This window comes from Latilactobacillus sp. VITA-14 (assembly GCF_046580785.1).
GTDB lineage: Bacteria > Bacillota > Bacilli > Lactobacillales > Lactobacillaceae > Latilactobacillus > Latilactobacillus curvatus.
Genome location: NZ_JBJKTM010000015.1, coordinates 1 through 41,232, shown reverse-complemented (window position 1 = coordinate 41,232; position 41,232 = coordinate 1). Strand labels below are relative to the sequence as shown.

General features: G+C 43.1%; 38 protein-coding genes, 1 other RNA gene and 1 pseudogene. 27 read left to right on the top strand and 13 right to left on the bottom strand.

The window, feature by feature from the left end:
- The first annotated feature begins 469 nt into the window (after positions 1–469).
- The 4 genes from ACF1X7_RS07345 (at position 470) to ACF1X7_RS07330 (ending at position 1,863) form a co-directional block, all read left to right on the top strand.
- Entirely contained in the window at positions 470–790 is a 321-nt protein-coding gene (locus ACF1X7_RS07345) for a M60 family peptidase N-terminal accessory domain-containing protein (RefSeq protein ID WP_411162612.1), read from the top strand.
- The gene (locus ACF1X7_RS07340) at positions 762–1,172 is read left to right on the top strand and encodes a M60 family metallopeptidase (protein ID WP_411162611.1); all 411 of its coding nucleotides are present in this window, start codon (positions 762–764) and stop codon (positions 1,170–1,172) included. Before ACF1X7_RS07345 ends, ACF1X7_RS07340 begins: the two co-directional genes overlap by 29 nt.
- Positions 1,118–1,381, top strand: coding sequence for a M60 family metallopeptidase (locus ACF1X7_RS07335; protein WP_411162610.1), 264 nt, complete (start codon positions 1,118–1,120; stop codon positions 1,379–1,381). Before ACF1X7_RS07340 ends, ACF1X7_RS07335 begins: the two co-directional genes overlap by 55 nt.
- Before the next feature lie 239 nt (positions 1,382–1,620).
- On the top strand, positions 1,621–1,863 hold the full coding sequence (locus tag ACF1X7_RS07330; RefSeq protein WP_411162609.1) for a hypothetical protein: 243 nt from the start codon (positions 1,621–1,623) through the stop codon (positions 1,861–1,863).
- 44 nt (positions 1,864–1,907) lie between these two features.
- Here ACF1X7_RS07330 and ACF1X7_RS07325 read toward each other — a convergent pair whose 3' ends face one another.
- Complete coding sequence (locus ACF1X7_RS07325) at positions 1,908–3,344, bottom strand: C69 family dipeptidase (protein WP_411162608.1); 1,437 nt, start codon at positions 3,342–3,344, stop codon at positions 1,908–1,910.
- 109 nt (positions 3,345–3,453) lie between these two features.
- Here ACF1X7_RS07325 and ACF1X7_RS07320 point away from each other — a divergent pair, with 109 nt between their 5' ends.
- A complete protein-coding gene (locus ACF1X7_RS07320) occupies positions 3,454–3,666 on the top strand; it encodes a 2-hydroxymuconate tautomerase (RefSeq protein ID WP_301289936.1) in 213 nt (70 codons plus the stop codon).
- Positions 3,667–3,956: 290 nt separating this feature from the next.
- Here the strand turns inward: ACF1X7_RS07320 and ACF1X7_RS07315 are convergent, their stop codons facing one another.
- Positions 3,957–4,763, bottom strand: coding sequence for a Cof-type HAD-IIB family hydrolase (locus ACF1X7_RS07315; protein ID WP_039099573.1), 807 nt, complete (start codon positions 4,761–4,763; stop codon positions 3,957–3,959).
- A gap of 152 nt (positions 4,764–4,915) precedes the next feature.
- On the opposite strand from ACF1X7_RS07315, the gene ACF1X7_RS07310 reads away from it, so the two are divergent.
- From ACF1X7_RS07310 to ACF1X7_RS07300, 3 genes are all read left to right on the top strand, one after another.
- Entirely contained in the window at positions 4,916–5,251 is a 336-nt protein-coding gene (locus ACF1X7_RS07310; RefSeq protein WP_039099571.1) for a metal-sulfur cluster assembly factor, read from the top strand.
- A gap of 78 nt (positions 5,252–5,329) precedes the next feature.
- Positions 5,330–6,112 (top strand): SAM-dependent methyltransferase, encoded by a 783-nt coding sequence (locus ACF1X7_RS07305; RefSeq protein ID WP_411162607.1) that lies wholly within the window; start codon positions 5,330–5,332, stop codon positions 6,110–6,112.
- Between the two features lie 23 nt (positions 6,113–6,135).
- Complete coding sequence (locus ACF1X7_RS07300) at positions 6,136–7,104, top strand: hypothetical protein (protein WP_411162606.1); 969 nt, start codon at positions 6,136–6,138, stop codon at positions 7,102–7,104.
- 46 nt (positions 7,105–7,150) lie between these two features.
- Here ACF1X7_RS07300 and ACF1X7_RS07295 read toward each other — a convergent pair whose 3' ends face one another.
- From ACF1X7_RS07295 to ACF1X7_RS07285, 3 genes are all read right to left on the bottom strand, one after another.
- Positions 7,151–7,462 (bottom strand): hypothetical protein, encoded by a 312-nt coding sequence (locus ACF1X7_RS07295; RefSeq protein ID WP_411162605.1) that lies wholly within the window; start codon positions 7,460–7,462, stop codon positions 7,151–7,153.
- Between the two features lie 4 nt (positions 7,463–7,466).
- Positions 7,467–7,682 (bottom strand): helix-turn-helix transcriptional regulator, encoded by a 216-nt coding sequence (locus ACF1X7_RS07290; protein WP_004271286.1) that lies wholly within the window; start codon positions 7,680–7,682, stop codon positions 7,467–7,469.
- 149 nt (positions 7,683–7,831) lie between these two features.
- Positions 7,832–8,158 carry a winged helix-turn-helix transcriptional regulator gene (locus tag ACF1X7_RS07285; protein WP_411162604.1) on the bottom strand — a complete coding sequence of 109 codons (327 nt, stop codon included), beginning with the start codon at positions 8,156–8,158 and terminating at the stop codon, positions 7,832–7,834.
- Between the two features lie 147 nt (positions 8,159–8,305).
- On the opposite strand from ACF1X7_RS07285, the pseudogene ACF1X7_RS07280 reads away from it, so the two are divergent.
- Positions 8,306–9,322, top strand: a pseudogene (locus ACF1X7_RS07280) (zinc-binding alcohol dehydrogenase family protein).
- Between the two features lie 51 nt (positions 9,323–9,373).
- On the opposite strand, the gene fni reads toward ACF1X7_RS07280, so the two are convergent.
- The 4 genes from fni to mvk are packed head-to-tail and all read right to left on the bottom strand — an operon-like array spanning position 9,374 to position 13,477.
- Positions 9,374–10,423: a type 2 isopentenyl-diphosphate Delta-isomerase gene (fni, locus tag ACF1X7_RS07275; protein ID WP_039099566.1), complete on the bottom strand. Its 1,050-nt coding sequence runs from the start codon at positions 10,421–10,423 to the stop codon at positions 9,374–9,376.
- 10 nt (positions 10,424–10,433) lie between these two features.
- Complete coding sequence (locus ACF1X7_RS07270) at positions 10,434–11,504, bottom strand: phosphomevalonate kinase (RefSeq protein ID WP_069468544.1); 1,071 nt, start codon at positions 11,502–11,504, stop codon at positions 10,434–10,436.
- 36 nt (positions 11,505–11,540) lie between these two features.
- Entirely contained in the window at positions 11,541–12,515 is a 975-nt protein-coding gene (gene mvaD, locus ACF1X7_RS07265; protein ID WP_056966188.1) for a diphosphomevalonate decarboxylase, read from the bottom strand.
- 23 nt (positions 12,516–12,538) lie between these two features.
- A complete protein-coding gene (gene mvk / locus ACF1X7_RS07260) occupies positions 12,539–13,477 on the bottom strand; it encodes a mevalonate kinase (RefSeq protein ID WP_035186511.1) in 939 nt (312 codons plus the stop codon).
- Between the two features lie 202 nt (positions 13,478–13,679).
- On the opposite strand from mvk, the gene ACF1X7_RS07255 reads away from it, so the two are divergent.
- The 7 genes from ACF1X7_RS07255 to nth all read left to right on the top strand — a co-directional run bounded on the left by ACF1X7_RS07255 (position 13,680) and on the right by nth (position 27,597).
- The gene (locus tag ACF1X7_RS07255) at positions 13,680–17,219 is read left to right on the top strand and encodes a PD-(D/E)XK nuclease family protein (protein WP_069468189.1); all 3,540 of its coding nucleotides are present in this window, start codon (positions 13,680–13,682) and stop codon (positions 17,217–17,219) included.
- Positions 17,212–20,928, top strand: coding sequence for a helicase-exonuclease AddAB subunit AddA (addA, locus tag ACF1X7_RS07250; protein ID WP_411162603.1), 3,717 nt, complete (start codon positions 17,212–17,214; stop codon positions 20,926–20,928). The genes ACF1X7_RS07255 and addA overlap by 8 nt, the downstream gene beginning before the upstream one ends.
- 64 nt (positions 20,929–20,992) lie before the next feature.
- Positions 20,993–23,830, top strand: a complete 2,838-nt coding sequence (locus ACF1X7_RS07245) for a helicase C-terminal domain-containing protein (RefSeq protein WP_411162602.1) — start codon at positions 20,993–20,995, stop codon at positions 23,828–23,830.
- A gap of 78 nt (positions 23,831–23,908) precedes the next feature.
- Positions 23,909–24,385 (top strand): DUF5590 domain-containing protein, encoded by a 477-nt coding sequence (locus ACF1X7_RS07240; protein WP_004270558.1) that lies wholly within the window; start codon positions 23,909–23,911, stop codon positions 24,383–24,385.
- 108 nt (positions 24,386–24,493) lie between these two features.
- Complete coding sequence (asnS, locus tag ACF1X7_RS07235) at positions 24,494–25,792, top strand: asparagine--tRNA ligase (protein WP_039099577.1); 1,299 nt, start codon at positions 24,494–24,496, stop codon at positions 25,790–25,792.
- Between the two features lie 510 nt (positions 25,793–26,302).
- On the top strand, positions 26,303–26,926 hold the full coding sequence (locus ACF1X7_RS07230; protein WP_411162601.1) for a DnaD domain protein: 624 nt from the start codon (positions 26,303–26,305) through the stop codon (positions 26,924–26,926).
- A 20-nt stretch (positions 26,927–26,946) separates the two neighbouring features.
- Positions 26,947–27,597: an endonuclease III gene (gene nth / locus ACF1X7_RS07225; RefSeq protein ID WP_039099579.1), complete on the top strand. Its 651-nt coding sequence runs from the start codon at positions 26,947–26,949 to the stop codon at positions 27,595–27,597.
- A gap of 59 nt (positions 27,598–27,656) precedes the next feature.
- On the opposite strand, the gene ACF1X7_RS07220 is transcribed toward nth, so the two are convergent.
- Together ACF1X7_RS07220 and recU are read right to left on the bottom strand one after the other, a co-directional pair.
- Positions 27,657–29,942: a transglycosylase domain-containing protein gene (locus ACF1X7_RS07220; RefSeq protein ID WP_221276621.1), complete on the bottom strand. Its 2,286-nt coding sequence runs from the start codon at positions 29,940–29,942 to the stop codon at positions 27,657–27,659.
- 6 nt (positions 29,943–29,948) lie between these two features.
- Entirely contained in the window at positions 29,949–30,581 is a 633-nt protein-coding gene (recU, locus tag ACF1X7_RS07215; protein WP_039099581.1) for a Holliday junction resolvase RecU, read from the bottom strand.
- A gap of 73 nt (positions 30,582–30,654) precedes the next feature.
- Here recU and ACF1X7_RS07210 point away from each other — a divergent pair, with 73 nt between their 5' ends.
- The 7 genes from ACF1X7_RS07210 to ACF1X7_RS07180 all read left to right on the top strand — a co-directional run bounded on the left by ACF1X7_RS07210 (position 30,655) and on the right by ACF1X7_RS07180 (position 36,379).
- A complete protein-coding gene (locus ACF1X7_RS07210) occupies positions 30,655–31,215 on the top strand; it encodes a DUF1273 domain-containing protein (protein ID WP_039099582.1) in 561 nt (186 codons plus the stop codon).
- A 61-nt stretch (positions 31,216–31,276) separates the two neighbouring features.
- Entirely contained in the window at positions 31,277–31,669 is a 393-nt protein-coding gene (gpsB, locus tag ACF1X7_RS07205; RefSeq protein ID WP_039099583.1) for a cell division regulator GpsB, read from the top strand.
- Between the two features lie 39 nt (positions 31,670–31,708).
- Positions 31,709–32,069, top strand: an RNA gene (gene rnpB, locus ACF1X7_RS07200) — RNase P RNA component class B.
- A gap of 79 nt (positions 32,070–32,148) precedes the next feature.
- Complete coding sequence (locus ACF1X7_RS07195) at positions 32,149–33,291, top strand: class I SAM-dependent RNA methyltransferase (RefSeq protein WP_411162600.1); 1,143 nt, start codon at positions 32,149–32,151, stop codon at positions 33,289–33,291.
- Between the two features lie 102 nt (positions 33,292–33,393).
- Positions 33,394–34,347, top strand: coding sequence for a phosphoglycerate dehydrogenase (locus ACF1X7_RS07190; RefSeq protein WP_039099585.1), 954 nt, complete (start codon positions 33,394–33,396; stop codon positions 34,345–34,347).
- Positions 34,348–34,680: 333 nt separating this feature from the next.
- On the top strand, positions 34,681–35,265 hold the full coding sequence (locus ACF1X7_RS07185; protein ID WP_056967050.1) for a tyrosine-type recombinase/integrase: 585 nt from the start codon (positions 34,681–34,683) through the stop codon (positions 35,263–35,265).
- 76 nt (positions 35,266–35,341) lie between these two features.
- Positions 35,342–36,379, top strand: a complete 1,038-nt coding sequence (locus tag ACF1X7_RS07180; protein ID WP_064777168.1) for a zinc-binding dehydrogenase — start codon at positions 35,342–35,344, stop codon at positions 36,377–36,379.
- Positions 36,380–36,428: 49 nt separating this feature from the next.
- On the opposite strand, the gene ACF1X7_RS07175 is transcribed toward ACF1X7_RS07180, so the two are convergent.
- Both ACF1X7_RS07175 and ACF1X7_RS07170 read right to left on the bottom strand, forming a co-directional pair.
- A complete protein-coding gene (locus tag ACF1X7_RS07175; RefSeq protein WP_064777167.1) occupies positions 36,429–37,190 on the bottom strand; it encodes a DUF3307 domain-containing protein in 762 nt (253 codons plus the stop codon).
- Entirely contained in the window at positions 37,187–37,984 is a 798-nt protein-coding gene (locus ACF1X7_RS07170) for a hypothetical protein (RefSeq protein ID WP_064777166.1), read from the bottom strand. Before ACF1X7_RS07170 ends, ACF1X7_RS07175 begins: the two co-directional genes overlap by 4 nt.
- 159 nt (positions 37,985–38,143) lie before the next feature.
- On the opposite strand from ACF1X7_RS07170, the gene ACF1X7_RS07165 reads away from it, so the two are divergent.
- The 4 genes from ACF1X7_RS07165 (at position 38,144) to ACF1X7_RS07150 (ending at position 40,951) form a co-directional block, all read left to right on the top strand.
- On the top strand, positions 38,144–38,515 hold the full coding sequence (locus tag ACF1X7_RS07165; protein ID WP_004270839.1) for a GntR family transcriptional regulator: 372 nt from the start codon (positions 38,144–38,146) through the stop codon (positions 38,513–38,515).
- Positions 38,508–39,380: an ATP-binding cassette domain-containing protein gene (locus ACF1X7_RS07160; RefSeq protein WP_039099590.1), complete on the top strand. Its 873-nt coding sequence runs from the start codon at positions 38,508–38,510 to the stop codon at positions 39,378–39,380. The genes ACF1X7_RS07165 and ACF1X7_RS07160 overlap by 8 nt, the downstream gene beginning before the upstream one ends.
- The gene (locus ACF1X7_RS07155) at positions 39,373–40,116 is read left to right on the top strand and encodes a hypothetical protein (protein WP_064777164.1); all 744 of its coding nucleotides are present in this window, start codon (positions 39,373–39,375) and stop codon (positions 40,114–40,116) included. Before ACF1X7_RS07160 ends, ACF1X7_RS07155 begins: the two co-directional genes overlap by 8 nt.
- Positions 40,117–40,297: 181 nt before the next feature.
- Complete coding sequence (locus ACF1X7_RS07150) at positions 40,298–40,951, top strand: B3/4 domain-containing protein (RefSeq protein ID WP_064777163.1); 654 nt, start codon at positions 40,298–40,300, stop codon at positions 40,949–40,951.
- Positions 40,952–41,232 lie beyond the last annotated feature (281 nt).

Below are 41,232 nucleotides of genomic sequence, written 5' to 3'. Positions count from 1 at the left end.
CAAAAGGTTTCGATTTTAATTCGTTCGGAATAGGTTATACTAGACAAAAGATCAGCTCCTAAAAGATGGGTTTGTGGTAAACACCATTTTAAAGGAAGCTGATCTTTTTTGTCCGAACAGCGTTCGGATTAATTTTACAATCTACCGTAATAGTTGTAGTTATCATTATTGACATTTTTAATATTAATAGAATAATTATAGAAATCATTAGGGGCTTTTAATAGACATTTTTCAGCAGTCCATGCTAATCTGAATATGTTATAAAAATAATAATACTTTTAGGGGATGAGACTATCAAGAATGTAATCGGAATTTTAGCGTTAGGAATCCTAACAACTAGCACCATCAGTTCTATACAAACAGTTAAGGCTGAACCAAGTGACAATCACCAAAATTTAGCGAGTAGCGTGCTAGCAGATAGCCTCAAATCCAAGGGAGGCACCAGCAAACTCTAAAAGCACCACAAGAAATGAAAACCTATATTGGTCGTGGTGATGTTTTTAAAGAAAAAGAACGGCAACGCAGAACATTACGCTACTCAAGTTTAGAGCCTAGCGGTTTATATGCCCAAAAAGGGGATGTTTTGACAGTTGCTCAGGGGATGCAAGATTCATTATCTATCACAATTGGTTCGCCCGAACGAGAAACTCAAAAACAATATCCATTAACAAAGGGCATTACAACGATTACCGTTGAAAATGAGGGCCCGATTTTAATGATTCTGGTGAAGCAACAATCACAATATCAGGGGCACAGGATCAATGCCATATTTCGATTTAAATCAAACTAGCGTCGCAGACTTTGAGAAACAAATGGCGGAAATGACGAATGCTAAAGATGTGCAGTTGGTCAGTAACAAAGCATTAATTACAGTTAGTTACGCAATGGCTAAAAAATATCTCGGTGACCCTAAAGAACTGATGACTTATTATGATCGGTTTTTAACGGCACAAGATCGGGTTTCAGGCATTACTACTGAAGGAAATCCAGTAAACTTTGTTGATCGCCATCTCCAACATTTCTTAGAGTCACCTAAGTTGTATATGTATACAGAAAATGAATTTATGGGCTTCCATAATGATCGCGCTTTGCAACGACTACTGAAGACAAATGAAGGTTGGGGCATCTTCATCAGAGACAACAAACACCTTGGAAATGGGGTGCTGTTGTAGAATCAAGTGTTAACATTTATGCATTAGCGGCTCAAAAAGAATTGACTGGTAAAATAACATCGTTAGATCAATACTACCCAGAAATGCATACTTATCTAAAATCTGATAATAAGCAATTCAACGCACAAAATAATAATTTAAAGATGGTTATGTTTGGTCAATTAGGAAATACATTTGGTGATAACTTTTACCCCGTTTTACATCAATAGTGGCTGAATTACCGCACAAGTCTTACATTCTCAAAATGATTAGTCAGGATATTCTTCTTCTGAAACGTCAAGTTGAAGCGTTATTTGAAACAAACGATCAGTTGAAACCTGAGGTCACACAAGACCTATTAGATTAATTACGAACATAAATTAACGCAGTTAAGGGCTCGGAAAAGACGATATTGACTCAAAGAATTAACCATGCACAGCAACTGTTCTTGAACGCTTTAGTTACTGACATGAGTATTAAAAATAATAAAATCGTCGTTATCTTTGCTAACGAATTATTTAAGCATTATAAGATAGTCGTATTAGGAAACAACAGCTATTTGGCAGAAGTCACCAATGGCCAAAACTACTATGGTTCCCTAAATGGAAATGTATTTACTCCTTCTAAATCAGTTGTCCATGGACATCCTTATCGGGTAGAAGTTAGACACGCAAGTGGAACTTACAAGATTAGAGAGATGATTGCTGAGTAAATAAAATGGTCCCACATCAAAATACGATGTGGGACCATTTTTATCTATAAATTACTATCCGTTGTAAAGTTGAGTGGTGATAGGTTCGCGCTATCTGTAATCAGTTTTGCGGTGAGGCGTTCCATTTCGTGTTGGGCAAGTTGCGCAGCTTTTGCAGAGCCCTTGGTCATCAACATCGTTCGTTGGACCGCATCGGTTTCAGCAGCAACCGCTTGATCGGTTGTTACGATATTTTGAACCATTAAGCTATTAATGTGTTTTTGCGTTTGTTCCAAGTCCTTGGCGAACTTGGCGTAGTGTGCATCCACCAAAATACCAGTTAATTTATAGGTCCAGTAGATCGAATCTTGACTGTAATCCTTTGTCCCTTTTTGGTAATTAACTGGGACGTCATCGGCACCGGCATAGAATGGGACGTAAACACTTTGCGCAGTCACGCCCATTGAAAGCCAATGAATACCGCTGACATCAACCGGTAAGTTGGGGCGCATTTGGAGAATGTGTGATTCTTGCGTCTTTGCTAAACTAATTGGGCGGAAAGCATGTTTTTCTTGTGGTGTGCCGTGACCGATTGGATCGTAGACCGTGCCTTCATAATGCGAGCCTAGAATTCGCGCGACATCTTCGACTTGAATGGGCGCATCGGCTTGCCGTAAGAAGGGGAGGTTAAAGTCTTGAGGTTGTTGTGCGACAGATGGCGTTAACAATTTTTGACCGTACCAAACGCGCGGTGTATTGTAAACAAGGTCGCTTTGGTCTTTGGTCCCAAAGATATCGCGGAAGTTAAATGGCGTATCAGCTTGCCATAGGTGATTATCACGCACAAAATCTTGAATCCCGTCTGAAGTCATGAACCAATCCGGTTGATCGAATTGCACTTCTTGAATCGCGAGTTGATTGGCAACCACGGCATAGCTATCATCCGGAATCCGTTGGGCAACCCAGTGATGTCCACTGCCGATTTCAAGATACCAGACCTCATCGACATCGGAAAAGAGAATCCCGTTACTTTCAGTGGTGCCGTATTCACTAACGATGGCGCCTAGCCGCGCAACACCTTCACGGGCCGTTTTCACGTAAGGTAAGACGACTGTAATCATGGATTCTTCAGCAATCCCGTTGTCGATGTAGGGGTCAAATCCGAGAACGCGACTGTTGCTATAAGCACTTTCGGTGCCGCTCATCGCAACGCCGTATTCGTTAATGCCGTCTTCTTCGAATAGTCCATATTCATCGGTCCATTCGGGTGTCGCCGTGTATTTTGCGGCTTCAAGTGGTAAATCGATTGAAAAACCCGTGTCTTTTGAGACAAAGTGCGGGGCAGTCGTTAACTTTTGATGGGGATGGATGGTTAAATGTTTAGGCCAAGCTGCCTGGCTATCTTCGTTACGTGCGATTAAAGTTGAGCCGTCTGCAGTGGCTTTCTTACCAACTAAAACACTGGTACAGGCCGTCAATTGACGGTAAAGGGGTTCACTCATTGTAATGCCTCCATAGATAAATCAATATTAGCTATTATTATACATTCTTTTGCTTAAAAACACAGTAATTACCGTTGCTCAATTGCGTTAAAACAGGCATAATATAAGTATTCAATTAAAGGAGGCACCACACATGCCATTAGTACACATCGATTTAATCGCTGGCCGGAGCCAAGCACAATTAAAACAACTCTGTGCAGACGTCACAGAAGCAATCACTAAAAACACAGGCGCACCTGCAGAACACGTGCACGTTGTCCTAAATGAAATGCAACCAGACCGCTACTCAGTAGGCGGCGTGCTAAAGAGCGACGAAAAATAGAGTGCGACGTCAGATGGTCATACGCTGAGGATTAGTCTAATACCGTGAATGAGCGGCGTAGCCGATCGCTTGCGGTATGTAACTAACCGGAAGTGTATATCTGACGGAGCACGTTTCAGAATAGAGTGTGCAATAAGCCGGGTATCTTCTGAGGATTAGCCTAATCAGGCAGATTACCGACAAAATCGGTGATTTGACGGATGTAGCTAAGCACAGAAAGTTAGCTTGAAAAGCACGTTTCATCCATCAAAAAAAGCGATTCGACCAGAAATTGTCGAATCGCTTTTTCATTAATCCATCTTAAAATATTGCCGTAAATAATTGGCCACACCATCTTGCGCATTCGTCAGTGGTGTGATGTCGTCTGCAATCGCCTTGATCGGTGCAATTGCGTTTTGCATCGCAACCCCGGTACCGGCATAGGCTAACATATCCAAATCATTACTTTCATCACCAAAGGCAATGATATCTGATTGATCAATGTCGTAGTGTGCCGCTAGTTTTGCGAGGCCGGTTGCTTTGTGAATCCCATGATGCACAATTTCTAAGACGCTAGCAGGACCACCCCAAGTGTTGACGGAAACGTCAGGGAATTGGCGCAGAATTTCAGCACGTAACGCATCTTGATCAGCGCGTTCCACAAAAACCGTGACGGCCGCTGGGTCTTGCCGAAGCGATTCGCGGGTTAAAATTTCATCGGACTTCAACGTTGTGGGGAAGAAATAAAACGTGTTGGCATAAGCTTGATCAGCTAAAAACATCGTTTTACCTTCGGCGGCAATCATTTGAATCTTAAAGCGTTCTTTTAGTTGGAAGAGACTAAAGACAATGTCTTTATTAATCGTATATTGATATTCACCGGCCCAGGCTTGTCCCGGAATGTGCATTAAAGCCCCATTAAAGTTAACCATTGGCGACGTTAAACCTAATTGTTGGTAGAAAGGTTCACTCAAACGATTTGGGCGCCCTGTGACAATACTGACAATGTGGCCAGCGTTTTGTAATTCAGTTAAAGTTTGTTGCGTTTTAAGTGTAATTTGGGCATCTGAATTGAGGGTAGTCCCATCTAAATCCAGTGCAATCAATTTTTGATGCATAGCGGCGCCTCCTTTTAAAAACGTGTTTGGTTAAAACACGATATGTCTTTTTATTCTAGGGGGTATGCGGATTGTTGTCAATGATCGTCAGTTGTAACTGGTCGGTTGAACCAGTATAATAGAGCTATTAGAGTGACCAGGAGGCAGGACACATGGCAGACCAACCACAAGATAATGCAGTAATTGAAGACTTAAAGGAACGGATTCTAGCCGCGCTCGAGACCGTGATTGATCCAGAACTCGGGATTGACATTGTGAATCTCGGCTTGGTTTACGGTTTAAACCTGGATGAAAATGGCTTATGTACGATTGATATGACCCTTACAACGATGGGCTGTCCCTTAACCGATGTTTTAACGGATTCGATTCATCAAGCAATGAGCAAAATTCCAGAAGTCAATGAAGTTAAAGTCAATCTCGTCTGGTACCCAGCGTGGGATACCAGCAAGATGTCCCGTTATGCACGCATTGCACTCGGGATTCGTTAAAACGTTCGATTTGGCCTTCCGATTGGGAAGGTTTTTCTAATCGTTTAAGAGAAACTTATATTAGAAACGGAATCCATTATGATACAGTTAAGTTATCCAGAGAAATTGCGCCAGAGTCAACGTTTTTTTGCAACCGTCCCAGCCATTCAAGTACAAATTCATGCTGTTTTAACTAGTTTATTGCAGATTGAACAGGACGGCTTGCCCATACATAATTTACCCGTTTTGGGAATTGATGAATCTCTGTATTTAGAAATATTACTCCAGGCTGAACAGGGGGCTTTTAGCGCCGCTAGTGTGGCTGAGGTTCAACGTCAGTTACAGTTAATCGACCACTTACTGCGCAATTACCGTGAATATTTGCAAAATCGCTTTGGCATGTGGGCCTATATCACTACAGATTTGACGGCGGCGATTGTCCGCGAGTTTCCCAATTGGCGTTTTCTAGAAGTCATGGCTGGTAACGGCTATTTAAGTGCTGGTTTACGGCAGGCAGGCGCTGATGTGATTTGTACCGATAGTTTAGCCTGGACTGCCGAGAATGAAACAGGGCGCCAATTAGTCACGTCAGTGGCAGCTCTTGACGCCAAACAAGCGGTCCAAAAATATGGTCCGCAAGTCGATGCAGTCTTAATGTCCTGGTCACCCAACGGCGGCCCAGTTGATTATGAATTGCTGCAACAACTTCGTGCAATGCCAAATGCCCCCGTTTTGTTGTGCTTAGGCGAACGTTTTGGCGCCACGAATAGTCACGCCTTTTGGACGGCGGCCCATTATCACAACGACGCCCGTTTATCACGGATCAACCGTTACTTACGCCCATTCGATTTAATGCGTGATCGGTTTTACTGGATTCAATAGTCTGCTTTAAAGGAGGGCCCACTGTGCGCCTGAAAAAAATAATATTAGATTGTTTACTAGTTGGTTTAACAGTTCTAGGCATGTTAACGATTAGCCAACGTGCAAAAACTAACTATAGCCAACGCTTAAATCACAATAGTTTATCAGAAAATGCTGTGATTTTTAATTCTAAGAGTCAACAGTCGATTCAAAAAACCATTCAAAAAATTGATGCCGCGAAATTAAGCCATTTTCAAATTCAATTCAACGTTGATTCCCGGTTCTCATATGTCTATGCGAAAGGGAAGTTATCGAGTGTCCCATTAAAAGACGGCCGGTTCTTCTCCAGTTACGATTTCAAATCACAGATTCCAGTCGTCGTTGCTGGTCAATCACGACTTGCTGAACTCTACAAACCAGCTAGTCAAGCGTATTATCAAGATCATGGTCGCTACTTATCCGTGATTGGCGTTGTCGGTACGAATCAGACAACTACGCTTGATCAGCACATTTTTGTATCCACGTCACCAGAATTTGTATTAAATGATCGCCCACTGAATAAAGTCACCATATTGGTTGATGGTCCGCAGATGGGAGCGCATCTGAAAACTTACCAAAAGATTTTCAAAACGACTAAGCACAGTTATTTAACACCGAAGACGACGCCGTTAGTCGGCGTCAACTGGCTCCGTCAAAATGCGGGTGTAATCGCGGTAATTGCCGTCCTCATGATCATCGCGGTCGGTTTCACTTATTTATTTAGCCAAGTTATCAATGGTTATCACGCACAAAAAGGGCTCAGCACTGGTTTATATCGTAAATTCCGCGTGGCACAAACCCAAATTTTTGCGCTGCACCTAGTTGTTAGCTCAATCATTGGCTTCTCAATTGGTAGTTGGTTCTTTTACCTAACGGGGCGATCAGCGATTTTTATTGGATTGATGATCATTGATCTCATCTTAATCGGTATCTTTTATTATTTAATTCCAAAAGGACGAAAAACAACACATTAAAAAAACGGTTTAGTCATTAGATTGACTAAACCGTTTTTTTTAAGGGTTAAACTTTACGCCGTGGTTCAATAAAAACAGCGCATGCGCCACTGATAAATACAAGACTGAATAGAGTTGTAAACCAATCTCGAACTGCTGTTAAGCGGTCTGGCACAAAAGTCATAAATAAAATCATCGATAATAAACACGCTGCAAACATCGTTTTAAAAACGCGATACATAATAAGCTGTGAGCGTTCATCCGAACGTCCAATTCTAGTTATCCCATAGTAGAAAAACAGAATTGAAATGATGAGTAATCCGATTGCCACACCAGCGATTACATGGGCATTTTGATTTAAAAAGTGTAGTAGGGCCATATTGTTACGCCTCCCGATAAGTGAATAGAACGTCAATTGGTACATCAAAAAATCGTGCGAGCTTAAAGGCTAAAATCAAACTAGGTGAGTAGTTGCCTTTTTCCATTGCATAGATGGTTTGCTTGGAAACACCAACCGCTTGACCTAATTTTTCTTGAGAAAGATGTTGGAGTACTCGGTATTCATAGACTTTATTTTCGACATAATTCGTTTCTTTCAATATGCACCACTTCATTATCAAAGTTTACTTATACTTTTAACAACTATATTTTTACATTATCCAAGTTAATTTGTCAAGTGCTTTAGCGAATATCCAAATTTAGGCATTACTGCAAATTACAGTATCCAACATCCTGTTGTGCAACCTGATTATAATAAGTTCCCCCAAGTTGCCATTGCGTTAATCACGGGACTCAGTGTTTTACCAAATTCAGAGAGTTGGTATTCAGTCTTTAACGGCCGGAGACTAATCACCGTTTTAGTAATCACATGATCCGCAATTAATTCTTCCAGCTGTAGGGCTAACATGCGGCGCGAACAATCGGGTAAAGCGCGCGTCAAATCACCAAAATGGAGATTTGAATGTTGCAAAAGTTGATAAATAATCACACTTTTCCATTTACCCGAGATAATTTGAAGCGTGCTTTCAACCGGGCAGCCCGCCTGACAATCATAAATGTGCCGTTCTTGAACCATGAAATGGCCTCCTTTGATACCGCCATTATAGTCCGCTAGCAGTCATTTGCCTAGTGAAAACAATGTAACTAGTTACATTCGATACACGATTGTTACGGGGCAATTAATGTTTTAGACTAATGGTGAATAAGAAAGAAGGCATTTTTAATGCAAGCAATTGGTTTTACCAAACATTTACCGATTACAAATGAAGAAAGTTTAATGGCTTTTAATCTCCCCAGTCCCAAACCAAAACCACACGATTTATGCGTACAAGTGACCGCCGTTTCAGTTAACCCTGTAGATGTTGGCGTTCGAAAAGGGGGTAGAGGACAATCAAAAACGCCCCGTATTCTTGGCTGGGACGCTGTTGGGATTGTCACAGGAATTGGCAATGCCGTCACGTTATTTAAACCGAGTGATCGTGTCTTTTATGTTGGGGACTTTAAACGACCAGGTAGTAATAGCGAATATCAATTAGTGGATGAACGAATCGTCGCAAAAGCACCGCAGAATTTAACGGACGCGCAAGCTGCCGCGATGCCGCTCACAGCGCTGACGGCTTGGGAAGCTTTATTTGAGAAATTACACATTGATTTTGAAGATTGAACCACTAATCATGATCAAACCATCCTAATCATTAATGGGGCAGGTGGTGTTGGTTCGATCGCCACCCAACTGGCACATTTGGCCGGATTGCACGTGATTGCGACTGCCTTCCGTCCGGAAACGCAAAAGTGGGCGCTGGCCCATGGTGCGGATCAAGTCGTTAACCATCATCAATCACTCATTGAACAGGTGCACGCACTCGGCTATCAAACGGTCGATTATATATTAGAGTTGAATAACATCGATCAACACTGGGAGAGTATGGCGCGCCTGATTAAGCCCAATGGCCGCATCGCTTCAATCACTGAAAATCATCGCCCGGTAGATTTACAAAAATTAACTAAAAAACGGGTCGAGTTCGCTTGGGAGTGGGTTTTCTCAAAGACCTACTATCAAACAACGGATTTAGCGAGTCAAGGCATTATCTTAGGACAGATTGCAATCTTATTGGAACAAAACAAATTGCAATCAACACTGACAAAGTGCTTAACACCAATTTCAGCAGCCAACTTACGGCAAGCGCATCAACTGGTCGAAACGAACCAAATGATTGGCAAAGTCGTAGTTGCTAATTAAGCAATCAAATAAAGCCCGGTAGAAGAAATCCTTCTACCGGGCTTTTGCTGCTTAAAATGTTATGTGCCGTTCATTCAAATAATGCCGTAATTCAGGCGAGAGAATAATTGGCGCCTTTTGGAGCGCTTGAATATCGCGTGCGCCAAGCATTGCCATAATCTCTTGAATCTGCGCTTGCCAAGTGAGCAAGTTTTCCGCCATTTGTGTCGGGCCTTCTTTTAAAACCATGTGCAAGAATTGACCGGAAATCCCAACAGCACTGGCACCAAGCCGAAGTGCTTTAATGATATCTAGGGGATTCCGAATCCCACCTGAAGCGAGGATGTTGACGTCATTTTGGAAAGCGCGTGATTCAAAGAGCGATTCGACCGTTGATTGGCCCCAATCAGCTAAGTAATCGTAGGCTTTATCATGACGCCGTTCGTTTTCGATCGTGACAAAGTTGGTCCCGCCACGGCCAGAAACATCGATGAATTGTACACCGATTTGCTTGAGTTGCGCAATCGTATCAGCACTCATCCCAAAACCAACTTCTTTCACGATAACGGGCACACCAACATTGGCGACAATGTTAGCAATCTCGTCTAACCAGTAGAAATCTTGATCACCTTCAGGCATGACAATTTCTTGTGGCGTGTTGACGTGAATTTCTAGGGCATTAGCTTGGGTCATTGCGACGGCTTGCTTAGCCACATTCAAATCATTACCAGCACCAATATTAGCGAGTACAAACCCGTGGGGATTGAATTCGCGAATCACGCTAAATGTATCCGCTAGTGACGGATCTTTAATGGCTACCGATTGGGAGCCAGTTGCCATTGGTAGGTTGGTAATTTGGGCGACTTGCGCTAATTGTGCGTTAATTTTCTTTGTCTGCTGACTACCACCGGTCATGCCGTTGATATAAAAGGGACTGGCCCAGTTAGTCCCGGCAAAATCGGTACTGGTATCCACGTCGGATACCGCAATTTCGGGTAAGCTTTGATGGATAAACCGAATGCCATCAAAGTCATTGATGGCATCATCATGGCGGAATTTTTCCGCTAAAAAGACATGTTCATCTTTCCGATGAGATTGAATGGATTGTTTGGGTCTGACCATGGGTAAGCTCCTAATCTACGAGGTGAACTGCAAGGTTCAATCGTTCAATTTGATTGGCCCGCCATTGTTCAAAGAGGGCCTCTGTTTCGATAGCGCGATCAATAATGACAATCCCACAATCACCACCGCCAGCACCAGATGTTTTGGCAGCACCGCCGATTGCCTCGGCTAATGCGCCCATTTTCAGTAATATTGGCGTTTCAATAGCGACGTGACTGAAGTGAGCGAGATCTTGTAAAATGGCACGATTGTGGCGTAATTCAGCTTGGATCTGGGCTAAATCATTACGACGAAACCCTTCGACCATCGCTTCTAAGCAAGCTTTGCTAGCTGCGAGGAAGTTTTGATAATCGGCTTGCCGTTCTGTTTTAGCAAGGGCAATTTTATCCACCAAGTGCGAGGTTGAAGCGGGCGACCCCGTCCAACCAATCAAGAGTGACAACTCTGCTGGCGGTGTTAATAATTCGATTGAAAGACTAGGCCATGGCATTTCGAGCAGCTCCGTTAGACTAACAGTTGGTCGAATGTCAGCAAGCCATTGTTTATCAAATGACCGATAAGCGACCCAGCCACCAAAAACACTAGCAGCAATGTCGCCTAAAGAACCGTTGCCCTGCACATCTAAATGCGCAATAGCAGCAAGTTTATACAATTGGTCGTTTGATAGTGATAATTCATAAAAGGCGCAGAGGGCTTTTACCGTTGCAACGGTTACGGCGGCTGAACTGCCTAAGCCGTATTTTTTACCATCAGCAGAGTCTAAATCACTATTTACCCGTAGGTGGTAGACGCGCAGTGTCTTACCCGCTTGACGTGCGTATTGTTCCGTTAAGCGAATCGCGGACAAAATATAATGGAAGGGATTATCGCGGTTATCAAAAACCATTTCATCACCTTGTCGTTGCCAATAAAGGGAATTTTCTTGGTATTGTTTAGACACAATACTCCCATATTCATGACTCTCTTCAATTGTGACTGTCACAAATTGATTTAAAGCCACGATAATAGCCGGAAAACCTGTTTCTACTACTGCGTATTCGCCAGCAATATACAGCTTTCCGGGCGCTTTAGCCGTTATCAAACCATCAGAACCTTTCACGTTTAACTTAAATTTGCATTATCGATAGCTCACACCAGGACCTGGTTTAGCAACAAGGAGTTGTTCAGGACTAAAATAGGGCGCAAGCGCCGCTAAAATCTGAGGTGTTTCCTGACTGGTACAAATCACTTTCACGTTTGGACCAGCATCCATAGTATAATAGCAAGAAACACCCTGTTGGCGCAAGGTCTGCACGACTTTAATTGCTTGTAGGGTTTCAGGTTCAAAATAGGTGAAAGGTGGGACGGCACTAAGGGTTGTCGCATGCATCTGCATCGCACTTTGTTCTGCTAATTGCCCCACCAAATTTATATCTTTCTTAACGATTGCGGCCTTCATTGCCGGAATTGCGGCTTGAGCGGTTTCAACCCATGCTGGGTAGTAGGGCGATGTGGCCACCGTATTCGCCATCCCAGCACGACTGGCGATGGCTTTTTGACGATCATTTAAGACAATCGCAATCATCTGGATGTCCCAATCAACTGTTTCTTGAACGGGAACAGCGTATGAATCCAAATCATTGGTCCCACGTTGCCATTCCACAAAACCACCATAAATCGAGCGGGTTGCAGAGCCAGAACCACGGCGGGCTAATCTCGAAAGATCCCGATCGTTAAGTTCAAGCCCAGCTGCACGACTACCTGCAGCAGCTAATGCCGCATAACCGGAAGCAGAAGAGGCCAACCCAGCAGCATTGGGGACATGATTAATGGTTTCCACAGCAGCAAATAAAGGCAGATGCGCCTGTTTTCGAATTAAATCGAGAAACTGACTCATCTGCGTACTAGTTTTGGTATCCGCAATGGCACCATTAAAGCTAATTTGGTCAGCAGTCAAATCAGTTGAAAAGCGGACCGTTGTATCTGTATAAAAATGATCTAGCGTCATTGAAAGACTACTGTTATACGGAATAATCAATTCCGGATTTTGTTTTCCCCAATACTTAATGAGCGCAATATTCGTATGTGCTCTGGCTGTAATTGATTGTCCCATAGTAATACTCCTAATGTTTTTTTTTAAAGTGCGTGTAGTGGTTGAATCCAAGTTTTGATGGCACCAGCTGCTGATAAGGCTTGTGCCAAATCATCCGCAGCACTTTGCGTAGCGGCCAGGGCGATAATGCAGCCACCACGGCCACCACCCGTTAACTTAGTGCCCAAACTACCGGTCTGATTAGCCACATCAATCAAATGATCAACACGGGCATTGCTGACACCGAGTGCCCGCAAATCAAGTTGAGCACGGTTGAGGTTCGCGCCAAGTACCGTTAATTCGTTTTGGGCAATATTTCTTGCGACTTGTTGCGTTAGATAACCCAAATGGTCAATTAAGGGTTGCGTTTGTTCTGGATTGGACATCATTTGATTCTGAACGCTTTTGACGGCGGCACCTGTTTGCCCCTTTTGACCGCTGTCGGCGATTACGAGATACCCTTTTAAATTAATGGGTAGGGGTTGAAGCGGCTGCCCTTTGACAAACCATAATGGCGTAGTTGCGCCGGTTGTCGCGGCGTCAATCCCGCTTGGATTACCGTGGATTAAATTTTCGGAGAGCGCGGCTAGCTTTAGCAGCCGTTGTTGACTGAGCTCTTGATGATAAGTCGCAAATAACGCTCGAATGATGGCGACGGCCGTTGCGGCTGAAGAACCCATCCCGCGTTCGGGCGGTAAGTCACTTTCAATCGTCAATTCAAACGGGGTTAAGTTCGGATCTAATGCATGCCACAGTTGTTCAATTAACCGGCGAATACCTTGCATCTGACCAACAGCCTGTTCTAGAGGACCATTGTAATAAGTACTCTTAATTTGCGGTGTCTGGAGTGCCGGCTCGAGAGTTACCGTTACCCGCGCTTGAACCGCAAAGATGGGGAGGGCAATCGCAGGTTGTCCATAAACGACAGCGTGTTCCCCAATTAAAATAATTTTCGCATGACTTTGGCCAACACCAGTCTGCATACAATCACCCTTAATCTCTTTTTCTGACTTGAAGATACCCTTACTACTATACTGCAAAACAAAAATGACCGCCACATAAATCAAATTGGGCACAGGTTAATGGGTTTCCTATTATACCCGCTTTTTACCAACGGACTAGCCGGATTTTATCCCAATCACTTGTCTATCTATGGTAAAATGACGCCAAAGGAGTGTGGGCGCCATGAGCTTAAAATTTATTATTGGTACAGCTAGTTATGACCACCATCAAACACTAGTCAAGCAACTACAAACAGACCTTAAGGCCACCAACACGGACCGCTTTTTTTATTTGGTCCCGAATCATATCAAATTTGAATCTGAAGTCGCACTTTTAAATGACCTAAAAACCCCTAGAAGTGAGTATGTCGCAACCTCACGCGTCCAAGTCTTCTCATTAAGTCGATTAGCTTGGTATTTCATGAAAAATACCCCGTACTACCAGATTCCGCGGATTTCAACCGCCGGGTTAAACATCCTTGTCTACCGCCTCTTGCAAGAACATGCAGAAGAACTCAGCTTATTTGGTGGGGAAGTCAATCAAACAGGCTTTGTTGCTCAATTAACGAGCCAACTATTGGAACTTAAAGTGGGCTGTATTACACCCGCTGAGCTAACTGAGATTGCGGCCCAGCTAGCGCCCGAAGAAGTCGAACTGACTACTAAATTGCGGGAAATAACCATTATTGCCACGGCGTTTGAAGCCGCTATGCAAAAGCAATTCATCGAAAATACGACGTTAATTGATGCCTTAACTGATTATTTAAAAAAACAAGACTTACACGATTGTCATTTCTATATCGAAGGTTTCGCACAATTCACGGCTCAAGAACAAGCGCTAGTCGCCGTCTTAATGCAGCAAGCAAGCTTAACCGTAGCTTTAATTACCGACTATGTTAATTACCAACAACCACCGGAAAAACTCAGCTTCTTTTATCAAGCTGAGCGTACGTATTATCAATTATACCAACAGGCCAAGCAAAATCACATTCCCATCATGACTGATCAGATTGCCACTAACCAGCGGGTTTCACCAACGTTACTCGCGCTTGATCGGTACTGGGTTGCTTCTGAAAACCACGGTCAGATCCCAACAGCACCGGAAATCGATTCGACGCAACTTCAAGTGATCGGTGCCGAAAATCGGTATACCGAATTACGGTATGTTGCCCGTGAAATTCGTCGTTTAGTCCAAACCGGCCACTATCGCTACCGAGACTTCTTGATTATGACTCGGCATTTAGCCCCTTATGAAACAATGATTGCGCCGATTTTTACAGAATACGAAGTGCCGTACTTCTGCGATTTACCGGAAACAATGGCGGCCCATCCACTTGTTGCGATGTTGGCAGCGTTGTTTGATGTGAAAGAGCATTACTACCGCTATGAAGATGTAATGGCGCTTTTGAAGACGGAGCTTTTAATACCAGATGACTATCAATCAGTCGCTGAATTCCGGGCTGATCTTGATTTGTGTGAAAATCTGATTTTAAAAAGTGGGTATGAAGGGCATGATTGGTTAAGCGCAGCCGATTGGCAATATTATCGGTTCGGTTCCTTCCAAGATGGTGTTCGAACAACAGAAGATGAAGTGCTCACGGAACGGATCAATCGGATTCGGCATTATGTTCAATCCGTATTACCACCATTTTATAAACGGTTAGACAGTGCCAAAACAGGGCGCGATGCCGCTAAAGTGCTCTATCAATTCTTAATCGAACAAGGTGTCGATCGACAATTGTTAAATTGGCGGGACCAAGCACTCGCAGCCAATCAAATTGCCTTAGCTGGCCAACCGGAACAGACATGGCAAACATTTATGACGATGTTGGATGAATATGTGACGTTATTAGGCGACCAACCTTTCGAACTAAAGGGCTTTTGGGATTTACTAGCGGCCGGGTTTAATACGGCGCAATATGCGCAAATTCCATCGACACTCGACCAGGTCGTTTTATCTGAATCAGGGATGGTGCAGACTAAACGCCGCAAAATTACCTTTATGATTGGTGCGACCGATCAAGTGATGCCTGATCAGATTGAAACCAGCGCCTTATTATCCGACCATGATCGGCAACTATTAACCGATCGGTTCAATTCAGAACAATTCTTAACTGATCCAAGTGCCAGTCAGATGAGCTTTGAACCTTATCTGAACTACTTGGCCTTTTTAAGTGGTACTGAAGGATTGTATTTCACTTATCCATTGAATAATGGGGAAGGGGCGAACTACACGGTATCCCCCTATGTCGACCGGATTAAAAACTACTTCCATTTAACCGAGCAACGCGTTCTAGCAGAAGTCAGTCCGACAAGTACAGCGCCAATTACGGGTTCTTGGCGTAGTTTGTTAAGCGATTTGATTCAAGTTGCGCGACAAGCACAAGCGACGCAAACACTAATTCCTGACCAATGGCAGACTGTTTATCGTTTATTACAACAATTTCCTGTTAGTCACTACTTAACCAATCAACTCCTTCAAAGTCTGGCGTACCATAACCAACCCGTTGCACTAACAAGCGATATTGTCACTGGGTTATATGGCAATGAAATCCATACGTCGATCTCGAAATTAGAAGAGTTCTATCAAAATCAATACGCTTATTTCTTAAAATACGGCTTAAAACTGAACGAGCGCCCAATTTTTGAACTGACACCTGCAAATACCGGTGATTTCTACCACCAAGTCTTAGATCAATTTATCAAGATGATTCAAGCCCAACGCTTAGTCTTACCCGATCTCGATAATCAACAAATCGATGCATTGACGGATGAAATCTTACAAAAAGCGTATGAACAACCAGAATTTAAGATCCTCAATAAATCAGCGCGAATGGGCTACATTCGCCAACAATTGAGTCAAACAATTAAACGCGTCAGCCGGACATTGCGCGATCAGAGTCAACGAACGAACTTAAAACCGTTGGCAACCGAAGTCTTATTCGGCCAAGTTGGTGCCCAACAAGGATTAGCTGGTCTAGAATTCGAATTACCCAATCAACGTCGGGTTAAGGTGCGGGGGAAAATTGACCGGATCGATCAACTGACATTAAACGACCAAGCCTACCTGGGAATTGTTGATTACAAATCCAGTCAACACAGCTTTAGCTTCCGCGATGCATACTATGGTTTGGCATTGCAAATGTTGACATACCTTGAAACTGTCTTGCAAGATCAAGCAGCAATTTTACCAGCGCAAAGCAAGGTAAAACCAGCCGGGGCCTTTTATCTGCACCTTCAAAACCCAACAATGTCATTGAAGCAACTGAACAAACAAAAACTCGCTCAACTACAAAAAGGCGAACTCGATCAATTATTACTGGATCAATTTAAGTATGATGGCTTAATTTTAAACGATGAGACCTTACTCGAAAACTTGGATACAGCTTTAGAAAGTGGCTATTCACCACTGTTTAACTTCAATCGTCCAAAGAGTGGGGCATTCAAATCGAAACAACTGGTCACCCTTGATGAGTTACAGCAATTAATTGCCCATAACGATCAACTAATCAAAGCAGCGGGGGAAGCGATTTTTGCTGGCGAAAATGCTTTGAATCCGATTATGCGGCCCGACCGCACGAATGCACTCACAATGTCGCCATATAAATCGATTTTCCAATTCGATGCGATGTTACCAGAAAATAATTATCGCCAATTAAGTGCGCTTGATAATCAAGCCGTCTTAGCCAAAATTATGAACTCGGAGGAAGAACGACATGAGTGATCGCCGATTTACACCAACCCAACAAGCAGCCGTTGATCACGCGGGGCATGATATCCTCGTTTCTGCCTCGGCGGGCTCCGGGAAGACAACCGTTTTAGTTGAACGCGTGATTCAAAAAATCTTGAATGGCACTGATGTGGATTCACTATTGGTGGTGACGTTTACCGAAGCCGCCGCATCCGAAATGCGCCAACGGATTCAAACGGCACTGCGAAAAAAAGCAAGCGAGGCAACCGACAAAGCGGTGCAACAACGCTTACGGCAGCAACTCAGCCTAGTCCCGACCGCACAAATCAGCACGTTGCATGCGTTTTGCTTACAAGTCATTAAACATTTCTACTACGTGATTAAGTTAGATCCCGCGTTTCGGTTATTAAGTGATACTGCGGAACGTCTCTTATTAGAGGATCAAGTTTGGCAACGCGTTCGCGAAGAACATTACCAGTCAAACGACGCCTTATTTTATGATTTAGCGCAAAATTTTTCGAACGATCGCAACGATGATGGGCTAACCAACATTGTTTTCGAACTGTTTAACTTCTCTGGTGCCAATCCAGCGCCCGATGAATGGTTACAATCTCTAACCGCCCCTTACGAGGTACCAGAGACTGGCCTAACAACCAGTGCTTATTTCAAAACAACGATTCTGCCAAAGTTAGAAGCGACCTTGGCAACCTGTTTAAAAGACTTGGCACTCGCCAACGAACTAAGTCAAACAAACGAGAAATTTGCGGTATACTTGCCAACTATCGCAACGGCACAAGCAGCACTAACTGCCATTCAAGCCAACGTGGCCACTTTAAGTTGGGCGCAGTGGCGCACACAATTGACCGACGCCCAATTGGGACCCGCCAAACGAACTAAGAAATTAGAACCCGATGAACAATATGACAAGGACCGGATCAAAAACGCCCTCGATAATGTCAAAGGGGCACTAAACGATCTTTTAACAACCTATTTTGTCTTTGACGAAGCACAAACCAGTCAGATTCAACGGCGCGCTAGTGAGTTAGTCGGTAAGTTAGTGACGGTTACCCGCGATTTTAAGCAAGCCTTCCAAGCTGAGAAGAAACGCCGCTATTTACTAGATTTTGGCGATTTAGAACATTTCTGTTTGGATATTTTGGCCGGTGACACTCCGGAATCAGAGGCAGCACGAACGTTCTATCAAAATAAATTCAGTGAAATCCTGGTTGATGAATATCAAGATACAAACCAGTTACAAGAAACAATCATTCAAACTATCGCTAGTCAAGCACCCCGCAACGTCTTCATGGTGGGGGATGTTAAACAATCCATCTATGCCTTTCGATTAGCTGATCCGAGTTTGTTCCTCGGTAAGTACGACGAATTCGCCAAGCCAGATAACGATAGTGAACGCATTATTCTCGCAGAAAACTTCCGTTCACGGCGTAATATCGATGATTTCGTCAACTTAGTCTTTAAACAAATCATGGACCGCCAATTAGGGCAGCTAGATTACGATCACAACGCTGAATTGCAATATGGTGCGACTTATTATCCTGACGATCAACCAACTCAGCCAACTGAATTACTTTTATACGAAACAAAACCGACTGATGAAGAATCAACGGGCAAGCTTGATAAAGCTGAAGGTCAGATTGCATCAGTTGCACAGCGAATTAAACGAATGATTGATAATCAAGAAACCATCTGGGATCGGGATACACAAGAAATCCGGCCAATTCGCTATCAAGATATTGTCTTATTGACGCCAATGCGCAACAACAACCTAATCATTCTTGATTATTTCCAACGGTTCGGCTTACCGATTGTCATTAGTGATGCGCAGAATTATTTCCAAACAACGGAAATTCAAATCATGCTATCTTTCTTGAAAATTATTGATAATCCCAATCAAGATATTCCACTGGTTAGCGTGCTTCGGTCACCAATTGTCGGTATGAACGAAAATGAACTCGCATTAATCCGGATTAATGATAAAACGGATGACTATTACCAAGCCGTTTTTAATTATCTTGATCAGTTCGAAGCACAAAAATCCGGCCAACTCGGCCAACAAGTCTTCGAAAAATTAACGCATTTCCAAACCTTATTAAATGAGTTACGAGCCATTGCACGTCAACGGCCACTCGTTGATTTAATCTGGACAATTTACCAAAAGACCGGCTTTTTAGATTACGCCGGTGGGATGCCAGCCGGTCGCCAACGCCAAGCAAACTTGCACGCACTCTATGAACGCGCTGCGACTTACGAAGCAAACGGCTTTAAAGGGCTCTTCCAGTTCATCCAATTTATCGAACGTTTGCAAAAACAAGATAAGGATTTAGCCCAACCAACCAGTCTCGCCAATCAAGATGCCATCTCTGTGATGACGATTCATGGGAGTAAAGGCTTAGAATTCCCGGTGGTCTTCCTAATGGATGCCAATCATCAATTTAACGAGCAAGACTTGCGCCAAAATTACGTGCTCGATGATCAATCGGGACTCGGAATTGTTTACTTAGACGCGAAAAAACGGTTAAAGATTCCAACACTACCAGAATTAACCATCACGACCCAAAAACGGCAAAAGTTACGCGCTGAAGAAATGCGAAAACTCTATGTTGCTTTAACGCGTGCCGAGCAAAGGCTGATTATCGCGGGCAGTTGTGATAACCAAGCGAAACTATTTGCAACTTGGCAAAAAGGGCAGCAAAATCCTGATCTGCGGTTGGACGCTTCTGTTCGTCAATCTAGCACGAACTTACTAGATTGGATTGGATTGAGCTTAATTCGTCATCCGCAAGCCCGTGATTGGACCGAAGAGGGGACACCATTCCTACCTCTGAGCGATGACGCAACTGAATTTAATTTAACGTTTACAAGTGAAACGCGCCTTGGCGAATTACCAGGTGCTTTACACCATGATCAAGATTGGAGCCAGCAACAACAAGTGGCACTCAAGGCGGTCGATTTAACAACTGATTTAGCCAACGGGATTCAAGACCAGCTAACATTCAGTTATCCAGCAAAAGGCGCCACCGAAACGACAGCTTACCAGTCTGTTTCAGAAGTGAAACGGCTCTTTGAAGATCCCGACAATGATCAGTTGGGGCAATTACGCTTTGACGCTGATACACCGCAACAAACCCATCGTTACGTGACCGATGAATTACCTCAACCACAATTCATGCAGACTGTTCGAAAAGCGAGTCCGGCTGAAATTGGAACGGCGACGCATCTGGTCTTACAAGAAATCGATTTAACCCAACCAGTAACGATCGATCGGGTGCAAAGTATCATCGACCGACTTGTTTTACAAAAAAGCCTCACTGCCAATGTTGCACAACAAATTAAAGTTGCTGCTATCATGACGTTCTTCGAGAGCGAGTTGGGTCAGCAACTGTTAGCTGAACCAGCGCAAGTTCATCGGGAAGTCCCATTTTCACTATTGTTACCGGCTGCATCCTTATTCGCCGGTTTACGCCCAGAAGATCAAGACAATGTCTTAATCCATGGGATTATGGATGGTTATGTAACCACGGATACCGACTGTATTTTGTTCGACTATAAGACTGATTTTGTGAACCCAGCTGATCCAGAAGCTGCCATTGAGGCGATTAAAGCGCGGTATGCCGGCCAAATTAACCTATACAGTGCCGCGTTGACGCAAATTGCTAACCGGCCGGTAACCGCTAAATATCTCTATCTATTGTCGATTGGCCAACTAGTCGCTATTAACTAGACTGGTTTCTACGCGTCATTCATAGTATGATTGATATAATAATGAGTAAAGTATTGGTGACAGCATGAACCAAGAGACAATTTACGCCGTCGTTGATTTAGAAACGACTGGCACAAACATTAAAGAAGGGGACCGCATTATTCAATTCGGATGCGCCCTCATTCAAAACGGCAAAATCATTCAGACGATTTCGCAAGATGTTAATCCGCTTCGCGACGTACCGACTAAAATTCAACATTTGACGCATATCACTGCTGATCAACTCGAATTAGCACCGATTTTCGAAGATTTAGCGCCAACGTTAGTTGAACTCTTATCCGGTACTGTTTTCGTGGCCCATAATATTAACTTTGACTTACCTTTTTTAAATGGCGAATTAGAACGCGTGGGGCAACCGCCACTTGATTTGCCGGGCATCGATACTGTTGAACTGGCTCAGATCGTATTGCCGGAAGCACCGAGCTATCGATTACAAGACCTCACACAGTTACTCGCCATCGAACATGACAATCCTCATCAAGCTGACAGCGATGCCTTGGTAACGGCTAAATTATTCTTAAAATTAATGGCACGGCTGAAGACCCTGCCATTAGTTACCCTAGAACGTCTTAGTGCGTTAGGCGCGGGCTTGTTACGTCAAACAGGGGATTTCTTCACAGCGATTGCCGAGCAGATGCATGCGCAATCGAGACCGCTGCCGAACGATCTCTTAATTCGTGAAAACATTGCCCTACGAAAACCAGCCGAGGAATCATTTAAAATCTATCCGGGATCTAATTTTGCGGCTGATTATCCAGTGGAAGAAGCTGATAAAAAACGATTATTAAAACCCCACTTGAAATGGCGTAAAGCGCAAGCTGCCATGATGGATATGATTCACGATAATTTCGAATCTGAGGCACCTGAACCACTATTAATTGAAGCAGCCACCGGGTTAGGGAAGACCATCGGGTATTTACTTCCCTATAGTTATCGCATGACGCCTGAACACAAATTAGTGGTTGCAACATCGACAACGCTGCTACAGGATCAGATTTTAACGCAGGCCAGACCGCTTCTTGAAAAATTAGTAGGTCGCCAAATTAATGCCGAAATCGTTAAGAGTCCGCGTCACTATTTGGATTTGCATCGCTTTGAATTATCGCTCCGTTTACCACATAAGAATCGGATGGTGCGGTTGCTTCAGATGAAAATCTTAGTTTGGCTAACCCAAACAACAACGGGGGATTTGGATGAACTCAATTTAACGAGTTACCAAACACCATTTTTCAATAACGTGCAACACCGGGGATTAACAAGTCTGCAACCACAAGCGCCGTTTTATCAAGATGATTTCTTACGTCGCCTGCATAAGCGCCAGCAACAAGCCGAATTACTCGTCACCAACCACGCCTACCTGGCAGAGCACGCGAATAATCACCAAACCTGGGGTGCGCGACCATACTTGGTCTTAGATGAAGCACAAAATATGATTTTCAATGTTCAAAAAATTGCGCAACAAGATTGGTCACTTTCACGTTGGCAACTTTGGTCTCAAAAAGGGTTGCAATATACGGATCCGGAACAGGCCAATAATAATTTAGCCCGGCTTTTCCCGAAAAAATCACCGCAAGCCCGCTCGTTACGGTTAGTGCATAAAAACTTAACCAAGTTAGGCCGAACCATCAGTGACTTAGAGACATACCTAACCACAGCGTTTGAACTACCGCAACCAGAAGCGCATCAAGCGTTTAGTGAACGTTATTTGAATCCAGATGAAGTGGTTCAATTTGTCACCGCTTGTCATAATCAATTCGACCAACTGAACCGCCAACTGTTGACCATTCAAGATCATTTTCTCGCGTTGCGTTACTGGCTTGAACAGCGGTTAGAACAATATACAGAGGGGGATTTGGGGATTTGGCAGTCATTTGAAAACGAAATCAACCTATTGTTGGCGGATGTTGAAGCCTATCAACGGTTTGAGCAATTATTCATTGCGACGAAACCGCAGGAACAACACGCGTTAATGATTCAGATGACACAGCCTAAACAACCTAGTCAGTTACCACAGTTTAAGCTCCAGTGGCAATTGCTTTCAGCTGGTCCGCAAATGCAACAGATCCTCGCGCACTTTGAACCAGTCACCTTGACTGGCGCAACCCTTGCGGTTAATGGGCACTTCGATTATTTGAAACGTGAACTTGGTTTTACCGAAGCGCAATCACTAGCGACTAAGAAATTACGCAGTCCATTCCGCTTCAAGCAACAGGCGCGCTTTTTTATCGCTGAAGATGGTCCTAGTCAAAAGAATTTAGCCCCCAATGAGTACCACCATGCAGTTGCTGAACAGCTATTAACGTTATTAGTTGGCAATCCACATCAGGCGTTAGTCCTCTTTAATTCTAATCAGGCGTTAGAACAAGTGTATTATGCGCTTGGCCGCGCCGGTTTATCGCTTGATCGTGAGATTCTTGCCCAAGGGATTACGGGTAGTGCGGAGAAAATTACCAAGCGCTTTATGCTGGGGCACGATTCAATCTTGTTGGCGACAAACAGTTTCATTGCTGGTGTTGATTTTCCGGAATCAGCACTGGAATTAGTGGTGCTTGTTCAATTACCATTTGATGCGCCGAATGCACTGCAGACACGAATTCGTTACGCTCAACTTTCTGCCCAAGGAATTAATCCATTTAAAGCAGAGGCTTTACCCAAAGCAACGATTAAACTACGCCAAGCATTTGGGCGCTTAATCAGAACCCCTAACGATCGCGGCGTCTTCATTTGTTTAGATCCCCGGTTATTATCGACCCAATATGGGCAACAAATGCGCCGCGCGTTACCGACAAGTTTACCCCAAAAAGCAGCGTCGGTTAAAATAATCCGGGAATTAACCGACTTGTTTTGGTTAAATTCCCACTAAGATTCGGTTTTAAGCGCCGATAGCCGTTATTTTTTGCTATAATAAGGCTTATTCAAGCGAACAAGGAGAGAATGCAGCGTGCGCAAATATAAGAGATGGCTCTGGATATTCTTATTGTTGGTAATCATTGGCAGCATGCTGATGATTTATCATCAAGCTCGAAAACCCGAAGCAACGGCTGAAACCAAAGCCGTTAACATTGCTAAAAAATACGCGAAATTAAAAGAGCCTGATGGGTTCTACACGTATCATCGAAATGCAACATATTATACCGTTAGTGGTAAAGACCGTGATAATCACGGCATCTTCGTTTTAATCAACGAAAAAGGCAATCATGCCACTGTCTATCGTCAAAGTGGTGGTATTTCTAAAAACGATGCGTTAGAAAAGACATGGTCAACTAAAAATCCGCAAAAAGTACTGAACATTAACTTCGGTATGTACCGCAACAAGCCTGTTTGGGAAGTTGTCTATAAAAGTGACAAAGGCCGTCTTTGTTATTTAACCCTCGACTTTAAAACCGGGAAGACGATTCAATTGATTGAAAATATCTAGGGTTCTCAATTAGGGGGCTGTGGTTGTCAGGGTTTTGTTATATAATAATAACTATCAGTTATTTTGAACTGTTGTAAATTAAATGTTGCACATAAGGAGACAGAGTTTATGGTTAAAAAAATCAGTATTATCGATGCAAAAAACCATGTCGATGAAGAAGTTAAAATTGGCGTTTGGTTAACCGACAAACGCTCAAGTGGGAAGATTTCATTCCTCCAATTACGTGATGGCACTGCCTTTTTCCAAGGGGTTGTCGTTAAAAGCCAAGTAAGCGAAGCCGTTTTCCAATTGGCAAAAGATGTCAAACAAGAATCAAGTATGTGGGTGACAGGGGTCATTCATGAAGATACTCGTTCACACTTTGGTTATGAAATTGAAATTTCTGACATCGAATTAATTGGTGACAGCAGCGAATACCCAATTACGCCTAAAGAACATGGGATTGAATTCTTATTAGATCACCGTCACTTATGGTTACGTTCAAAACGCCCATTTGCGATCATGAAAATCAGAAATGAAATCATCCGCGCTTCTTATGAATTCTTTAACCAAGAAGGCTTCATCAAGATGGATCCACCAATCTTGACGGGTAGTGCCCCTGAAGGGACAACTGAATTATTCCACATCGAATATTTCGACAACGATGCTTATTTAACACAAAGTGGTCAGTTATACGCTGAAGCTGGCGCAATGGCCTTTGGTAAAGTCTTCACTTTTGGCCCTGTTTTCCGTGCTGAAAAATCCAAAACTCGTCGTCATTTGACTGAGTTCTGGATGATTGAACCAGAAATGGCCTTCACAACTCAAGATGAAAGTCTTGAAGTCCAAGAAAAATACGTGGCTTACCTTGTTCAAAACGTCATTGATCACTGTGCCTATGAATTAAAATTATTGGACCGTGATGTTGACCAATTGAAGAAATATACTAAAACACCGTATCCACGTATTTCATACGATAAGGCTGTTGAAATGTTACAAGCAGCTGACTTCGATATTAAATGGGGCGATGATTTTGGCGCACCAGATGAAACTTATTTATCGGATCAATTTGAACAACCAGTCTTCATTTTGAATTATCCAAAAGCCATCAAACCTTTCTATATGAAGCCACATCCAACACGTGATGATGTTTACTTATGTGCTGATTTATTGGCACCAGAAGGTTATGGTGAAATTATCGGTGGTAGTGAACGTGAAACTGACTTTGATAAATTAGAAGCTGAAATTAAAGCAATGGGCTTAGACCTTGAAGAATATCAATGGTACTTAGACTTACGTCGTTACGGATCAGTGCCACATTCTGGTTTCGGATTAGGTCTAGAACGGGCCATTACATGGATCTGTGGTATCGATCATTTACGTGAAACAATTCCATTCCCAAGAATGATTAACAGAATCAAACCATAAAGAGTGCTGACTCGAACGAGTTGACTTTGAGGATTAACAGCAAAACGGGCATTATGGCGCTTCACAGCCATGGTGCCCGTTTTACAGTTAACCGGAAAAGGCAGTTCGAAGAAGCACGTTTCAAATAGAGTGCGTTGTAGCTGGTTAGGTTCTGAGCATTAACGTTGGTTGGCGAATAATCGATGCAATCGATTATTTGACAATCATTGTTAAGCGCAGGAACCTAGCTACAAAAGCACGTTTGAATTAGAGTGCGTTGAAAGTGGTTAGTTCTCGAGCATTTGTCTAGTCTAGTGAATGAGCGACGCAAGTCGATCGTTTGCTGGACGTAGCAAAGCACCGAGGACTACTTTCAAAAGCATGTTTCAAATCAGAGTGCTGACTCAAACGAGTTGGCTTTGAGGATTAACTAAAGCGCCGTGAACCGAAATCAGGTTCTCGGCGCTTTTTTATTTGTCTAAAATTGGTTACAATAGAACTAATGAAACTTTTAGAAAAGAAGGCTAGAATATGAACGAACTTACCGCGTTTTTACAAGGCGGCCAATTGAGTGTCTCTCGACTGTTACTGCATCACTATCAAACGCTCAAGATGTCTTCTGAAGAATTAGTGGTTTACTTACAGCTCAGTGATTTTGCCAGTCAAAACAATGACTTTCCCGATTTAGCTGTGATTGGTGAACGCATGGGAATTGAATCCAGCCAAATTTACGCATTGATTCATCAACTTTTACAGAAAAAACTAATTACCCTTAAATCATCTGTCAATGAACAAGGTCAGGCTGAAGACCATTACGATCTCACACCAGCCTTAACTAAATTGAGCGTGCTAGCCGTTCAAGACGCACAAGTCACTCAACAAGCACTAGACGGTAACCAACGGAGTGCGGTCTTTAACCAAGTTGAACAAGCTCTTGGCCGCCCATTATCGCCATTGGAATCTGAGATTGTTGCCAACTGGTTAGATTTAGATCATTATCAACCAGAATTGATTCAATTAGCCGTGCGAGAAGCCGTTTTAAATCAAGTCTATTCCTTGAAGTATGTTGATAAGATTTTGCTCAACTGGCAGAAACAAAATATTACTGATAAAGAATCCCTACAAACTTACCAAAAGGCCCATCCAAGACGTTAATCGAATAGGAGATGAAGCGGATGTTATCAAAAGCCAAAACACAGTGGGCCATGCACCAACTATACAAATTAATTCCAGATGCGCAGGGCGCATTAGTTGCTGATTCACCGTTTCAATTGTTGATTGCGGTGATGCTTAGCGCACAAGCCACCGACGTTTCCGTCAATAAGGTCACCCCACAACTATTTGCTGATTTCCCGACACCAGCTAGTTTCGCGAATGCAGAGATTGCCAATATTGAAGCTGATATTCATTCAATCGGGTTATATCATAATAAAGCTAAACACATCAAAACATGCTGCCAGCAACTAATGGCAGATTTTGGTGGGGAAGTGCCGCGCACACATGCCGAATTGGAACAACTTGCTGGTGTTGGCCGTAAGACCGCGAATGTCGTTTTAGGTGACGCCTTTAACGTCCCATCATTTGCCGTCGATACGCATGTCACTCGGATTGCCAAACGGCTCAAAATCAGTGCACAGGATGCCTCGGTGATCCAGATTGAAAAGGACTTTCAAGCGAAGCTTACTAAGAAAACATGGGTTCAAGCGCATCACACACTCATTCTTTTTGGGCGGCAAGTCTGTACGGCACGTAAGCCGCATTGCGATGAGTGTCCTTTATTAAGGATTTGCCAAGCAGGCCAACAATTTCTTGAAGATCGTGGTTAAAAAACGCAAAAAAAGCACCGTTCAGCCAACGTTTATCGTTGAACTGAACGGTGCTTCTTTTAGTTAGTTGGCGCTGCTGGTGTTCGTGTCGTCGACCCCGTTCCTGGATTAGTTGTTGCCGGAGGGGTTGAGGTCGAAGGTTGCGATTGTGAACTTTCAGTTGGGGTGCTTGAAGATGAGGTCTCCGGCACACTGGAAGATTCACTTGGTGTTTCAACCACGCTACTTGAGCTAGAAATTTCACTGCTTGAGCTGACCGGTGCTTCTGAGCTAGAGTAGAGTACACTACTTGAAGAAGATCGACTGCTTGAAGAACTTGGAATGGTCGTCGTCCCTTTAATATAGAGTTCTCGTACGCCAGCCACGTTTTTAGCAACCACGTTACTTGGCATTGACCAATCTGAGTTGGTTGCGTTTTGAGCGAGGTAGGCCATCATTGCTTTATAGATATAAGCGGCGACGTTCCGCTCACTCATTGTTAATCCATTTTTAAGTGGTTCATCGTATCCAGTCCAAACCGTCACTGAATAGTTCTTGGTATAACCGGCAAACCAGCTATCCTTCGCTAAAGTTGGGTTTAACCCAGATTTGGCAATTTCTTCGCTAGAATAATCGGTTGTCCCAGTCTTACCAGCTTGATAAAGCCCTGGAATTTGGGCTAACGTCCCAGAACCATTTTTAATAACATCTTTTAACATATCAGTAATCATGTAGGCCGTTGAACTCTTCATAGCCTGTGTGCCATCAGAATCATAATTATGCGTAATCCCATCGGCTGTTTCGACTTTATGGATATAAGTTGGTGCATAGTAAGTTCCACCGTTTGCGAAGGCGCCATATGCGGCAGCTTCATCAACAGTTGAAACATTCCCACCAATCCCATAAGAAAGACCAGTATCAGCTGGCACGTTAATGCCTAAGCCTTTCACGAATTCACGGGCTTTAGTCATGCCAACAGCTTCTAACAGTTCGATGGCTGGGACGTTTCGTGAGTTGGCAAGCGCATTACGCGCGGTAATTGTACCGAGATAACGGCCATCAAAGTTATGCAATTGAATATTGGTTCCAGGATAAGTGTAAGGGACATCTTGTAGTTTCTGTGCGGTTGAGTAGTCAAGATATTCGATAGCTGGACCGTAATCCATTAATGGTTTCATTGATGACCCATTGCTTCGGCCAGATTGCACGGCCCGGTTATAACCGAGTTGCACATCACCAGTTTTACGACCACCAATCATCGCAACAATTCGACCGTTATTAGGATCTGTAATTGAAACTGCTGTTTGTAGTTGATCATCTGGGAATGGAATACTGCTATCATTATTGACGATATCGTATAACTTACGTTGCGCGTCCATATTGATATTGGTGTAGACTTTCAAACCAGCCGTGTACGGATCATAGCCTTTTTTCTTCAAGTCGGCGAGGACTTCCTTGACGTAAGCGTCGGTTGCTTTAGAATCCGTTGAACTATTCGCTACTGTTTGTTGATCCACTAAGCCGGTATTAATTGGGACTTGTTTAGCTTCGGCAGCTTCAGTTGCTGTAATCTTATTGTTCCGCAAAAGCGCATCAAGAACTAAATCACGGCGCTTCTTCGCTAAATCAGGGTGGAGGTACGGATCGTAATTACTTGGCGATTGCGGCATACCCGCAATCAATGCCAGTTGTGGCAAACTTAATTCCTTCAACGACTTGCCATAATAATACTTAGCAGCCGTCCCCATACCATTGACCCCGTTATTCAGGTACACTTTGTTCATATAATACTCTAAGATTTGGTCTTTTGAATATTGACGTTCGACTTGAACGGCAAGCCACGCTTCTTGTGCTTTTCGTCTGAAAGTCTGATCGCTGTTTTTCGTTGAGAATTTAGACAGTTTAATCAATTGTTGGGTTAAAGTACTCCCACCTTGTAAGCCTAGCGGTGATTTACCAGTAATATTGGCGACTGCAGCAGACGCAATTCGGATTGGATCAATCCCGAATTTTTCTTTATAGAAACGACGATCTTCAATAGAGACTACTGCATCTTTTAATGTTTGCGGGATTTGATCACTCTTGACATAACTCCGATTTTCGCCACCAATTGTTTTGAAAGGTTTCCCTTGATCATCGTATAGAATTGTCGCATTCGGACTTTGCAGGTCCGCTTGCGTTAGGTTTGGTGTATCTTTAACATAGTAGGCAAACAAACCAATCCCAGCCACGAAAGCCACTACAATCAGTAGTAACAACCATTTTAGAATTCTTAAAAAGAGGGGCCGGCGTTTCTTATTAGCGGGTTTTGCTTCAGCTTTGTGCCTTGCAACTCGCGAACTATTATTGTTTCGATTATCGGACATTGTTCTTTAAACTCCTTTATTTGACCGCTTTAATAACTGATCTACGGCATCTAAGTAGGGAATAATTGGATTAAGTTGGTACTTAATCTCAATCCCATTGTCAATCACATCACTGAGTGAAATCGATTTTCGTGCACCATCAACTTGCGCGTCCCAGCGGCTAATCAGTTCTGTTGCGGGATACAAGAATAGCCGTTGTAGCGGGACAAATTTCATAATGACAAAGCAGATGCCACCTTGATTCAAGCAGGCTCTGAAATGTTCAATCTGATGTTGATGGAAGTTCCGAAACGGAAACGCGGTTTTATTCTTCGTTTCCTTCGCTTCAAAATCGACGTAACGGCCCTGATAAATCCCATTATAGTCAGTTGTTGAGGCTTGTTTAAAATAAGCTTCTTTAATAACCGCTTGGCTGCGGGCAGGGTAGTCGACCTTCACAATCTGAATTGGCGTTGGTTTCTTATACACGACAGCCGTTGCATGTAATCGATAATACTGATTACTATCATTGAGTTCTTCTTCCAACGTCATGCCGCGTTTACCAAATAACGTTGTTGCTTCTGGTTGCCGGGCTTGCTTTTTAGTTGGTTTTGTCTCATTATTTGTATAAGGCTGTCCGTTAGGATAATGAAAGGCCATTGAAAATCACACTCCTGTTTCACTATTATAGCAATGTTTAGTTTAATTGAAAATCATTTGGGAGGGACCTGACTTGAAACGACTATGGGTGAGCGGCTATCGAAGCTATGAACTCGGTGTTTTTGGCGAAACTGACGAGAAACTTAAAGTAATTAAATATTCCTTAAAAAAGCAGTTAACACAATATTTAGATGATGGGCTCGAGTGGGTGATCACTGGTGGCCAAATGGGGATTGAACAGTGGAGTCTGCAAGTTGCTATTGAACTAAAAACGGACTATCCGGATTTAAAATTGGCGATGATGTTGCCGTTTAATGATTTTGGTCAACAATGGAACGAAAATAACCAAGCTCAATTGAGTCAGCTCAAAGCGCGAGTCGATTTTTGCGAACCAGTGATTAACGCACCGTATTCTGGACCGCAACAATTGCGCCAGTATCAACAATTCATGCTGACCCATACGGATGGTCAACTATTATACTATGATCGTGAATCACCGGGCAAACCAGAATATGATTATCATGCAGCCCGCCAATATCAAGACCAACAAGATTATCCGATTAACTTGGTCGATTTTTTCGAACTACAAGATATCGCGACTGAGTTAGCGGAATTAGATCAGCAAGAGTTTTAATTATTCGATAACTTTGCTATAATGGGAATCATAGTACATTTATTCTAAATGAGGTGTCAAAATGGACAATCAAATTGAAATCGAATTGAACCCAACTGATATATTGAAAAAAGAATTTAAAACAAAAATGCGGGGTTATGAACCTGAAGAAGTCGATGGTTACCTTGATTTAGTTATTAAAGACTATCAAACTTATCAAGAAGCAATCGATCGGCTAACGGCGGAAAATGCCCGCTTATTCAAGAAGGTTGACGAATTAAACCGCCAACTCAGCGCTTCTGATAACGTGAAGGAAAGTGCACCACAACAATCTTCAGCAGCAACCAACTATGATATTTTGAAACGCTTATCAAACCTTGAACGCCACGTGTTCGGTGCTAAGTTAAGTGAACAAAATCAAGCTCCACAGACAAGAGTTCAAAATCATTCACAATTTGACGAGACAAATCTTTAATCTTGTGCTATACTTATAAACGTTGATTCAACATTTGTAAATCTTGAGTAATCGCGGTCTACATCGGTAGGCTGAGGAAGGTCCATGCCCGCACAGGCTGAGATGCTTGTAGTGTTCGTGCCTGGCCCAATAAGCCAGGGTACCTTAACGGTAACGGCGGAAAAAGCGCTAAAACTTCGGTCATGCGTGAATATCCTTAAATAGTGCCACAGTGACGGAGCGTCCTTGGAAACTTGGACGGTGGAACGAGGTAAACCCCGCGAGCGAGTAACCCAAACTTTGGTAGGGGCGTCTCATTTATGGAAATGAACTAAAAATGAGAGTTCGTAAGAACAGATAGATGATTACTGAAGGAACTTTCTTCCTGGGGAAGTTCTGGAACAAAACATGGCCTATAAAGGTTTACAATCAGGTGGCTTGGGCTTTTGCCCAAGCTCTTTTTATTTAAAAAATAATTTCCTAAGGGGATCTTTAAAAACATGACTTACCAACTATACGCAACAATGGCGAGTGGGATTGAATCCATTACGGCCAAAGAATTACAAAATCTCGGTTATGAAACACGTTCAGATAATGGCCGGGTGTATTTCGAAGGCGATGTGGCAGATATTGCAAAAACCAATCTCTGGTTACGCAGTGCTGATCGGGTGAAAATCGCGATTGGTCAATTTGAGGCCAAAACCTTCGATGACCTTTTTGAACAAGTGAAAGCTTTGCCATGGGACAAGTTCCTGCCATTAGACGCCGCTTTTCCAGTTGCTGGTCGCTCAGTCCGTTCAACGCTCCATAGCGAACCAGACGTGCAAGCCATCACTAAAAAAGCGATTGTTGATAAGTTAAGTACTGTCTATCACCGCCGAACACGTTTAGCTGAAACAGGCGCAACGTATCCGCTTGAAGTCAGTATCCTAAAAGATGTCGTGACGATCAGCTTAGATACAACTGGTCCTAGTTTATTCAAGCGGGGCTACCGCCTTGAAAAAGGGGAAGCCCCATTGAAGGAAAACTTCGCGGCATCCTTAATTCTTTTAAGCCGTTGGCAACCTGATATGCCATTTGTTGATCCAACGACTGGTTCTGGGACCATTGCAATCGAAGCAGCTTTAATTGGTCACAACATTGCACCTGGTATGCATCGTAAGTTTGCCTTTGAAGACTTCGATTGGATCGATGCTTCTGTTTTAGAAAATGCCAAAGCCGAAGCGAAAGCAGCCGAAAAAGACCAACCACTTGAAATTTTTGGTTATGATATCGATCAAAACATGATTGATATCGCTAAGTTGAATGCGAACGAAGCTGGTGTTTTACATGATATCCAGTTCAAACAACTCGCTGTTAAAGATTTCAAGACAGATTTAACCAACGGGGTCATCATCGCCAACCCTCCTTACGGGAAACGATTAAGCGACCAAACACAAGCCCATGCTTTGTATAAAGAAATGGGTGATACCTATCGGTCATTGAAGACTTGGAGTAAGTATATTTTAACAAGTGACTTACAATTCCAAGAATCATTCGGGCAACGCGCAACTAAACGCCGGAAATTGTATAATGGTCGGATTCAAACTGATTTATTCCAATACTGGGGTCGTCCAGTATGGCCACGTGCAGAAAAAGAATAAAATTTTTTATAAAGCATTGCCGTTTTCAGTCGGTAATGCTTTTTTATTTGCTGAAAATCCCTTATAATAAAGATTACTTCAATAATAAGGTGAGGGATCGACTTGACAGTCATTTTAGCAGCAGAAACAATTCTTGAACAACACGTCAAAGCGCTAACTGCAAAAGGTTTAACAATCATCGCTTTAGCTGATTTAAAACCAAGTCAACTGGGTAGTATTGAGATTATGTTTGGTTGGAATAAAGATGCAGGCCCGAAAATTTTAGCAGAGCCCGGTAATCAATTAAAATGGATTCAGACCGCAAGCTCAGGGGTTGATTATTTACCACTAGCCACGTTAGCTAAGCAAGGGGTACTGGTATCAAACGCACGCGGGATGCACGCAAAACCAATCGCACAGACGGCATTAAGTTACATATTACACTTTACCCGTGGGATTTATCAGAGCTTACCCGCACAAGCAGCGCATCAATGGGAGCATCATGCTATTGGTGAACAAATGACAAATTTGGAACACCGCACACTCCTCATTTTTGGAACAGGTCAAATTGGTGAGGAAATTGCAAAGTATGCCCACGTCATGGGGATGCACACAATCGGCGTTAATCGGCACGGGAAACCCGTTGCCAATTTTGATCAGATTCTAACCGACACGGATTACGAACAAGCATTGCCACAAGCAGACTTCGTGATTAATGTGATGCCATTAACACCGGTCACCAATCGGTTCTTCGACACCACCTTTTTTACGCAACTCCATCGAGGGGCTTACTTCTTCAATTTAGGGCGCGGCGCTTCAGTCGACGAAGCAGCTTTGATGCACTATCTACAATCCGGTCATTTGGCAGGAGCAGCAATCGATGTTGCCCAAAACGAACCATTACCAAGTGATTCACCATTATGGGCCACACCAAACCTGATTATCACGCCACATATTTCAGGTTACATCGCTGATATCCATGAACGGCTCTTCAAAATTTTCGATCAAAATTTACCCAGTTATTTAGACAAAGGTGAATTACCCGTCAATCCGGTAGACTTGTCAGCCGGCTATTAAAAAAACAGCGTTAGGACTTTTTGTCTTAACGCTGTTTTTTTGTGACTTTAAGGGGCCTTTTTGAATTCGCATTTTAAGCAAGTTTCATGGCCTCTTGTCCACTTACTAATCTGAAGCGTCCTTAAAATGCGCCTCTGGTGATTGATCGTTTATAAACGTGATTAGACCGTGATTTAGCCATCAATAGCCTTTAATGTGTTTGAGCGCATTCTTTTGGTAGAAAGAATGCGCTCGGAATCCCTTTAAATCAACGATAATCAAAGGTGCAAAATACCACCGCATGGTTTATAATAATATAGAGAAAAAGAATGCGGTCAAAAAGGCGGAAAAAACATGCGGAAATCGCGCACTAAAAAAGGCAAAAAATTAAATGTTCAACCTTTACGGACAAAAGATGAGATTGAAGACATGAAAGTCATCTTGCGCCATTCACAAATGGGTAGTCGCAATTATTTATTATTTTTACTCGGCATTAATACTGGCTTACGCTGTTCTGATATTGTGCAGTTAAAAGTCAAAGATGTGATCGAAGACAATCCCGTGATTGTTGAACAAAAAACGGGTAAGTGGCGCCAAATTAGTTTGGCGAGTTTACGCCCATACATCAGTCCCTATATTCAAAATAATGAGTTGCTAGGCAATGATTGGTTGTTTCCTAGCCGCGTCGGCGATAACCACATCACCGTCAACGGTGTTTACCGCATGTTGACTGAAGCAGGTAAGAAACTTGGGCGTAATGATATTGGCACCCATACGATGCGCAAAACTTACGGCTACTGGTTCTACAAACAATTCGGGGACGTGCGGTCATTGATGATTGATTTTGGTCATTCAACGCAAGAAACGACGCTCCATTATATTGGGATTACCCAAGACGAAGTGTTAAGCAAGAAACAACAACTGGCGATTGGACTTTAAAAAAAGCTTGCATTAAAGTGAGGTCTAAGGTGTATAGTAAAGACAATATAATAGGAAGAGATAGGAGATTATAGTTATGAAAACAGCTATTTTTATGGGTCCTGGTCAAATGACCATTACCGAAGCACCAAAACCAACGATTGAAAAACCAACCGATGCGGTCGTGCGCATTATCCGCGCGTGCGTCTGTGGTTCTGATTTATGGTGGTATCGTGGGATTTCAAAACGAGAAGTAGGCGGTTTCACCGGTCACGAAGCAATTGGCATCGTTGATGCTGTTGGGACTGACGTACAAAATGTTAGTGTCGGTGATTTTGTGATCGTGCCATTTACCCATGGTTGTGGCCACTGTGCCGCTTGTTTAAACGGTTTTGATGGCGATTGTACCAATTGCGAGAATAATCCTGGTGGCTACCAAGCCGAATATCTCCGTTATCACAATGCAAACTGGGGCCTCGTTAAAGTTCCTGGCCAACCAAGCGATTACTCTGATGAAATGCTGAATAATCTATTGACGCTTTCAGACGTCATGGCAACCGGCTATCACGCTGCCGTGTCTGCTGAAGTGAAACCCGGTGACACAGTCGTTGTCATGGGTGATGGCGCCGTTGGTTTATGTGGTGTGATTGGCGCCAAATTACTCGGTGCGAAACGGATTATCGCGATGAGTCGTCATGCGGACCGGCAAAAATTAGCCCTTGAATTCGGCGCAACAGACATTGTTGCTGAACGCGGTGACGAAGGGGTCGCAAAAGTGATGGCGTTAACCGATAACGCTGGGGCCAACGCCGTCTTAGAATGTGTCGGGACCGAACAATCCGTCGCCACTGCCGTCGCCGTTGCTGGCGCAGGGGCTGTCATTGGTCGTGTCGGCATTCCCCAAAAAGCAGAGATGAACACCAATACCTTATTCCGGAAGAACATCGGTTTGCGTGGGGGAATTGCTGCCGTAACGACTCATGATCGCGCTCGTTTATTGGATGCTGTTTTAAAGGGTGCCATTAATCCTGGTAAAGTCTTTACACAACGCTTTACCTTAGATGATATTCAAGCCGCTTATGAAGCAATGGATCAACGCAAAGCGATTAAATCATTATTAATCATCGCTGAATAATATAAAAAGTGCCGCAGAACAGGATTTTTCCTGATTCTGCGGCATTTTTTTAATGGGCAATAAGACTTAATAGATAACCGCCAAGACAGCCGAAGATCAGGCTGAGCAAACTCCCAATGAGATAATATTCGGCGAAGTGGTGTTCGTTGGATTCAATGGCTTTAAAGCGGGTCAGCGCCTTAATCGCCACAATCACAGCAATACTCGCAACATTGTGCGTGTAAAACAAGATTAAGATGGCAAACCGTTCTAAATGACCAATATGCCGACCCAGTTTTGCACCATCTGGCAGGCGATCCATGTTTAAATCCAGTCCTTTTAAATAGAAGCTAATGAAATAATCGGTAAATAATAACGTGCTCAAAACAATACTGACCGCCAATAACAATCGGTTCACATGGTTAAACGCCCACTGCTGGCCGAGGAACATGCTCACAAGGCCGATCACTATTAAATGGAGTGCTTGATCGATGGTATAACTCATCACTGGTACGCGATTGCTGGTTAAATGTAGCTGTGCTTTTAAAAGTGGTTGGCTATTTTGCTTAAATAGATCAATGAGCCAATGACTCATCACAATGATGACTAATCCGATCAGTAACGGTTGCCAATGTGGCCAAGTAGGTGGTGCCATTAACCAACCGCCACCCCATAAAATAAGCACTAACGGGACTTGTGTCAGTGCGTGCTTGCATAATGGCCACCATTTCACACCGAGTTTCGTTGAACGTTTGCATTGGGCCATCTGATCAGATTGAAAGATAAAGTCGCAGCCAATATGACTAAGCAAGAAAAGCGCGAAAAGATTCATTCCACCACCGCCTTAAAAGCCACTAACTGCGCCCGTAACGTCGCTAATGTTTGTTCAATTAATGGATACTGAATCTGACTCAGTAAGCGACTGACTTTACTAGAGGCTAATGCACGCCCTTTTTGATCACTGTAGTCTAGTTCATAGGAAGCAACGCCGTATTTGGTCCACAACAATTCCGCTAATTCATAGCGTTTCAATGTTGGTTGGAGCACGATTTCAGCAAAAGCGTCCTTGCGCAACTGCGTATTCAAGAGTTGCTCATAAATTAAATAAAAGAGGGCATTAATCCCATTTGCGGCTGGTTGATCTGCCACTAATTGAAATTGAAAGGCCGTCGTCATAAAGGGATAACCTTGTGCTAATTCAGCACCTTGACGCAACAGTTTGGCTTGATCTGCTGCGGCGAGAGCGTTCACAATTGCTGTCCCGTTGACCCGATTGATATCCTGATAGTCACTTGGACTCGGCGTAGTCATCGTTCCTAAGCCAACCCCAAAATAAAAAGTGGGCTCCGCCAGCCCCGCAAAATGTGTCTGCCAGAAAGTTTGAAAAGCATCACTCTTTAAATAGGCATTACAAAAGGGATAGACATCAACAATCTGTGCCTGGTCATCCGCTGAAAAACCGCCCAATAGACCATCACCATCCTTAATTGCAAATGGTGTTAATAACGCTGGAAAATGGTGATTCAACGTGTCGGCGAAGTGTTGCAATAACTGGAGCGTCTGTGCTTGTTCCGTAAAACGGGTGCGGCTATCCGCTAAATCAATAAAACAATAGGCTGTCTGCATCGTTCTCATCCTCTCTGAAAACATTTGATTATAAGTACATAATAGGTGAATATGAACGAATAATCAAATGTTTTTGAGGAGCGGTTTACATTTTGCAGCCTACGCATTATAGTTAACTACATAAGTAACTAACCAATTAACGAAACGGAGGTGTTCCGGATGCTTTTTGAATTTAATAATGATGCACCACTCTACCGGCAGATTGCCGAACAAATTGAAGAGGGTATTTTTACTGGGGTCTTTCCACCTGGTAGTCAAGTCCCATCGACAACTGAAATTTCCAGACAATTCAATATCAATCCAGCCACGGTACTTAAAGGGATGAATCAACTCGTTACCAGCGGCTTAATTGAAAAGAAAAGGGGACTCGGCATGTTCGTCACATCAAGCGCACCCGCACAGATCACTGAAAAACGGCAATCTGAATTTTTTGAACACTATGTTGCCCAATTTATCACTGAAGCACAACAATTAAACCTAACCAAAGACGACCTAATTGCACTAATTGAAAGGGGCTATGACCATGCCTAATTTACAAACCACACAACTGATTAAACAATTTGGGAAACAGGTCGTCCTCGACGACATCAACTTAACACTTAAACCCAATACAATTTACGGCTTACTCGGCCGCAATGGGGTGGGTAAGAGTACCTTATTAAGTATTCTAGCCAATCATCAAACTGCATCCCTAGGTGAGATTAAATGGGGCGATACGGTCTTAACCGGTCGCGATCATCCGTTACAAACGATTTACTTGATGTCGGAAATCAATCTCTTTAATAAAGATGACAAATTACGGACCATTATTAAAAATACCGCTTTACTGCAAGGTTCATTTGATCATGCACTCGCCGAAGAAATGCTGACTGCATTTGATTTGAATCCAAAAAAGAAACTCAATCAGCTTTCAACTGGGTACCGCACGATTTTTAAAACAATTGTTGCGCTTTGTGTGCCGGCAGAATATGTTTTCCTCGATGAACCAGTCTTAGGCTTAGATGCTAACTACCGCAGTCTCTTATATCGCTACATTTTACAGGCCTATGAAAGTCGGCCACGGACATTTGTCGTTGCGACCCATATCATCGAAGAAATCGCGACCTTAGTCGAACACGTCTTGGTCTTGAACGACGCTCAATTAATTGTCGATGATGATTTGGAAACCGTCCTCGCCAAGAGTTACCGTGTCAGTGGCCCGGAAGAACTTGTTCGCGAGTACTGTACCGACTTAAACGTCTTAGGTTCCCAGCAAATGGGGACCTTATACACGGTTTATCTTTATGACGTCTTACCAGAAGAACGGGTTATTCCAGATCGTCTAACGATTGACCATATCGATCTACAAGAAACTTTCATTAAATTAACGAACAAAGGAAGTGAAGCACATGTTTAATGCAATGATGCGGTACCGCCTGACCGCCATTTGGAAAACACTGGCGGGGGGTGCCATCGGATTTTTCGGCGGGATGGTTGTCGTTGCTTTAATTTTCTCAAAGAATTTAGACTTAGGTGATTTTGGCCTTGCAATTGTGACAGGTTTCTTATTCCTGAGTCAAATCACATTAGTCGTTCAATCTTTTACAACCACTCGAAAAACTTTTAATTTTGCCATTTTGAATGGGATTCCGAGAAAGATTAGCTTCCTAACACAATTAATCAGTTTATTCAGCAGTCAACTGGTCACCTTTGCTTGTTTATATCCAATCGCGATTCATAACCAAATATTCGCGGGTATTAAAGCTAACCTGTTAGACCCCCACATTATCGTGGCGTTAATTCTCGTCGTATGGACGTTCATGGCCCAGGGTTTAGCGATCAGTAGTTTCATTACTTTATTTGAACATAAAGCTTGGGTTTTCCTATTTGCAGCATGGTTAATTATCTCCACGATTTATGAACGTTATATCACACCAATCATTACGCGGATGATTCCGGATTGGACCGATTATTTCTTCGTTAATTTCGAACAAGTGAATGTCGTATCGGCGATTAAAATTGCCTTCGATCAGCCAACTTTCTGGATTAGCACCTTGACCAGTATTGTTGCACCGCTTATCATCGCTGGCATTTGCCAACACTTCATGCAAACTAGACGAATCACGTTTAGATTGAGAAAAATAGCGCGCTAGTCAATTGTCTCGCCTTTGTGCGAGACTTTTTACGTGGTTGCAATTTCAGCCCTAATTGTTATACTAATAACTATTCTATTTCCCTGGGAGGTTGTCTCATGCTCTTATCCCCATTATTTGAATGTGATGTGCCAACAATCCGCTAATTTCGTGCATTAAACACAAATTGGAGGATTCACACATGATAATCACTAAACAAGCAAACTTAGACCAAGCACAATTGGTCACCGCAACATTCTCATTCACAAATGCTAAAAAAGATGCCGCGTTCTGGGACACAACTTTAACGCCGTTGCTCAACGAAATCGAAGCGAATTTATCGCTCAAACAAATTCGTGAGTTGCCCAACATCATCGCGACGAAAAAAACGTATAAGGCAATCGGACTTGATGCAACACGGCACCGACCATCTTCGGATAGCTTATTACGGCGCGTTGTTAAAGGACAGGGGCTCTATCAAATTAATGCACTGGTTGATGTGAATAACTATCTATCCCTGAAGTTACAATTACCGATTGGCAGTTACGACTTAGCTAAAATCGACGGCCCAATCAGTTATCAAGTCGCTGCAGAAGGGGACGAGTACGCCGGAATTGGTAAAGGGGCGATCAACATCAGTCACTTCCCAATTTTAGTCGATCAACAGGGGGCGTTTGGCAGTCCAATTTCGGATTCCACACGCGCAATGATTGCCCCTGAAACGACAGAAGCGATGCTTGTTGTTTATGCTTTCGGACAATCATCAGCTCAATTAGTGGTAATTGAACAAACGGTTAAAACAGTGCTTCAAACAGCTTTTAACCCAGAAACAATCACAACTGAAATCATCGCATAAAATCAAAAAGGAGCTGAGACAAAAGTAAGTTTTGTCTCAGCTCCTTTTTGATAGCCGAACTTTTATAGTCCAAACGTATTCTGTAACTCATATCCTTGCGGTTAACCCTCAGGGGATCACCGCGTTCCGTCACACGGTAGATTGTAAAATTAATCCGAACGCTGTTCGGACAAAAAAGATCAGCTTCCTTTAAAATGGTGTTTATCACAAACCCATCTTTTAGGAGCTGATCTTTTGTCTAGTATAACCTATTCCGAACGAATTAAAATTGAAACCTTTTG

Bases quoted from the DNA above. Each gene is read 5' to 3' on its own strand.
- ACF1X7_RS07230 (WP_411162601.1), top strand. From the start codon at position 26,303: ATGAACGAACTTACCGCGTTTTTACAAGGCGGCCAATTGAGTGTCTCT.
- recU (WP_039099581.1), bottom strand. From the start codon at position 30,581: ATGGCCTTTCATTATCCTAACGGACAGCCTTATACAAATAATGAGACA.
- mvaD (WP_056966188.1), bottom strand. From the start codon at position 12,515: ATGGGACAATCAATTACAGCCAGAGCACATACGAATATTGCGCTCATT.
- ACF1X7_RS07245 (WP_411162602.1), top strand. From the start codon at position 20,993: ATGAACCAAGAGACAATTTACGCCGTCGTTGATTTAGAAACGACTGGC.
- ACF1X7_RS07345 (WP_411162612.1), top strand. From the start codon at position 470: ATGAAAACCTATATTGGTCGTGGTGATGTTTTTAAAGAAAAAGAACGG.
- ACF1X7_RS07255 (WP_069468189.1), top strand. From the start codon at position 13,680: ATGAGCTTAAAATTTATTATTGGTACAGCTAGTTATGACCACCATCAA.
- mvk (WP_035186511.1), bottom strand. From the start codon at position 13,477: ATGCAGACTGGTGTTGGCCAAAGTCATGCGAAAATTATTTTAATTGGG.
- ACF1X7_RS07195 (WP_411162600.1), top strand. From the start codon at position 32,149: ATGACTTACCAACTATACGCAACAATGGCGAGTGGGATTGAATCCATT.
- addA (WP_411162603.1), top strand. From the start codon at position 17,212: ATGAGTGATCGCCGATTTACACCAACCCAACAAGCAGCCGTTGATCAC.
- nth (WP_039099579.1), top strand. From the start codon at position 26,947: ATGTTATCAAAAGCCAAAACACAGTGGGCCATGCACCAACTATACAAA.
- ACF1X7_RS07180 (WP_064777168.1), top strand. From the start codon at position 35,342: ATGAAAACAGCTATTTTTATGGGTCCTGGTCAAATGACCATTACCGAA.
- ACF1X7_RS07155 (WP_064777164.1), top strand. From the start codon at position 39,373: ATGTTTAATGCAATGATGCGGTACCGCCTGACCGCCATTTGGAAAACA.
- ACF1X7_RS07220 (WP_221276621.1), bottom strand. From the start codon at position 29,942: ATGTCCGATAATCGAAACAATAATAGTTCGCGAGTTGCAAGGCACAAA.
- ACF1X7_RS07310 (WP_039099571.1), top strand. From the start codon at position 4,916: ATGGCAGACCAACCACAAGATAATGCAGTAATTGAAGACTTAAAGGAA.
- gpsB (WP_039099583.1), top strand. From the start codon at position 31,277: ATGGACAATCAAATTGAAATCGAATTGAACCCAACTGATATATTGAAA.
- ACF1X7_RS07285 (WP_411162604.1), bottom strand. From the start codon at position 8,158: ATGGTTCAAGAACGGCACATTTATGATTGTCAGGCGGGCTGCCCGGTT.
- ACF1X7_RS07305 (WP_411162607.1), top strand. From the start codon at position 5,330: ATGATACAGTTAAGTTATCCAGAGAAATTGCGCCAGAGTCAACGTTTT.
- ACF1X7_RS07340 (WP_411162611.1), top strand. From the start codon at position 762: ATGCCATATTTCGATTTAAATCAAACTAGCGTCGCAGACTTTGAGAAA.
- ACF1X7_RS07170 (WP_064777166.1), bottom strand. From the start codon at position 37,984: ATGCAGACAGCCTATTGTTTTATTGATTTAGCGGATAGCCGCACCCGT.
- ACF1X7_RS07165 (WP_004270839.1), top strand. From the start codon at position 38,144: ATGCTTTTTGAATTTAATAATGATGCACCACTCTACCGGCAGATTGCC.
- ACF1X7_RS07160 (WP_039099590.1), top strand. From the start codon at position 38,508: ATGCCTAATTTACAAACCACACAACTGATTAAACAATTTGGGAAACAG.
- ACF1X7_RS07150 (WP_064777163.1), top strand. From the start codon at position 40,298: ATGATAATCACTAAACAAGCAAACTTAGACCAAGCACAATTGGTCACC.
- ACF1X7_RS07185 (WP_056967050.1), top strand. From the start codon at position 34,681: ATGCGGAAATCGCGCACTAAAAAAGGCAAAAAATTAAATGTTCAACCT.
- ACF1X7_RS07175 (WP_064777167.1), bottom strand. From the start codon at position 37,190: ATGAATCTTTTCGCGCTTTTCTTGCTTAGTCATATTGGCTGCGACTTT.
- ACF1X7_RS07330 (WP_411162609.1), top strand. From the start codon at position 1,621: ATGAGTATTAAAAATAATAAAATCGTCGTTATCTTTGCTAACGAATTA.
- ACF1X7_RS07315 (WP_039099573.1), bottom strand. From the start codon at position 4,763: ATGCATCAAAAATTGATTGCACTGGATTTAGATGGGACTACCCTCAAT.
- fni (WP_039099566.1), bottom strand. From the start codon at position 10,423: ATGGTCAGACCCAAACAATCCATTCAATCTCATCGGAAAGATGAACAT.
- asnS (WP_039099577.1), top strand. From the start codon at position 24,494: ATGGTTAAAAAAATCAGTATTATCGATGCAAAAAACCATGTCGATGAA.
- ACF1X7_RS07325 (WP_411162608.1), bottom strand. From the start codon at position 3,344: ATGAGTGAACCCCTTTACCGTCAATTGACGGCCTGTACCAGTGTTTTA.
- ACF1X7_RS07295 (WP_411162605.1), bottom strand. From the start codon at position 7,462: ATGGCCCTACTACACTTTTTAAATCAAAATGCCCATGTAATCGCTGGT.